Below are 54,943 nucleotides of genomic sequence, written 5' to 3' on the forward strand. Positions count from 1 at the left end.
CAGGAAGGTCGTCCAGCGACCGTGCCGCGGCAGGATCCCGCGGTGGAGCATGTCGGGGTTGGTGAACACCCACCGCGCCGTGCGGCGCACCGCGTCCCGCTCCGCGAGGGGGGTGTCGCCGTCGTACGACGACGCCCGCAGCCCCGTCGGGCCGCCGGGGTCGAGCGCGCGGGCCGTGCGCAGCTGGTCCGCCCCGAGCGCCTTGGTGGGGGAGAGGTAGAGCGCGGTGGCGCCCGGCTCGGCGGCGAGCGCGGCGACCACGGGCAGCTGGTAGGCCAGCGACTTGCCCGACGCCGTCCCGGTGGAGACGACGACGTGGCGCCCGGCCCAGGCGTGATCGGCGGCCGCGGCCTGGTGCTCCCAGGGCCCCGGCACCCCGCGCTCGTCCAGGCGCGCCCGCAGCTCGGCCGGCACCCATTCCGGCCACGGCACCCGTCGTCCGGACCGGGCCGGGACCACCTCGGCGTGGGTGAGCGGGTCCTCGCCCTGGGGCGTGCCGGCCAGGACGCGGCGGAGCAGCTCGGTGCCGTGCCCCGGATCCTCGGGCACCCGCTGCGCCCGGGCGATCGCCCCGACCCCGCCCGACTCCGCCACCACGCCCCCTCCTCCCAGGACCTGTCCGAGATTCGCACACCTGTCCGACACCGGGGCGCGCCGGCATCTCCCACGCGAAAGACGCACATGTCACAGCCGGTTCGGGAACCGGGCGGTCACGTGGTCGAGGCCACCCCCATACACTCCGTCCCCTGTCACTGTGCGCGGCTCGCGCGTGGTGACGATCACCCGCGCCGGAGACGCCGCCAGATGGCCTCCCGACGCCGTCGATCCGTTCCAACCGGGAGGCTGGATGCAAGCGTCCGTCCTCGCTCAAGGGGTCGAGTTCTCCTCGAGCGAATACGTCGTCGTGAGCGTGGTGGCGGTGATCGCGCTCATCGCCCTCGCCATCGGCTTCTTCCTGCGTCAGCAGGTGCTCGCCGCCGACGAGGGCACGCAGAACATGCGCGACATCGGCAAGGCCGTCCAGGAGGGCGCGAGCGCGTTCCTCCAGCGGCAGTTCCGCACCCTCGCGCCGTTCATCGTGATCGTCTTCCTCGTGCTGCTCGCGCTGCCCGCGGACAACTGGGGCGAGCGCATCGCGCGCTCGATCGCCTTCGTCTTCGGCGCGGTGTTCTCGATGAGCATCGGTGGCCTGGGCATGAACCTGGCCACCAAGGCGAACATCCGCGTGGCCGCGGCCTCGACCCGGCCCGGCGGCCGCGACCAGGGCGCCCGCATCGCGTTCCGCACCGGCGGCGTCGTCGGTATGGCGACCGTCGGCCTGGGTCTGCTCGGCGCCTCGATCGTCGTGCTCATCTTCGTCGAGAACGCCCCGAAGGTCCTCGAGGGCTTCGGGCTCGGCGCCGCGCTGCTCGCCATGTTCATGCGTGTCGGCGGCGGCATCTTCACCAAGGCCGCCGACGTCGGCGCCGACCTCGTCGGCAAGGTCGAGCAGGGCATCCCCGAGGACGACCCCCGCAACGCCGCCACCATCGCCGACAACGTGGGCGACAACGTCGGTGACTGCGCCGGCATGGCCGCCGACCTGTTCGAGTCCTACGCGGTGACCCTGGTCGCCGCGCTGATCCTGGGCTCGGTCGCGTTCGGCACGCTCGGCCTGACCTACCCGCTGATCGTCCCGGCCATCGGCGTGATCACCGCCATCATCGGCGTCTTCATCACCCGGACCCGCGAGGGCGAGAACGCCCTCAAGGCGATCAACCGCAGCTTCTACATCTCCGCGGGCATCTCGCTGGTCCTGACGGTCATCGCGGCGTTCGTCTACCTGCCGTCGAGCTTCACCGACCTGCCCGGCGTGAACGCCGCGTCGGTCGGCGACCTCGCCACGGCCGGCAACCCGGCGATCATCGCCGCGGTGGCCGTCGCCATCGGCATCGTGCTCGCGATCATCATCCTGGCGCTGACCGGCTACTACACCGGCACCGAGGACCAGCCCGTCAAGGACGTCGGCACCTCGTCGCTCACCGGCGCCGCCACCGTGATCCTCGCGGGCATCTCGGTCGGCTTCGAGTCGGCCGTCTACACCGCGGTCGTCATCGCCGCGGCCGTCTTCGGCGCGTTCCTGCTGTCCGGCTCGGTCATCGTCGCGCTGTTCGCGGTCGCCATGGCCGGCACCGGCCTGCTGACCACGGTCGGCGTCATCGTCGCCATGGACACCTTCGGCCCGGTCTCGGACAACGCGCAGGGCATCGCCGAGATGTCCGGCGACGTCGAGGGCCCCGGCGCCGAGATCCTCACCGAGCTCGACGCCGTCGGGAACACGACGAAGGCCATCACCAAGGGCATCGCGATCGCGACGGCCGTGCTCGCCGCGACCGCGCTGTTCGGCTCGTACAACGACGCCATCCGGCAGGCCTACGAGTCGGTCGGCAGCCAGCTCACCGCCGACATCTACAACGTCACCAGCCCGAACCTGCTGGTCGGCGTCGTGATCGGCGCGGCGGTCGTCTTCATGTTCTCGGGCCTCGCGATCAACGCGGTGTCCCGGGCGGCCGGCGCGGTCGTCTACGAGGTCCGCCGCCAGTTCAACTCGATCCCCGGGATCATGCAGTACAAGGCGGGCGGTGGGGAGGCAGGCCGGCCCGAGTACGGCCGCGTCGTCGACCTCTGCACCCGCGACGCGCTGCGGGAGCTGGCGACGCCGGGCCTGCTCGCGATCCTCGCGCCGATCACGGTCGGCTTCGGCCTCGGCATCGGCTCGCTCGCCGGCTACCTCGGCGGCGCGATCGCGACCGGCACCCTCATGGCGGTCTTCCTCGCGAACTCGGGCGGCGCCTGGGACAACGCGAAGAAGCTCGTCGAGGACGGCAACCACGGCGGCAAGGGGTCCGACGCCCACGAGGCGACGATCATCGGCGACACCGTCGGCGACCCGTTCAAGGACACCGCCGGCCCGTCGATCAACCCGCTGATCAAGGTCATGAACCTGGTCTCGGTGCTGATCGCCCCGGCGGTGGTCGCCCTGTCGATCGGTCCGGACGCCAACCTGGCCGTCCGCGTCGTGATCGCCCTCGTGGCGCTGCTCGGCATCGTGGCGGCGGTCTACGTCTCGAAGCGACGCTCGACCGCGATCGCGGACTCGAACACCGACGCCCCGGCGCCGGCGCAGGTCTGATCGCGACGGAGGGCACCGTCGGCCGCCCGCGGGTGGTCGGCGGTGCCCTTCGTGCGCTCCGGGGGTCGGCCCGTGCAAGCAGAGCGTCCCTATCGGCGTGCTCCCTTGTCTGCTTGCATGGAGCGACAGGAAAGCCGCCTCGTCGCCGGGCTCCCACACTGGTTCGAACGCATGTTCTACAGTGCGGCCGCGTGGGGCAGATGTCGTTCTACTCGGCGGACGCCCTGCCGCGCGCGGTCACCGACCTCGAGGGCGTGCTGTGCGCCGGCGGGGTGCTCACGCTCTTCGGCCGCGGGACGGCCGCGCGCCTGGCGATCGTGCTCGGCACGCCGCCGCCGGAGATCGAGGTCCCCGACGACGAGGCGGTGCCGACTCCCGACGACGAGGCGGTGCCGGCGACCGGCCCCGCGCACGACGAGCGGGACGCCGTCGCCGTCGGAGGGCCCTCCGGATCGCCACCCGGTCCCGGTGAGCACCGGGCAGCCCGCGGCGTCCCCGCGCCCGACGCGGCCCCCCAGGTGCCCGCCGAGCACGGGGCCGACTGGGACGAGGGCGTCGACGAGATCCCCGACGACGAGTTCCCCGTCCGCGACGACGGGCCGCCGGCGGCGGCACCCGACGAGCCGCCGCCCGGGCCCGAGCCGGCCCCACCCGCCGTCGTCACCCCCGACCCCGTCACGGAATGGCGGGCCCACGCCCTGTGTTGCGCCTTCCGTGGACGGGGAGTCCCCGCCGACGTGGAACGCCTCCCCGACGGGCGGCTGGTGGTGCGCAGCGCGTACCGCGCCGACCTCGTCCCGCTGGCGGACGCGTGGCGCCGTCCCGACGGCGCGCTGGCGGTACCCGGACAGCTCGATCTCGACGGCCCCCGGCTGCGGCTGTGGGTCCTGGCGGCGGGGCGGCGACGTGGGCGTGCTTACACTCTCGGTCTCGACCCGCACGCACGGGCCACGCACGAGCCACTGCTCACGGCGTGTCAGCGCGCGGGCCTCGGCGCAACCCTTGCCGGGGACGAGGACGAGCCCGTGGTCGCGATCGTCGGCCAGCGCCGACAACGCCGTCTGGCCGAGCTCGTCGGTGGCCGCCCACGGACCCTGGTGGACGATGTGTGGCCGGGGTGACCTCCGCCGAACGGTGCGAGGGCAGGACTCTGACCAGCACGGATCGGGCAACCGAACCGGGGTGGACGCGGGAACGACAGCGGGGGACGACACGTTCTCGATGGCACGGACGTCGCCGTGAGGCACACTGGCGGCGAGCGGGGCACCCGACGACGGGGCTCCGCGCAGCGACGAGACGAGGCATGACTGGTGGCAGCGGGAGAGGCAGCGGCCGGTTCCAGGGCGTCGAGGACGACACGGAGCGCAACCACGACGGCCGGCGGAGGAACCGCGACCGTCGACGAGACGCCGGAGCAGACCGCCCCGGCGCCGCGGGGGCGCACGTCCGGGACGCGCAAGGGGAACGGCGCGAAGGGCTCCGGGGGCGGCCGGAAGAACGGCAACGGCACCGCGACGCCGGCCGGTGACGGCAACCGGCGGCTGGTGATCGTCGAGTCGCCCGCCAAGGCCCGCAAGATCGCCGACTACCTGGGCTCCTCCTACATCGTGGAGTCGAGCCGCGGGCACATCCGTGACCTGCCGCGGGGTGCCGCCGACGTGCCCGCCAAGTACAAGGGCGAGAGCTGGGCGCGCCTCGGGGTCGACGTCGACAACTCCTTCGAGCCGCTCTACATCGTCACGCCGGACAAGAAGTCGACGGTCACCGAGCTCAAGGACGCCCTCAAGGAGGTCGACGAGCTCTACCTCGCGACGGACGGCGACCGCGAGGGCGAGGCCATCGCCTGGCACCTGCTCGAGACGCTGAAGCCGAAGGTGCCGGTCCGCCGGATGGTGTTCCACGAGATCACCGAGTCGGCCATCCAGGCCGCCGCCGCGAACCCGCGCGACCTCGACCACGACCTCGTCGACGCGCAGGAGACCCGCCGCATCCTCGACCGGCTCTACGGCTACGAGGTCAGCCCCGTGCTGTGGAAGAAGGTCATGCCGAAGCTCTCGGCGGGCCGCGTCCAGTCGGTGGCGACCCGCGTGATCGTCGAGCGGGAGCGCGAGCGCATGGCGTTCGTCTCCGCCTCGTACTGGGGCATCGACGCGGTCCTGCGCACCGCGAAGGAGCAGGCCGAGGCGAACACGCCGACGTTCAAGGCGGCGCTCACGGCCGTCGACGGTGCCCGCGTCGCCACCGGTCGCGACTTCGACGCCCGGGGGCAGCTGCGCTCTCACGACGTGCGCCGGCTGGACGAGGCCGACGCCCGCCGCCTGGCCGAGGGCCTGGCGTCCAGCGACTACGCCGTCTCCTCGGTCGAGGAGAAGCCGTACACCCGTCGTCCGTATGCCCCCTTCATGACCTCGACCCTCCAGCAGGAGGGCGGCCGCAAGCTGCGGTTCTCGGCGGAGCGGACGATGCGCACCGCGCAGCGGCTCTACGAGAACGGCTACATCACCTACATGCGCACGGACTCCACGACGCTGTCGGAGACCGCGATCAACGCCGCGCGCACCCAGGCCCGCGACCTGTACGGGGCCGAGAACGTGGCGGAACAGCCCCGCCAGTACACGCGCAAGGTGAAGAACGCCCAGGAGGCCCACGAGGCCATCCGCCCCGCCGGCGACAGCTTCCGGACGCCGGGTCAGGTCGCGAGCGAGCTCGCGGGCGACGAGTTCCGGCTCTACGAGCTGATCTGGCAGCGCACCATCGCCAGCCAGATGCGCGACGCCCGCGGCACGACGATGACCGTGCGCATCACCGGCACGGCCGCCACCGGCGAGGAGTGCACCTTCTCGGCGTCCGGCCGGACCATCACGTTCCCCGGGTTCCTCCGGGCCTACGTCGAGACGGTCGACGACCAGTCGGGCGGTGAGGCGGACGACGCCGAGAGCCGGCTCCCCCGCCTGGCCGAGGGCGACGCCCTGACCGCCGACGAGCTCGACCCCTCGGGGCACCAGACCAGCCCGCCCGCCCGGTACACCGAGGCGAGCCTCGTCAAGACGCTCGAGGAGCGCGGGATCGGCCGGCCGTCGACCTACGCGTCGATCATCAACACCATCCAGGAACGCGGCTACGTCTGGAAGAAGGGCACCGCCCTCGTCCCCAGCTGGATCGCGTTCGCCGTCGTCGGGCTGCTGGAGAAGCACTTCGAGCGGCTCGTCGACTACGACTTCACGGCCACCCTCGAGGACGAGCTCGACGCGATCGCGGCGGGCAACACCCAGCGCCAGACGTGGCTCTCGCACTTCTACTTCGGCGGCGACGGCGCCGCGACCAACGGCGACGCGGGCGGCGTCGAGGGCGCCATGACGCAGGCCGGCGGGCTGAAGAAGCTCGTCGGGGACAACCTCGAGGGCATCGACGCCCGCGAGGTCAACTCGCTGCGGATGTTCGCCGACGAGCAGGGACGCGACGTCGTCGTGCGGGTCGGGCGCTACGGGCCCTACCTCGAGCGGATGGTCACCGAGGACGGGGAGGAGCGCTCCCAGCGGGCGAACCTGCCCGACGACCTCCCGCCCGACGAGCTCGACCTCGCCCTCGCCGAGCAGCTCTTCTCCACCCCGCAGGAGGGCCGCTCGCTGGGCACCGACCCGGAGACCGGCCACGAGATCCTCGCCAAGGAGGGCCGCTTCGGGCCCTACGTCACCGAGGTGCTGCCGGAGGGCGCGAAGGAGAAGCCGCGCACCGGCTCGCTGTTCAAGTCGATGACGCTCTCCGAGATCGGCCTGGACGACGCGCTGAAGCTGCTCTCGCTCCCCCGGGTGGTCGGCACCGACCCGGAGTCCGGCGAGGAGATCACCGCGCAGAACGGCCGCTACGGGCCCTACCTCAAGAAGGGCAAGGACTCGCGGTCGCTCGACAGCGAGGACAAGCTCTTCACGGTCACGCTCGAGGAGGCGCAGAAGCTCTACGCGCAGCCCAAGCAGCGGGGCCGGGCCGCCGCGAAGCCGCCGCTGAAGGAGCTGGGCAAGGACCCGGCGTCGGGTGAGCAGATGGTGGTCAAGGACGGCCGGTTCGGGCCGTACGTCACCGACGGCACCGGGGTGAACGCCTCGCTGCGCAAGGGCGATGACGTCGAGACCCTCACCGACGAGCGCGCCGCCGAGCTGCTCGCCGAGAAGCGGGCCAAGGGGCCGGCGCCGAAGAAGACGACGTCGCGGTCGTCGTCGGCGAAGTCGAGCACCTCCTCGAAGGCGTCGAGCACGACGAAGAAGGCGCCGGCGAAGAAGACGACCACCCGGAAGTCGCCCACCACCTGACGGTCGACGTCGAGGGGCGCACCACACATCCCCGGGACCACCCGGACGTGTCCGGTGTGCCCCTCGAGTCGTGTTAACGACCATTCCCCGCCGCCCGATAGCCGGGATGCCCGGGGCGCGACGCTGCTCCCGGACCAGTTCCGGGGGGAACCACCCGCATGATCGCGCGCCTGCGCATCGCCCGACCCGCCGTCCTCGCCGTGACGGCCGTCGTCGGGGCCCTGTTCCTCGGCGGGTGTGTCCCGGCCGAGTCGCCGCGCTCGCTGTCCTCGCCGGCCACCACGTCGGCGGCACCGGCCGTGTCGGCCGCGGCCGGGTCGGTGGCGGACGACGCCGCGACGTCGGGCGACACGACGATGGTGAGCCGGGTGATCGACGGCGACACCTTCGAGGTCACCGGCGGGGTGAAGGTCCGGGTGCTGGGCATCGACTCCTGCGAGTCCGGCACGCCGGGGGGCACGCGCGCCACGCGGGCCGCCGAGGACGCGATCCTGGGCCAGCCGGTCCGGCTCACCGCCCAGCCGGGCGTCGACCTCGACCGCTACGGCCGGGAGCTCCGCTACGTCTCCTACGCCGGCGGCGACTTCGCCGAGATGATGGTCCGCGCCGACCACACCGCGATCTACACGAAGGGGCACAACGACGCCTCGCGGGCGGTCCAGGCCCGGCTGCGGAGCCTCGACGCGAACGGGCGCACCTGCGGGGCGCCGGCGAGTGCCGCCCCGACGACGCGGCGTCCGGCGGCCGCCGTCGGGACCCCGAAGCCGAAGCCGGCGCCCCGGCCGGCCGTCGCCGCACCCGCACCCGCCGTCGGCGCGAGCTACCCCAACTGCGCCGCGGCGCGCGCGGCGGGGGTCGCCCCGCTGCACCGGGGCGAGCCCGGGTACAGCGCGAAGCTCGACCGCGACGGCGACGGGATCGCCTGCGAGTAGTCCTGGGTCACTCCGAGGTGTAGGAGTAGCCGCCCGGCAGGTCGACGGTCTTCTTCTTCGTGCGGCTGTTCCAGGTGAACGGCCCGAGCTTCACGCTGTAGGACACCGTCTTGCCGGACTCGGAGCGCGAGACGTTGCGCCACATCGGCAGCGGTCCGAGACGACGATGCTTGCGGTAGTTGAGGCCCACGGGAGCTCCCTGCCCGTTCTCCCCGGGCCTTACGCCTGGCGCGACCCGACGAACCCGTACGCCTCCTCGGCGAGGGCGTGCCAGGCGTCGGGGTCGACGGCCGCGACGGCCACCCACTCCTTCATCGGTCGCCCCCGCCCGGCCCCGAACGGGGCGCCCTCCCCGGCTTCGATCAGGGCGCGCACCCGGGCGGCGGGCAGCTTCACGACGAGGGCCCCGTCGCGGACCATCGCGAAGATCGCCCCGCCGACCGTGAGGGCGTCGGCCCCGAAGCCCCGCCGGGTCGGGTCGGGAGGGGCCACGCCGGGGCGGTCCCGCAGGGCGGTGACCACGTCGTCGAAGCACGCGTCGGGCTCCACGGCGACAGCCTCTCCCCCCGGTCCACTGGCCGAGACCGCCCGATCGTGTGATGGTCGGGGGATGGACGTACGCGGTCCACACCACGACCCGCTCGCCGACGGCCCCCTGACCGGTGACGACGGCACCGCCCCGCCGCCCCCCTTCGCCGACCCGACGGCGGGCACCGCCCGCCCCACCGACGTGCGGCTGCCTCCCGTGACGGACGCCGAGGGCGTGGCGGCGTGGATGCAGGCCGACCGCGAGCGCGGCCTCCAGCTCTGGGAGCCGGAGGTCCGCGACGTGCCGCCGCCGCGCCCGGTGCCCGCGCAGCGTCGTCACCGCACGCTGCCGCCGGAGACGGTCGAGGACGCGGCGCAGGTGCGCGGCGCCGCCCCGGAGGGGGAGTCGGCGTGGCGCCGGGAGCGGCGCGAGGAGGCCGAGTTCCGCGCCCAGTTCGGGGAGTGGCGGGCCGACCGGGCGGGAGCGCCGTCGCGGGGTGTCCTCGGCGGGGTGCGTCTGGGTGCGCCGCTGCTGGTGCTGATCGCGGTCCTCATCGCCGTGGTGGCGCTGGCGCTGCACCTGTGAGGGCCGGCGGTGGTGCCGGCGACGGACCCTTGCTGACACCTGACGTCAGGATGGACCCGTCCTGACACGGCCCGCCTGACGCTGTCGGTGCCGTGGGGCATCATCGGGGTCGTGAGCGTGTGGTCGCAGGTCGTCGGTCAGCCGGAGGCCGTCGCCGAGCTGCGGGCCGCCGCGGAGCACGCCTCCCGCGTCCGGTTCTCCACGGACGAGCCGGGTGACGACGCCGAGGGCCGTCACGGGGGCGCGATGACCCACGCCTGGCTCTTCACCGGCCCGCCCGGGTCGGGCCGGTCGGTGGCCGCGCGCGCGTTCGCCGCGGCGCTGCAGTGCCCACGCGGGGGCTGCGACGCCTGCCAGGTCTGCCACACCGTCCTGGCGGGGACCCACGCCGACGTCCACGAGGTCGTCACCGAGGGGCTCTCGCTGGGCGTCAAGGAGATGCGCGCGGTCATCGAGCGGGCCGCGCGGATGCCCACCACGGCGCGCTGGCAGGTCGTGCTCATCGAGGACGCCGACCGGATGACCGAGCAGGCCTCGAACGCCGTGCTCAAGGCGGTGGAAGAGCCCAACGAGCGCACCGTGTTCCTGCTGTGCGCGCCGAGCGAGCACCCCGACGACGTCAGCGTCACCATCCGCTCCCGCTGCCGCCCGCTGCGGCTGCGCACCCCGGTCACGTCGGCCATCGCCGACGTGCTGGTGGAGCGCGACGGCATCGACGCCGAGACCGCCAGCTGGGCGGCCAGCGTCTGCGGCGGGCACATCGGGCGGGCCCGTCGGCTCGCGCGCGACGAGGACGCACGGAACCGTCGGGAGGCCGTGCTCACCGTCCCGCGCTCGCTGCGCAGCGCCGCCGAGGTCTTCGCGGCGGCCGACGGCCTCGTGGGTGCCGCGGAGGCCGAGGTCGTCGCCCTGACCGGGGAGCGCGACGAGGCCGAGCGGGAGGAGCTGGCCGTGTCCATGGGCGCGGGCGGGTCCGGCAAGGGCGTCGCGCAGGCCCAGCGCGCGGCGAAGGCGGCCGAGAAGGACCTCGTCGCGAAGCAGAAGCAGCGCGCCACGCGCACCCGGCGCGACGCGCTGGACCGCGCGCTGGTCGACCTCGCCGGCTACTACCGCGACGTGCTCGTGCGCGGGTTCGGCGCCCAGGTCACCGCCACCCACCCGGACCGGGCGCGCGAGGTCGAGTCGGCCGCCCGCGAGGGCTCCCCCGAGGCCGCGCTGCGCCGCCTGGAGGCCGTCCTGGTGTGCCGCGAGGCCCTGGAGACCAACGTGAAGCCCCAGATCGCGGTCGAGGCGATGGTGACGGCCCTCCGCGAGGGCTGATGGGCTGACCGGGCGGATGGGCGATTCCGCCCCCGGGCGTGGTTCGTGGCGGTTAGCGTGCTCGGCGTGAGCACGCCCGTCCCGCCGCCCGGGCTCTACACCCAGCCCCCGGTGGGCCTCTCGCCCGCCCTCGCCGACCGGCCGGTCGAGGCCGCGGACCCCGCGGTGCTCACCGACGGCCAGGTGGTCCCGCGCCAGGTCGTGCCCGCTCCCGCCGTCGGTGGAGCCTTCTCGGTCGACCTCGATCGCGCTCCCCAGGTGCTCCAGGACCTCCGGGCCGCTCGCGACGAGTTGCAGGACCTCGGCCGTGACGCGATGCGACTCGGCAAGGTCGATGCCGGTTCGCACGACCAGGTCAGCCTCGACGCGGCCAGGGCTCTCGAAGCCGTGGCGGTCGGCGGCCACGGAAGTCTCGTCGAGGCGGTCAATGCAGGCCTGCGCCAACTCGACGGATTGATCGAAGCGATCAAGAGCGAGTTGGCCGCGTACCGGGCGGCCGAGAGCACCGGGGCTGCGCGCTTCGATGAGCGCGCGTAGGGCGATCCTGGCCGCTCTGCTGGCCGGCCTCTGCGCAGGTTGCGCCACAAACCCGGGCTCACCGGCGCCGTCACCATCTCCCCGCTTCGGGGCTCCCGTGGTGACGGCCCCTCGGGACGTCTCTGCGGTCGCCGAGAGTCCGTGTGCGTCCCTGCTCGAACCGTCCGAGCTCCACCAACTCGGGTTCAGCGGTCCCGGACGTCAGCGGACGTCGATCGATGTCCAGGAGTGCTCCTGGAGCAACGCGGACGATGAGGACTTGGCCATGGCGGTCGATGCCGACCGCGACTTGCTGGCCGATACGTACCGCACCCGGTTGAGCAGGATCTTCGTCCCCGTCACGGTTGCGGGGTATCCCGCAGTCCGCCAGCGGATGTCGGATGACGACAACACCTGCACCGTGACCACCGGTCTGGGGCCTCGGCAGGCCCTGGAAACTGAGTGGTCGGGGCTGATGACGCGGCAGACGTCGGACCCGTGCACGCATGCCGAGGAGGCGATCGCTCTCGTCATCAGGAAGCTCCCGCCCCAGAAGTGAGCGTGTCCGACGGGCACGGTCCGGAAGACCCTTCGCCGCGGGGGCAGCGAAGTGCTCCCAGGCGACCGAGTCGCCGCGACTCGGTCGCGCGAGAACGCTTCCGCCTGCCGGGCCGCGAGCGATGTTCCCGGTTCGTGCGCCGTCCCGACGGCGATCTGCTCCCGAGCGACCGAGTCGCCGCGACTCGGTCGCGCCAGAACACTTCCGCCTCCCGGGCCGCGAGTGCTGTGCCCGGTTCGTGCGCCGTCCCGACGGCGACCTGCTCCCGCGCGACCGAGTCACGGCGACTCGGTCCCGTGAGGACACTCCCGTCCTCAGACCTCCGCGACGTCCACCACCGCCGCGCCGGTCGCCGCGAGCAGCTCCTCCGGCGTCGCGTCGAAGACCGTCCGGGGCGACCCGGCCGCCGCCCACACGAGCGACCACCCGAGCACGCCCCGCTCCACGTACGTCCGCACCGGCGCGACCAGACCCACCGGCGCGACCCCACCGATCGCGAACCCTGTCCGCTCCCGCACGAAGGCGCCCGATCCCTGCTCCACCGGGGCGCCCACCACCTCCGCCAGCCGCCCGACGTCGACCCGCGACGAGCCGGAGGCGAGCACCAGCACCGCCTCGTCGGTCGTCGGGACCCGGAACACCAGCGACTTCACGATCTGCCCGACCTCGCACCCGAGCGCCGCGCCGGCCTCCGCCGCCGTCCGCGTCGAGTCGGGGAGCTCGCGCACGCGCCCGCCCAGACCGAGCTCGTCGAGGGCAGCCGCCACCCGGTCGACGCTGCGCACCTTCGCCACGCGCGGTCAGCCCATCCGGCGGTTGGCGAGGACCGGCAGCACCGACCGGGCCTTCTCGACGGAGGCCGTGTCGATGTCCACCACCAGCAGCCCGGGGTCGGCCTCCAGCGACTCCTCCACCACGCCGAACGGCGAGGCCACTAGCGAGTGCCCGACACCCCGCGGCGCCTTCCCGGGGTCGATGCCGTGGGCCAGCGGGTCGGCCTGGTCGCAGGCCAGCACGTACGTCGTCGAGTCGATCGCCCGGGCCCGCACGAGCAGCTCCCACTGCTCGACCTTCCCGGGTCCCGCGCCCCACGAGGCCGGGAGCAGCACCGTCGCGGCCCCGCGGTCGGCCAGGGCGCGGAAGAGCTCCGGGAAGCGGATGTCGTAGCAGATCGCGAGGCCGAGGGTCTCGCCGTCGACCTCGACGACCACGGGCTCGGCCCCCGGCGCCACGGTGTCGGACTCGGCGAACCCGAACGCGTCGTAGAGGTGGATCTTGTCGTAGGAGGTGTCGACCCCGCGGCCCGTCGCGAGCAGCGTGTTCGTCACGCGGCCGTCGTCGGTCGGCGTGAACATCCCGACGACGACGAGCACCCCGTTCCGCTCCGCGATCGCGCGGACCTCGGTCGCCCACGGCCCGTCCAGCGGCTCGGCCACCGGCTTCAGCGACACGCCGAACCGGCACATCGTCGCCTCGGGGAACACGACGACCGAGGCGCCCTGCTGCGCCGCCAGCGCCGTGTGGTCGGCGACCAGCTCGAGATTGGCCGCCGGGTCGTCGGAGGCCAGGATCTGGGCGAGGGCAACGCGCATGAGTCCGTGTATACCGGTCCGGTGGACGTCGCCGAGTACCTGGCGCGCATCGGAGCGAGCGCCGAGGACGACCTCGCGACCCTCACCGACCGGCACTACCACGCGGTGCCCTTCGAGAACCTCTCGATCCACCTCGGGGAACCCATCGACACCCACCCCGACGCGCTGTTCGACAAGATCGTGCGACGACACCGGGGTGGCTTCTGCTACGAGCTCAACGGCCTGTTCGCCGCCCTGCTGGCCGAGCTCGGGTACGACGTCGCGTTCCTCGGCGCCCGGGTGCACGCCGGCGAGACCGACACGGCGCCGCTCGCGCACCAGGCCCTGCGGGTGACCGGCGACGACCGGGTCGCGCGGCTGGTCGACGTCGGGTTCGGCGGGTTCTGCGTGCCGGCGCTGGAGCTGGCGGCCCCGTCGACTCAGGTGGACCCGCAGCCGGGCGGCGACGTCGAGGTCGTGGGCCCCGACGGCGGGTCCGGCTACCGGCTCGACGGCCGCGAGTACGCGCGCCGCGACTTCGGGCCGACGTGCTGGTGGACCGCCAACCACCCCGACTCCGTGTTCACCCACGGCCCGACGTGCACCCTGCCGCGCTCACCCGCGGGCCGCGTGACGCTCGCCGGGCACCAGCTCATCCGGACCGCGGCCGACGGGACCCGCACCGAGGACGAGCTCTCCGACGACGAGGCACTCGCCGCCTACCGCGACCTCTTCGGCATCGTCCTCGACCGGCTCCCGGTGCCGCTGCACCCGGGCGGCGCCTCACCGTCGGCGTGACCCCTGCGGGGCGGCATCCGCGAACAGCGGGACCAACGCCGGGTCGTTGAACGCCGTGATCCGCCCGACGCGCCCACCGGCCACCGTCAGGACCTGCACGCCGTACGGCACGACCGCGCCGTCGTCGTCGGCCCGGTGGACCACGAGGGCGACCTGGCCGTTGGCCCGGGTCTCCGTCATCCGCCAGGTCCCCGCCCGGCGCAGCACCCGGCCGGCCAGGAAGCCCACCACCGCGTCGCGCCCGGTGAACCACGTGGGCGTGGGCGGCATCTCGAGCTCGACGTCGGCCCGCAGGACCGCGACCAGCGCCTCCGGGTCGGCGCGGGCGAACGCGTCGACGTAGCGGTCGAGGAGGTCCCGGCGGGCCTCGTCGTCGGGCTCGTCGAGGGTCTCGGGGTCGAGGGCGGCCCCGGCGAGGCGGGCGCGGGCCCGGCGCAGGGCGCTGTCGACGGCGTCGACGGTCGCGCCGAGGACCTCCGCGGTCTCGGCGGTGGAGAACCCGAGCACGTCGCGCAGCGCGAGCACCGCCCGCTGGCGTGCCGGGAGCACCTGCAGGGCGGCGACGAAGGCGAGACGGACCCCGGCCCGGCCGGCGACGATCGTGGCCGGGTCCCCGCCGAGCAGGGCGTCCGGCACCGGCTGGAGCCACGGCACCGTCGGGTCGCCCGCCGCGACGGCGACCCGGTGGTCGTCCTGCGGCGCGGCGAGCCCCGAGGGCAGCGGGCGCCGTCCGCGGGTCCCGACGGCGCTCAGGCTCGCCCGGGTCGCGATGCTGTAGAGCCAGCGGCGCAGCGAGGAGCGCTCCTCGAAGCGGTCGATGCCGCGCCAGGCCCGCAGGTAGGTCTCCTGCACCACGTCCTGCGCGTCGTGGACCGACCCGAGGATCCGGTAGCAGTGCGCGAGCAGCTCGGGCCGGAACGGCTCGGCCCGGGCGCTGAACTCGGTCGCGGTGGTCACGGCGCCTCGAGGGGCTGCGGTCCGGCCGCGGTGAGCAGGTACTCGGCGCCCGGGGCCGCGTCGTCGAGGGCGATCCCGACGACGGCCTTGCCCACCTGCTCGGGGGTGAGGCCGGGAGCGCCGGAGGTGACGCCACCGGCACGGGCGGCGTAGGCGGCCGCCGCGGCCGCACCGAGGTCGGTGGCCGCGGTGAGCTGCGGGAGCAGCGTCGTGAACCCGATCCCGAGCCCCGCCCGGTCGGACTCCTCGGCGGCGTAGCGGGCGACGAACCGGACGGCGGCCTTCGCCCCGGCGTAGCCCCCGGACAGCGGCGAGCCCCGCAGCGCGGCCCCGCTCGACACGGCGACCACGTGGCTGCCGGGCGGCAACGGCGCCGTCAGGGCGACCTTGGCCCAGGTGAACGCCTGCCGGGCGTCGACCTCCCACGGAGCGCTGAAGGACTCCCAGGTGTGCTCGTGGACGGGCGCCATCGTCGGGGCGGCTCCGGCGTTGAGGACGAGGAGCCGCGGGTCGTGCTCGGCCAGCACCCACCGGGCGAGCTCCTCGTCGACAGCGTCGCCGACGACCGGGACAAAGCCCTCCCCGAGCTCCTCCTGCTGCGTGCGCAGGCGCCCCGCGTCACGGGCGAGGCCGACGACGGGCATCCCCGCGGCGACGAGGGCGGTGGCGATGGCTCGCCCGAAGCCGCGGCTGGCTCCGGTGACGACGGCGGGTCGGGTGGGCTCGGGCATGAGGGCCTCCGTGCTGGGCGGATGGTGCCTCGTCGAGACCGCCCGGCGGGGAGGGAACCGTCACGCCGCGACTGTGACCTGCCTCACTCAGGCCGGGCGGCCGGCGGCGCGGAACCGCGTGACGAGCCCGTAGACCTCGCACCCGAGGCAGAAGCCGAACGCGGCGTTGAGGAACGCGGCGAGCAGCGCGAACGCGGTGGCGACGATGCCGAGCGCGGGGACGCCGGCGAGGTAGCCCGCCGCGGCGACCACCGTGAAGACGAGGCCGACGGTCTGGGAGAAGCGCACGGGCGCGGCGTCCTCGGTCTCGGCGGGCGGGCCGAGACGCGGGCGCACCGCCAGCCGGAACAGCGCGCCGTAGGGCGACCAGCGCATGCCGAACACCGCGGGCAGGGCGAACACGACCGCCTGGGCGAGCGCGAGCCACCCGCTGCCGGTGATCAGGACGAGCGCGAGGACGACGGTGGTGACGGCGGCGGCGAAGCGCACACCGCGCGGGTCGAGCGGCATGGTGGGTTCCTCGGGGAGGGGTGCGGGCGCGACGGAGGTCAGCGGCCCGGACAGAGGTCCGAGGCGAGGCGGCCGTGGTCCACGGCACGCCGACGGGTCAGCACGCGGAGGATCATCCTGCGCCGGTCAGCTCACTGTCCAGCGCCTCGAGCAGGTCCCGACGACGAGGCACGCCCGAAACCCGCAGCAGCTCACGGCCGTCGCGGGCGAACGCGATCGTCGTCGGGGTGCGCATGACGTGCAGCTCCGACGCCGCCGCGGGGGCGTCGCCGACGTCGATCTCGACGTGGCGCAGGCCCGGCCGCTGCGCGGCGAGCTCGGTCAGCTGCGCGGCGGTCTGGCGGCACGGCGTGCAGATCGGCGAGGAGAGCTGGAGGAGCAGGACGCGGTCGTCGGGCTCCGGGGTCACGTGCGCGAGGGACCACCCGGACGCGGCGCCCGTCGTCGTCCGCACCTTCCCGGACCGGGCGCGCAGGGCGAGACCGACCACGGTGGCGACCACGAGCACGGCGACGACGACGATCGCTCCCACGGCGGACACGTCAGGGCCAACCCGGTGCCCGACGACGATGTTCCCGACCCCGGCCGTCCGGGGCAGGGGCCCGCTCGCCTACACTCGACGCCACTGCCGCCTTAGCTCAGTCGGCCAGAGCAACGCACTCGTAATGCGTAGGTCGTCGGTTCGATTCCGACAGGCGGCTCCATCATTGCTGGTCAGCAGCGTGCTGACCAGCAATGGCGTGCCGGTCACGCCAGGTCGGAGCGCTCGACGAGGTCGAGCAGCTCGCGGTGGATCCGGCCGGGGTACTGCAGGGGCAGGAAGTGGCCGCCGAGCAGCGGCACGAACCGAGCCCGGGGCAGCCGGCGCGCGGTGCGGCGGAGATCGTCGACGTCGGCGAGGTTGTCCAGGACGCCACCGACGATCGTCACCGGGAACGTGGCGAACCCCGTGTCCATGGGCTCCTGCTCGCCGGCCGCGAGCACGAGCCGGGAGTACCAGGTCCACGGGTGGGTGGCGAACTCCCGGGCCACGGCCCCGGTCGCCTTCAGTCCCGGCGGCACCGGGAACCCGGCCAGGGAGACGAGGGCCTGGGCGGAGTCCAGGAACGGGGGCAGCATCGACGCCGCGGCGGCCACCGGCGGCCCCACCCACCGCAGGCCCCAGGCCCCCAGGCGCCCGAGCGGCTCTCGCAGCTCACGGAGCACTCCGCTGGGACCGAACAGGACGCGGAACGGGTCGCCCGGCACGCCTCCGACGGCCAGGATCCCGGCGACGCGCTCGGGGTGGCGTCGGGCGAACGCGAAGGCGATGTTCACCCCGACCGACCAGCCGACCAGCACGGCCCGGTCCATCCCGGCGGCGTCCATCACCGCCTCGAGGTCGGCGGCGTGGTCCTCGACGGTGACGCGGTCGAGGTCCTCGGGGCGCTCCGACGCGTCGAGGCCGCGGTGGTACCAGGAGACCGCGTGCACGCCGCACCCCGGCTCGGCGAGCAGCGGCCACGCCGACGGCGGCGCCCCCATCCCGTTGCTCACCACCACCGGGAGTCCGGCGACCTGGTTGTCCCATGTCCGGATCCACGTGCCGTCGCGACTGACCGTTCCGGACGGATCGACGCGGGCCGCCGGGCTCCCGGCAGCGCCCGTCGCCGTTCTCGGACCTTCGGTGGAGGACACCCCCGAGCGATGCCCACAACGGGCGCGACCCACCGGCGCTCGGACCAAGTGCGTCCGACCGGACCAGCCCGATCATCGCGTGGTCGGCCGCCAGGACGACGGCGCGGCCCAGCCGGTACGTCCGGCACGCGGATCGCGCAGGTCTGCGGCTCTTCTACAGTGAGCGCCGACGTGGCCGACCCGGCCACCGCTCACGCAGGACGCCCGGGGTGGTGCCGTGAAGCCCTTCGTGATCAACCGTCATGGCCGTCTGGTCTTCCCGGCCAACGTCTTCGGCGAGCTGGACTTCACGGTCCTCGACACGCTCGAGCAGTTCACCGCGGTCATCGAGCGGGACTTCGAGGCGAAGGCCCCGACGGGCACCGACATCCTCCACCGGGTGGAGAACGGCTCCTACCCGAGCCGTTTCGAGCTGCTGCGCGATCTCGGCCAGAACCTGTTCTGGGTCAACCGCTACTCGATGACGATGTTCGACAAGCGCCCGACCCGGTGGCGCGACGTGCCCCGCCACCGCGACGACGTCTTCCTCCCGGTGCTGACCCCGTGGGAGGACCGCGAGCGCAAGGTGGCGGCGGTCGAGCGCGCCTACCAGGAACTGCCGCCGCGCTGGGCGGCCGAGACCGAGGACCGGGTCTTCGCCCTGCTCTTCGACGTGTTCCGGCACAAGCTCCACCACGCCACCGAGCTCCCCGCGATCAAGCCGACCGTCGCCGAGTTCCTGGCGCAACCCGACGCCCTCACCTTCGTGATGCCCGACCACGATCCCGACCACCACGTCTTCGCGATGGACGAGATCCTCGACGCCGACGAGGAGGTGCCCGAGCTCGAGGCCCTCACGCGCTGGGCGATGGTGCTGCACAACCAGTACCCGTGGGACGGCTCCCGGACGACGCTGCGCCGCGCGGCCGACATCGGCCCGGACGACTTCGTCGTCACCTTCCACCCGCGCGACCGTGACGTCATGGCCTTCATCGAGCGGGCCAAGCAGGCCCACCCCAGCGGCCCCGCCGTGGTCGGGGCGTCGAGGGCGCCGGTGGAGCCGATGGCGCCGCGGACGCCGTATCCGCCGGTGAGGGTGCGCGAGGCCTTCGCGGTGCGGCCGGCGCTGGAGGCGCTGGCCGTGGTGCGTGGCGAGCACGTCTGCGACAACGTCGACGTCATCCGCAACACCAGCTTCTCGTGGTCGCCGATGAGCGCCGAGGAGATCGCCCGCAAGACCGGAATCCGTGAGCGGCGCTACTCGGCGCGCGACCCCCACCAGCTGGCGCTGGAGGCGGCCGGAGCGGCGCTCGCGAAGTCCGGCCGGACACCCGACGAGATCGGTGCCGTCCTGGTCAGCACCTGCACCAGCAACCGCCAGATCCCCTCCATCGCCTGCTGGGTGTCCGGCGAGCTGGGTCTGGCGCAGACCCACACGTCGATGGACCTGGTCGCCGCCTGCGCCGGACTGCCGTACGGCCTCGCCGAGGCGGTCCGGCAGCTCCAGGAGGTCGACCGGCCCGTGCTCCTGGTGTGCGTCGAGAAGTTCTCCGACAAGATCGGGAGCGCGCGCACCTCCAGGATGATCTTCGGCGACGGGGCGGCCGCGATGGTCGTGGCTCCGGCCGCGCCGGGCGTCCCGGTCGACGTCGAGGTCCTGCAGACCTATGCGAGCGGGCCGGCATCGGAGGTCAACTCGATCATCTGGCCGAACCCGGAGTTCGACAACGACATCACCGTCTACGGGCCCGAGGTCAAGTCGCTGGTCCGGCGCTACCTCGACCAGATGCTCGGCGAGCTCTCCGAGCAGACCGACCCCGACGATCCCGGCCGGAGCCTGCTGGAGAGCATCGAGCTCATCGTCCCCCACCAGGCCAACAAGACGATGATCCTCGACCTGGCGGCGAAGGCGGGGCTGTCGGCCGACCAGCTCTACTTCGACATCGAGTCCATGGGCAACGTGTCGGCCGCGAGCATCCCCATCGCCATCCACGACGCCGTCCGCGACGGCGCGATCGACCACCCCATGAGGATCTTCGAGCCCGGATTCGGGGCCGGGGCCGTGGGCGGCTACGCGGTCGTCCGCATCGACCCCGCGATCGTGGCCGACGAGGTGGTCCTCGATCCCGTCGAGACCCTGCCCACGGCTCCCGCGCAGCGGGCCCCGACCACCATCGACGACGTCCGGGTGGCCTTCGGCGAGTAGCACCGACCGCGAAGGGTGGCGCCGCCCGGCCCGGCCGGGGAAGGTGCAGAGGTGCGCGTGGTCAGCCGGTACCGGCTCAGGGAAGACCAGAAGGACTTCGACGCGCAGCTCGTCGCGGCCGTGCGCGACGAGCTGGACCGCGTCCGCCCCGACTGGTTGCGGTGGGACGTCTACCGCCTCGAGGACGGCGTGACGGTCCTGTCCGTGCTCGACGTCGACGACCCGAGCCAGCTCCGTCGGCTGGTCGAGTTCACCGCCTACACCGAGACGCTCGATGCGCGGTGCGAGGAACCGCCGGTCACCGACGTCGTCGAGCACCTGGGCGGCTACCGGCCCTGACCACGCCCGGTCACAGGTGCGCGGGCATCCGCTTGACCACGTGGAAGAAGTTGCCCGGCATCAGCTCGGGCTCGCCCGCGGTGACGTGCGGGACCCGCGTGAGCAGCTCGGTGAACAGCGCGCGCAGCTGGAACCGCGCGAGCTGGTTGCCCAGGCAGTGGTGGATGCCGCCGCCGCCGAAGCTCACGTGCGGGTTGGGGTGGCGGGAGAGGTCGAGGTCGTGGGGACGGTCGATGCGCGACCCGTCCCGGTTCGCCGAGCTGTAGAACATCACGACCTTGTCGCCGGCCGTGATCTCGGCGCCGCGGAACTCCAGGTCCCGGGCGGCGGTCCGGCGGAACGTCATGATCGGGGTCGCCCAGCGCACGATCTCCTCGACGGCGGTCGCGACGCGGCCCTCGAGGTCGCCGAGCAGCCACTCCCGCTGGTCGGGGTGGTCGGTGAGGGCCCGCAGCCCATGGCTGGTCGACTGCCGGGTGGTGTCGGTGCCGGCGATCGTGAGCAGGCAGAAGAACGCCGCGATGTCCTCGTCGGACAGCTTCTCGCCGTCGACCTCGGCCTGCACCAGCGCGGTGATCAGGTCGTCCTGGGGCTCCTCGCGGCGCTCGTTCGCCAGCCGGATGCAGAGCTGGTGGGTCGAGACGATGGCCTGGAACATCCGGCCCAGGACCTCTTCCTGGGTGTCGCCGACCAGTTCGGGGTCGTGCCACCCGACGAGGACCTTCATCTCCCGGTTGGCCTCCTGCCGGTCGCCCTCCGGCACGCCCATCATGTCGTTGATGTTGTGCATCGGGAGCAGCTCGGCGCACTCGCCGACGAACTCGGCGGTGCCGCCGCCCGCCTCGGCCTGCGCGACGAGGTTGTCGACGACCTTCCGCGCGTTGGCCTCGATCCGGTCGTTGATCCGCCGCATCTGCTTCGGGGTGAACGCCGCAGAGACCAGCTTGCGCATCTTCGAGTGCCGCGGAGGGTCCATCGCGATGATCGACTGGGCGGCCTCGACGAACTCGGCGGGCGCGCTCTCCATGAGGATGCCCGGCCCGGAGAGGAAGTCGTCGTTGCGCTTGGTGACCTCGACGAGGTCGTCGTAGGTCGTCACCGCCCAGAAGCCGAAGTCCTCGGGGTCGTCGAGCAGCGAGTCCTCCATCGGCGGGTGCCAGGTGACGGTGCCGCGCTCGCGGAGCCGGGCGAAGGTCTTCTCGCGCTCCTCGGCGGTCGTCGACCAGAACGCCCGGGAGGAGATGTCCTCGTCGTCGTAGGGGCGGTCCGGGTTGCCGCTGGCGGTGCTCGTCGTGTGCTCGGACATCGTCGGCCTCCTCGCGTGGCTCGCCGCCGAAAAGATCGTGACGGCGACGACACTAAGTCTGGACACATGTACCTCCTGTGTCAAACACAGACGGCCGATGTGTCCACTGGATCGACACATCAGTGCCAGCTGTCTACGCTGCCTGCGTGGCTCGCCGTCCGCGGGACTCCGCCCGCGACCTCATGCGTGACGCCGTGCTCGACGTCGCGGCGGAGGAGGTCGTGGCCCACGGCTGGGACGGGCTGCAGGTGCGGGCGGTCGCGACCCGGGCCGGGGTCAGCCGCCAGACGGTCTACAACGCGTTCGGCGACAAGCACGGCCTGGCCGAGGCGCTGATCCTGCGGCTGCTCGACCGCTTCCTCGAGGGCATCGACGCCGTCATCGGGCGGGAGACCACGCTGCGGGCGCAGTGGGAGGCGACCGTGCGGTACACGCTGGAGACCGCCGCCACCGAGGCCCTGCTCCGGGCGGTGCTCACCGGCACCAGCAGCGACGAGTTCCTGCCCCTGCTCACCAGCGACGGCGGGCCGGTCATCACGCGGGCCCGCGACCACGTGGCGGCGACCCTCGGCGGCCACCACCCCGACCTGGACCCCCGGGTCCTGAGCGCGACGGCCGAGACGGTCACCCGGCTGACCGTCAGCCACATCGTGCTGCCGCTGCACCCGCCCGCGCGGGTGGCCGCCCACGTCGCCGACCTCGCCACCGCGATCGTGGCCGTGCCCCGCTGACGGGGAGGGACCCGGGACGCGCTCGCCCAGTGGGCGCCCACGGCTGCCCCGGCGACCCTGAGGGTCCACTCGGCGTCGCCCTGGGCGGCCGCGGCCCGCCGAGTGGGCGCCCACGGCTGCCCGGGCGACCCTGGGGGTCCACTCGGCCCGGCCGCCGTGGCCCGACGTGGACGGCCCGCGGCGCAGGCGAGCCCCTGCCCGCTCGGGGCGGGCAGGGGCTCGTGGACAGCGGCGGTCAGCCCACCGCGGGGTCGACGGCCACCGGCTCCCGGCGCGGCCGGTGGTGGTTGGCGTTGCGCGGGGTGGCCAGCACCTCGCGGGTCCGGTCGTCGAGCGCGAGCGAGTCCGACAGCGCGCCGGAGGAGGCGAGCACCGTCTCCAGCGCGGTGAGCCAGTGCTCGTAGTAGCTCCAGGGCTCGCCGCCCGTGCCCTCCTCCCACTGCCGGATCGACTCGATCAACGAGAGCTGGAACTCGCTCCACTCGTAGTGGCCCTCGTGGTACGCCGCGACCGCGATCGCGAACGCCCGCAGCTCCCACTGCTCGCGGAAGGGCTGGTCGGCCCCGGGCAGCTCGCACACCAGCTTCTCGACCCGACGCCGGGCGTCGCCGAGCTCCGTCGTGTCCTGCCGGTAGCCGGTACGGCCCTCGCCGACGACGGTGGCGTCGAGGTCCTCGTACGCCTCGCCGTCGGCGAAGGGCAGGTGGCCGTGACCGTGGCCGTGGTCGTCGCCCATCAGGGCTGCTTCGGCCGGCCGACGCCGATCATCGAGTCGCGGGTGACGAGGGCCTCGAGCTGCTCGGCGCTCCAGCCGTCGGTCCCCGCCGGTCGCTGCGGGAGCACCCAGTACCGCAGCTCGGAGCTGGAGTCCCAGACCCGGATCTCGACCGATTCCGGCACGTCGTACCCGAACTCCTCGCGCAGCACCCGGCGCGGCGCGCGCACCATGCTCGCGCGGTAGGCCGGCTCCTTGTACCAGTTCGGGGGCAGCCCGAGCACCGGCCACGGGTAGCAGGAGCACAGCGTGCAGACGATGACGTGGTGGAGGTCGTCGGTGTCCTCGACGGCCACCATGTCCTCGCCCTGCAGGCCGCCGATGCCGAGCTCCGCGCACGCCGTGCTGGCGTTCTCGAGCAGGCGGGCCTTGAAGTCGGGGTCGGTCCAGGCCTTGGCGACGACCCGGGCGCCGAGCTGCGGCCCGACCTCGTTCTCGTAGATCTCGGCGAGCCGGTCGACCGCGGCCGACGTCATGAGGCCCTTCTCGATCATGATCGACTCGACGGCCTTGACGCGCGCGGCGATCTGGGCCTGGTGATCGGTGGTGGGCACGCTCTCGGCGGTGCTCATGGCGGGGTTCCTCACTCGCTCGCGGGGACGATGTAGGGCTCCCAGACGTCGAAGGTGACCGAGCCGTTCGGCTCGGCCGCCTCGGCGCCCCAGAGCTCGGCGTTGGTGAAGCGCACGGTGTAGACGTGCTCGGGCGCCTCGCCCAGGTCATTGCCCGCGGTGTCGGGGTAGATCATCTCGCCGTGGGCCAGCTCGACGACGCCCGTCTTCCCGCGGATGTAGTTCGCCTTGCGGGTGTGGCCGTGCGGGGCGTCGGCGACGACGGTGACCCGGTCGCCCACCGCGAACTTCGCGACCTTGCCGGTGTCGCGGCCCGCCGGCGCCCCGGCGGGGATGACCGCCTCGATGAACGCGACCAGCTCGCCCTCGGGATCCTTGTCCTCGGGCAGCGGGGCGTCGGGGTGCTCGAGGTAGTACTGCGTGCGCTTCTCGATCTCCTCGGGGTCGAGCAGCCCCTTGCGCACGCCGTGGTGGGTGACCGAGTGGAGCCAGTGCTCGTAGTAGGGCGAGGTCAGGTACTCGACCGGGTCCATCTGCTCCATGCCGAAGCGGAACGAGTCGACGCCGAAGAACCCCGCCCGGAACGCCAGCGGGAAGAACGTGTGGGCGTGCTTCTCCCACTCCGCCTTCCACACCGGCTCGGACTCGGTGGGGTTGATCGCGCCGATCCCGTCCCTGCCGCCGAGATCGTGGATGCCGTTCACGGGAACTCCTCCAGTGGGTCGGGTCGGATCAGACGGCGGCGGTCGCCGGCGCGGGCGTCGGGAAGCCCCCGACGGCGTGCTCGTAGGCGTGCGCGGCGCGCAGGACGGTGGCGTCGTCGAACTGGCGGCCGACCAGCATCATCCCGACGGGCAGTCCGTCGGCCAGCGGCGCGGGCACCGAGCAGGCCGGGTGGCCGGTGACGTCGAACGGGCTGGTGTTGGCGAGCATCTCCAGGGCGCGGGCGAGGAGCTCCGGCGGTCGGGCGTCGCGGCCGGGGCGCACCGTCGCGCGCATCGGCACGGTGGGCATGACCAGCAGGTCGACGTCGGCCAGGGCGGCGTCGTAGGCCGCCGCGAGCTTGGGGGCGAGGTTGCGCGCCATGGCGTAGTGCCGGCCGTGGGTGGCGTTGAGCCCGTACTTGCCCGCGAGCAGCACCAGCTTCACGGTGTCGGGGAACCGGGAGCCGTCCTCGGTCCAGCGGCTTCCGTAGTGGTCCATGACCTCGGGGTCGTAGAGGCCCTTCCAGTTCAGGCCGTACCCGTAGGTGTCGATCATCTGCGAAGTGGCGCCCTCGGTGGCGATGACGTCCCAGATGCGCGGCCCGTGCAGGTGCCACGGCACGGACACCTCGCTGACGGTCATGCCCGCGTCGGCGAGCGCGCCGATCGCGGTCCGCACCGCGTCGTCGGTCTCCGGCTCGGACTCCGGGAGCCCGAACCCCTCGCGCAGCACCCCCACCCGCAGGCCCTGCGCCCCGCCGTCGAGGGCGCCCAGGTAGTCCTGGACCCGCAGGTCCGCGGGCTGGCGGGGGTCGTGCCCGTCCCGTCCGGCGATCACCGAGAGCATGAGCGCCGCGTCGGACACGGTGCGCGTCATCGGGCCGACGTGGTCGACGGTGAACTCGATGGGGAAGGCCCCGGTGTAGGGGACGAGCCCCCAGGTCGGCTTGTGCCCGACGAGCCCGCAGTTCGCCGCCGGCATCCGGATCGACCCGCCCTGGTCGCCGCCGGTGGCCATGTCGACCACCCCCGCCGCGACGAGCGCGGCGCTGCCGCTCGAGGAGCCGCCGGCGCTGCGCGTGGTGTCCCACGGGTTCTCGACGTCGCCGGTGGACGCGGTGATCGAGGCGCCGGCGAAGCAGAGGTCCTCGCACACGGCCTTGCCGGCGACGGTGGCGCCCGCGTCGAGCAGGCGGCGCACGATCGTCGCGTCGGTCGAGGGGACGAAGCCCTCGATGGTCGTCGAGCCGTTGGTCATCGGGACCCCGGCGACCGCGGTGTTGTCCTTGACCGCCACGGTGCGCCCGGCGAGGGGGCCGGACGACGCCTCGGTGATCGACGTCGTCACGTACCAGGCGTGGTAGGGGTTGTCGGCGGGATCGGGGCGGGTCCAGGGGCGCTCGGGGGCCGCGGGCGTCTCGGCCTCGTAGAGCTCGGCGACGGCGTCCCAGGACGCGAGCAGGCCCGTCACCACCGGCGCGAACTCGGCGACCTCGTCGGGGGAGAGGCCGAGGCCGTAGCCGGCCGCGACCGCGGTCAGCGCCTCGTGGTCCGGGGTGGGCAGCGGCATCGGGCGGCTCCAGGGGCTCTCGCGCCGGTGGTCGGGGGACCGGCTGTGACCACGAGCACCGTAGGGAGCGCGGCGCGAATACGTCAATGATCACCGACGCGTCCACATGTTTCGGTCGCGTGTCATCGCGACCGACCCGCTCAGCGGCTGGGCGCCGCCGCGTCGAGGACCCGCAGGCCCGACGGCCCGGCCTCGGCCACGTAGAGCTGCGGGCGCACCAGGTCCCGGGTCCCGACGACGTCGTCGGGCGCACCCTCGGCGCGCCGCACGAGGGCGCGCGCGTGCGCGGCCGCGGCGCCGTCGGGGTCGCGGTGCAGCACCCGGGCGTAGCGGTGGATCGCCTCGTAGACCGTCTCGGAGAGCGTGGTGATCGCCGGCGCGAACTCGCCGAACGCCGCGCGGTAGCGGCACAGCAGGTCGTCGTTGCCCGCGACCGGGTTGTCCTGGAAGTAGGAGAGCGCCGTCCGCAGGCCGGTCCCGGCCCGCGGCCCGATGTGCGCGAGCGTGGACTCCTCGAGCGCGAGCGAGACGGTGCGCGTGGTGTCCCGCAGCCCGGCGGCCTCGCTCTGGCGCTCGAAGGCGACCTCGTCGGCGCCGACGAGGGTGGACAGCACGAGGTCCGCACCCGAGCGCCGGACGGCCTCCACGGTCGCGGAGAAGTCGGTCGTGCCGAGCGGGCTCAGGGCCTCGCCGGCGACGTCCCCGCCGGCCCGGGCGATGGCGCGCCGCGCGGCCGCGTGAGCCCCGTAGGACCACACGTAGCCCTCGCCCACCAGGAACCAGCGCCGGGCCCCCGTCGTCGCCATCGTCGGGGCCACCAGCGCCTCGAGCTGGGCGTGCGGGCGCTCGCCGAAGCGGACGGCCGTCGGGGAGAGCCCGCCGCCCTCGTTGAGCACGCTGTGCACGACCAGCACCCCGCGGCCGGCGAGGACCCGGCGCACCGCCTCGAAGCTGGCCGAGGTGCTGTTGACGAAGACGGCCCGGCAGCCGAGCCGGGCCATGCGCTCGGCCTCGACGGCGGCCTGGGCCTCGTCGGTGGCGTCGTCGGCGACCACGAGGCGCAGCGGGCGGCCCCCGACCCCGCCGTCGGCGTTCACCTCGGCCACGGCGAGCTCGGCCATCAGCTCCGCGGACAAGGAGTACACCGCGCCCGGCCCGGAGGAGGTCGCGACGACGCCCACCCGCACCGCGCCGTCGTCGGGAGGCTCCGGGAGCGGGATGCCGCGCCGGTGCAGCAGCCACTCGACGCCGTCGGCCGGCACGTGCGCGCGCACCTGCACCCGGGTGCCGCGCGGGCCGGCAGGGGTGAACCGCAGGCAGAGCCGGCCGCGCCACGGCTGGGTGTGCTCGATGTCGATGATCGCGGCGGGCACCACCCGCGAGAGGCGGCCGAGGACGTCGACGTCGTGGCGCCCGAGGTCGTCGAGCGGCAGCCGCATGCTCACCGGAGCGCCGCGGCGGACGTCGTCGCAGCGCGCGTCGAACATCCACCCCGCGCCCTCGGCGCTCCCGAACAGGGCGAACACCTCGTGCGGCGGCCGCGCGACGGTGCGCTCGGCGGCGACCGTGGTGGTCTGCATCGGGCCCTTCCACCGGGGTGGGGTCAGCCGGTCCCCTGCTCCTCGTCCGTCACCGGGGTCCCGGGCGCGACGGCGGGTCCCGTCGCGGCCACCCCGTCGACGGCCTGCTGCAGGATCGACTGCAGGAACACGAAAGCATCGCGGACGGCGCCGTCGACGTCGAGGCTGTAGAAGCGGTTGCGGCCCTCGCGCCGCTCGCGCACCAGGCCCGAGGTCCGCAGGACCCGCAGGTGGCTGGAGACGGTGGTGCGGCCGACCGCGTCGATGCGGCCCGCGATCTCGCCGACGGAGAGCTCGCCATGCTCCCCGAGCACGGCCAGGATCCGGCGCCGCACGCGGTCGGAGAGCGCGTCGAACGCGCGCTCCTCGTCCGTCTCCACGGCGGGCAACGTATCACCCGTCGATGACTGACCACACATCGTCGGAAGAGGGTGTGGTCAGCGGCGGCGACGAGCCCGCTCCGCCGCGTCGTCGAGGTCGACCCCCACGTGCTCGTCGAGCCAGCGCCCCAGCGGGGCGAGGCGCCGCCACGTCGTCGCGACCCGTTCGGCCAGGGCCGGGGTGTGCAGCTCGTCCGACGGCGGCCACCGGTACCAGGCGTAGAGGCTGCGATGACGCAGCAGGTCGAGGCGCGGGTGGTCGGGGTCGGTGCCGCGGGGGCGGGTCTTGAGCCGGTCGCCGGCGACGGTGAAGCCGTCGGCCTCGAGGTCGTCGACGATCCCCGCGAGGACCGGGCCGTGGCGCTCGTCGTCGACGGCCGCCCGGTAGCGGGCCACCTGCGCGGGCACCATCGCGTAGTAGCCGACCGCCACCATGACGCCGTCGGCCGAGAGCTGCACGTAGTGCGGGCCGGCGGTCGCGCCGCACTGGACCTTGTAGGGCGACTTGTCCGCGGCGAAGCGGACGTCGCGGTGCGGTCGGAAGATGCGCCCGGGGCCGAACTCGGCCTCGAGGTCGGCGAGCAGCGCGTGCATCGGCCCGCGGACGTCGCTCTCGTAGAGGTGCTTGTGGTCGCTCCAGTAGGCCTTCGAGTTGTCGGCCTCGAGCCCCTCGTAGAAGTCGACGGCCGCGTCGCCGAACCCCGTGAACCCCACGGCGGCACCGTAGACGACTGTTCCGCGGACGTCGGGCGGCCTAATGTCCCCGGTCATGGCGCGCTACGAGTTCCGGTGCCGCGAGTGCGGGTCGACCTTCGAGGTGGACCGGCCGATGCAGCGCTCCTCCGACCCCGCGGACTGCCCGGCGGGGCACACCGACACCGTCAAGCTGCTCTCCACCGTCTCGCTCGGCGGGCGCGCCCGGACGGCGTCCCCGGCCCGCCCGGCGATGGCCCCGGCCGGTGGCGGCGGGTGCTGCGGCGGCGGGTGCTGCGGCGGCTGACGGGGTAAGGCTCTCGCGGACCAGTCACGCGAGACGAGGAGGCACCGTGGCGCCGCAGCCACCCGACCCGTACAGCTTCCTGCCCGACGTCCCCACCTTCGAGGTGACCAGCAGCGACGTCACCGACGGGCAGACCCTCGAGACACCCCACGTCAGCGGGATCATGGGCGCCGGGGGCGAGGACGTGTCCCCCCAGCTCTCCTGGTCGGGCGCACCCGAGGGCACCCGGAGCTACGCGGTGACCTGCTACGACCCCGACGCGCCGACGGCGAGCGGGTTCTGGCACTGGGCGGTCGTCAACATCCCGGCGTCGACGACGTCGCTGCCGGCGGACGCGGGCGACCCGGACAAGGGCCTGCTGCCGGCCGGCGCGATCACGCTGGCCAACGACGCCGGCGCCCACCGCTTCATCGGCGCCGCCCCGCCCGGTGGGCACGGGCCGCACCGGTACTACTTCGTGGTCCACGCGGTCGACGTCGAGGACCTCGGGGTCGGCGAGGACGCCACCCCGGCGTTCCTGGGGTTCAACCTGTTCTTCCACACCATCGGCCGGGCGACGATCACGCCCGTCTACGAGGTCTCCGGCTGACGCCAGGGCCCGGCCCGCCGTCGGCGGGCCGGGTACCGGGGTCAGCGGTCGAGGATCTCCTCGAGGAAGGCCTCCAGGTCGAGCGGCTCACCCGCGACGCCCACCAGGCGGGGCGCGGGCCGCAGCTCGGCGGTGGCCTCCTCGACCGCCGCGCACACCTGCGTCAGCTCCTCGGTGCCCAGCACCCGGAAGCCGCGCATCGTGCCGTTCCACGGCCGGTGCCACTCGAGAGCGGTCAGCTCGGTGCCCTCGATCTCCCACATCTCCACGCGATTGCCCATCCAGGGCACGGAAGTCGTCGGCATCGTCATCGGTAACCACCACCAGAAAGGTCGTCTGACGCTCGGACCGAGCCCGCCAGGTCGGGTACAGCGGGTGTGGCCGCAACGTCGGGGCGACCACGTCAGGGTGCCTCGCCGGATGCTCTCGGTACACGTGGACGTGCGCTGCGCGACAGCGACGCCCGTCACCCTCGGGCGGGGTCCCGACGACGCGACGTCACGGCTCGTGGCGGCGGCCGGCGACCCGGGCCGAGGGGCACGCCGCGCAGGCCGCGGGGCTCGGCACGTGGATGGCGTGCCGTTCGCCGAGCCAGGGCGGGGCGGGTCAGGCCGGGGCGCCGGCCGGGTCCTGCCACGGCGCCGGCCGCCGGACCGCGACGGCGAGCACGACGACGACCAGCACCAGGAGCACCGGCGCGGGCAGCAGCGCCCAGGCGAGCCCGGCGTGCAGCACGAGCAGCGTCCCGGCCAGTGCCCCCACGAACATCGTCACCACCGCGAGGACACGGCGGGTCACCACGGGCCGCCCGGCGGAGCGGACGTCGGCCGCGATGCCGGTGAGGGTCATCGTGAGCACGGTCGTCGTCAGGTCGGGCACGGCGAGGCGGCGCACGGCGGAGTTCTGGAGACCCAGCGCCACCGCGGCCGGCGCCGCGACCGCGGCCGCGAGCCCGCTGCCCGGCGTGCCACCGGCGCCGGCGAGCAGGCCGACGCCCACGAACAGCAGCACGGCTTCGACGAGCGCCACGTCACGGAGCAGGTGACCCCGCCGGTGGGCCCGCGACGACGCCAGCGGGCCGCCGATCAGCGCGCCGACGAGGAAGCCGCCGAGGGCGGCGAGCGAGGCCGCCAGCGAGAAACCGGGAGCGCCCGCCACGGCGAAGCCGAGGAAGACGACGTTGCCGGTCATGTTCGCGACGAAGACCCGCCCGAGGCCGAGGACGCTGACGGCGTCGACGAGCCCGGTGGCCGTCGTCATCACCAGCAGCAGCACCGGCAGCGGCCCGTGCACCGGCCCCCGCAGCAGGGCGCCGTCCCAGCGCGGTGGCGCGCTCACCCCTCGTCGTCGACGAGGTGCACGGCGGCCTCCTCGGCGCTCGCGCCGGCGCCGTCGACGCCGATGTCGTCGGCCCAGAAGTCCTCGCCGTCGTCGCGCAGTACGAGCCGGCCCGCGCGGGCCTCGCCCACCTCGTCGTCGTAGAGCTCCCCGTCGGTGTCGCTCTCGTCGCCGAGCCCATCACCGCGATCCGGGCTGCCCTCGTCGTCGAAGGAGGCGTCCGGCACCTCGCGGCGCAGGCGCCCGTCGAGCGGCTCGCCCTCGCGCTCCTCCTCCTCGGTGACGCCCCACGCGGTGACGCCCTCCGGGCGCTCGTTCGGGGAGACGCCCTCGTCGAGCGGGTCGGGGACGTCGGGGTCGGCGAGCGTGTCGGTCTCGTCGAGCTGCTCGAACACCGTGTCGTCGTCGCCGTCCGGGTCGTCGCCGGAGAGGTCGTCGGGGTCGGTCATGGGCTCGGTCATCGGTGTCTCCCGGTCAGTGCAGGTGCCGCTGCCAGTCGGCCGGTACCCGGCCGGCGGGACCGGGGGTCGGCTGCGACGTCGGGTGGTGGCGCGGCGCGGCGAGGTCGGGCCCCTCGCCGGCGGCGCCGGAACGGTCGTCGTAGAACCAGTACTCGCCCGGCTCGTAGCTGGTGAGGATCGGGTGTCCGGCCCCGCGGGCGTGGGCGGTCGCGTGCTGCGCGGGGGAGGAGTCGCAGCAGCCGACGTGCCCGCAGGCGGCGCACCGGCGCAGGTGGAACCACCACCCGCCGTCGCGCTCGCACTCCAGGCAGCCGGGCCCGGAGGGTGCGGCGGCGGGATCGATCTCGAGCGGCTCGGTCACGGGGATGATCGTGCTCGCTCCCGCGGCCCGGCGGTATCCGTTGGACGACTGTCGTGCGTCTCGCTCCTGCACCGGGGGATGAACCGGGTGACTGCGGTCGTTCGACGCAAGCGGACCGTGACGCCGCCTCCCTAGGCTGGGCCGTCCGGGCACACGTGTCGAGAGGAGCCCGACCATGGCGATCACCCGCGGCTTCACGGGTCGGCGACGGCAGGCCGAGCGCGATCCGCGCCTGCCCCCGGGCCAGTACGACGTCGGGAGGTCGTGGCCCGTGCTCACCGCCGAGGCGACGCCGCGGGTCGACGCCGAGCGCTGGTCGCTGACGATCGACGGGCTCGTCGCGCACCCGACGAGCTGGTCGCTCGCCGAGCTCAAGGCGCTCGCGGGCGCCGCCGACGACACCTACCGCGGCGACATCCACTGCGTGACGACCTGGTCGAAGCTCGACACCTCGTTCACCGGCATCAGCCTCGACACCCTGCTCGGCATCGCGCAGCCGCTGCCCGAGGCGACCCACGTCGTCGAGGAGTCGACCACCCGCTACACCACCAACCTCCCGCTGGAGGACGTGACCGGCGGCAAGGCGTGGGTGGTGTGGGAGCACGAGGGCAAGCCGCTCTCCCGCGAGCACGGCGGCCCGGTGCGGGTCGTCGTGCCGCACCTGTACTTCTGGAAGTCCGCGAAGTGGATCTCCAAGATCCATCTGCTGGACCACGACCAGCCCGGCTTCTGGGAGCTCAACGGCTACCACGACCACGGGGACCCGTGGCTCGAGCAGCGCTTCGACGGCGACTGACCCGACCGATGACCGAGATCGGGAACGACCGGCGGCTGGCCGCGGTGTGGCGCGACGCCCGCGTCGTCGACGTCCGCCACCACGGCGACATCGCGGTGGTCCTGCGGCTCGACGTGCCCGACCGCGTCCTGCACCGGCCCGGCCAGCACTACGTGGTCCGGCTGCGCGCCGAGGACGGCTACACGGCCAGCCGGTCGTACTCGACGGTCTCGGCGCCGTCCGACGACCTCGTCGAGCTCTACGTCGAGCGGGTGCCCGACGGCGAGGTGTCCGGCTTCCTCGCCGAGGTCGTCGAGCCCGGCGACGAGCTCGAGGTCCGCGGGCCGATCGGGCGCTGGTTCGTGTGGGACGGGTACGGCCCCGCCCTCGGGATCGGCGGCGGCAGCGGGGTGGCGCCGCTCGTCTCGATGCTGCGACACGCCCGCGAGGTCGGGCGCCCCGAACTGCTCTCGCTCGCGGTGTCGGCGCGGACGGCCGCGGACCTGCCCTACCGCGAGGAGCTGGAGGCAGCCGGGGCGCTGGTCGCCCTCTCCCGCGAGCCGGGAGGCTTCCGGCTGGACGCCGCCGCCGTCGGGGCCATCGCCGACCCCGGCGCCACCGCGCTGGTGTGCGGATCCGCACGGTTCACCCTGGCGATGGAGTCGCACCTGCTGGCGGCCGGGCAGCCTGCTGACACGATCCGCGTCGAGCGGTTCGGGCCCAGCGGTGAGATCGACGAGGATGAGGCGAGCACATGAGTGACCTGGACGTCGACGTCGTGGTGATCGGCGCCGGTCCCGTCGGCGAGAACGTGGCCGACCGCGCCCACCAGCAGGGCCTGTCGGCGGCGATCGTCGAGGCGGGCCTGGTCGGCGGGGAGTGCTCCTACTACGCGTGCATCCCGTCGAAGGCGCTGCTGCGCCCGGTCGACCTGCTCGCCGCGGCGCACCGCGTGCCCGGCGTCCAGGCCGGGCCGATCGACGTGGCCGAGGTGCTCGCCCGGCGTGACCAGTTCGCCGCCGAGGACGACTCCGGCCAAGCCGACTGGCTCTCCGGCGCCGGGATCACGCTGCTGCGCGGACGCGGCCGGCTGGCCGGCGAGCGCGCCGTCGAGGTGGCCCACGACGACGGTACGACGACGTCGGTGGCCGCGCGCTACGTCGTCGTCGCGAGCGGGTCGGTCCCGACGTACCCGCCGGTCGACGGCATCCACGACGTCGGCGCCTGGACGAACCGTGACGCCACCCAGGTCAAGGACGTGCCGTCGTCGCTGCTGATCCTGGGCGGCGGGGTGGTGGGCGTCGAGATGGCCACCGCCTACCAGCGCCTCGGCGCGCAGGTCACGCTGGTCCAGCACGGCGAGCGGCTGCTGCCGAACACCGAGCCGGAGGCGGGCCGCCGCGTGCAGCGGGCGCTCGAGGCCGACGGCGTCGACGTGCGGCTCGGGACGTCGATGCGCGCGGTCCGCCGGGAGGGCGGCGAGGTCGTCGCGTCGCTCGACGACGGGTCCGAGGTGCGCGGCGCCGAGCTGCTCGTGGCCGCCGGGCGCCGCTCGACCACCGACGACCTCGGCCTGGAGACCGTGGGGCTCGAGCCGGGGAAGCCGTTGCCGGCCGACGACTCGACGACCGTGCTCGGCGACTGGCTCTACGCCGTCGGCGATGCCAGCACCGGCGCGAAGCTCACGCACATGGGCAAGTACCAGGCGCGCATCTGCGGCGACGTGGTCGTCGCCCGCGCCCACGGCAAGGAGCTCGGCGGGCGGTACTCCCACCATGCGACGACGGCCGAGCACACCGCCGTCCCGCAGGTGATCTTCACCGACCCGCAGGTGGCCGCCGTCGGGCACACCGAGGCCTCGGCGCGCGACGCGGGCCTGCCGGTGCGCGCGGTGTCCTACGAGATCGGGAACACCGCGGGCGGATCCCTGCAGGCCGACGGGTACGACGGCTTCGCGACGCTCGTGGTCGACACCGAGCGCGAGGTGATCGTCGGCGCGACCTTCGTCGGCCAGGACGTGGCGGACATGGTGCACGGCGCGACGATCGCGATCGTCGGCGAGGTGACGGTGCAGCGGCTGTGGCACGCCGTCCCGTCGTTCCCGACGATGAGCGAGGTGTGGCTGCGGCTGCTGGAGGCCTACGGCATGTGAACGAATTTGGTCGTGGGAGCGACCACAAACGTTCACAACAGGACGCGCCTCTCCAAGCCCACCTGCGTGCGCGTATGTGAACGCTTGTGGTCGCTCCCACGACCAAATTCGTTCACATGGGCTCTGCCCTAATTGCTGATCGCCGGTGCCGCCCCGACGAAGCGCTCGTCGGCGATCTGGTCGACCAGGAAGTCGGCGATGTCGGCGCGCGACATCTCCACGCCCACCGGGTCGCGGCCCAGGAACCCGGCCTGCACCGTGTGATTCGCCGGCACGTCGATGGGCGCGAAGATCCGCGCCACGGTCCAGTCCAGCCCCGACGTCGCGACGACCTCGCTGATCCCCTGCACCTCGCGCAGCGCGCCGGGGATCAGCAGGCCGATCGCGATCGGCACCAGGCGGTCGAGCAGGCGCGGGCGGTCCCGCGGGTCGGGGACGCTCACGGTGGCCAGCGCGACGAGCCGCCGGACCCCGGCGTCGTGCATCGCCGCGACGATGCGCCGGGTGCCGTCGGTCAGCGGAGTGCCGCGCACGAACGGGTCGATCGGCGGCCCGAGCGCGCTGACGACGGCGTCCGCCCCGGCCACCGCGTCGGCGATGGCCTCGGCGTCGGTCAGCTCGCCGCTGACGACGTCGACCGCCGCGGCCGCCACCTCGAGCTTGCCGGGCGAGCGGACGAACACCGTCACGTCGTGGCCCTCGTCGAGCAGACGGCGGACGACCAGCGAGCCGATCTTGCCCGTCGCGCCGAACACGGTGACCTGCACGGCCATCTCCCCCTCGTCGTCGTGTCGAGCCGGGATCGCCCGACGACGAGGGGTTCACCACGCGACGAGACCGGCATCACGGACCGCGCGCCGACGACGGACCGCGCTGCCGCCAGGATGTCGCCGTGGCCGACACGACCGCAGCGCCCGGCGCGCTCTTCGACACCACCGCCCACCTGCTGGACCACCGGCTCGCCGTCGAGCAGTCCCGGGGCCGCACCCCGTCGATGGCGGGCGCCGTGGTCCGTGGCGGCGAGACCGTCTGGACCGGCGCGCGCGGCACCGTCGAGGACGGGACGCCGACGCCCGACACGCAGTACCGCATCGGCTCGATCACCAAGACCTTCGTCGCCGTCCTCGTGATGCGGCTGCGCGACGAGGGCCGCCTCGACCTCGACGACCCGCTCGGCCGCCACCTCCCCGACGCCCCGGTCACCGACCCCACCCTCGCCCAGCTGCTCGCGCACTCCTCGGGGCTCGCGGCCGAGACGGGCGCGCCCTGGTGGGAGCGCTCCGACGGCGCCGTGCGCCCGGACCTCGCGAGCCTCGTCGCGATCCCGCCGCTACGCGGGCCGGGACGGCGCCACCACTACTCCAACGTCGGGTTCGCGCTGCTCGGAGCCCTCGTCGGGCGGTTGCGCGGCACGTCGTGGACGGCCGCGCTGCAGGCCGAGATCCTCGACCCGCTCGGCATGGACCGCACCACCTACCACCCGACGCCGCCGCACGCCGCCGGCTGGGCGGTGCACCCCTGGGCCGACGCGCTGCTGCCCGAGCCGACCGAGGACGCGGGGCTCATGGCGCCCGCGGGCCAGCTGTGGTCGACCACCACCGACCTCGGCCGGTACGGCACCTTCCTGCTGCACGGCGACGACGCCGTCCTCGGCGCCGACACGCTCGCCGAGATGCGCGCGCCGTCGGCGCCGGCCGAGCCGGGCGAGCCGCTGCGCTCGCAGGGTCTCGGCCTGCAGCTGCTGCGCCACGGCCACCGCGACCTCGCGGGCCACACCGGCTCGATGCCCGGGTTCCTCGCGACGCTCTGGGTGGACCCGGTCGAGGACCTCGCCGGCATCGTGTTCGCGAACGCCACGTCGGGTCCGGCGATCGGGACGACGGTGGCCGAGCTGCTCGCGCTCGTCGCCGACCGCGAGCCGCGGCTGCCCGCGGCCTGGGTGCCCGCCGCGCCGTCGCCGGAGCTGCTGGCGCTGACGGGCCCCTGGTACTGGGGCGCGGCGCCGGTCGCGCTCCGGGCGCACGGCGCCGACGAGCTCTCGATCGGCGGGCTCGGCGGCGGGGCGCGGGCGTCCCGCTTCCGGCCCGGCCCCGACGGCAGCTGGGTGGGGCTCGACGGCTACTACGCCGGCGAGGTGCTGCGGGCGGTGCGCGACCCCGACGGGACGGTCAGCCACCTCGACCTGGGCAGCTTCGTCTTCACCCGCGAGCCCTACGCCCCCGCCGACGTCGTCCCCGGCGACGTGGACCGCGCCGGCTGGCGATGAGCCCACCGCCCTCGGCGGGTCTCCAGGACGTGACACCGACCCCCGTGCCCGACCTGACCCCCGCCTGCGAGGCCACCGCCGCCCTCGTCGCCGCGCTGCACGACGACGAGCTCGCCCTCCCGACCCCGTGCGACGCCCTCGACGTCGCGGGCGTCGTCGCCCACCTCGACCTCGCCGGTCAGGGCTTCGCCGTGATCGGGCGCCACGGCGACGACGAGCCCGCGCCGCCGTACGGCCCCGACCGCGGACCGACCTGGCGGCGCGACCTCGCCGACGTCCTCGCCCGGCTCGCCGACGTCCTCGCCCGGCTCGCCGACGCCTGGCGCGACCCGGCGGCGTGGGAGGGCGACACGGACACCGGCGTGGCGCTGCCCAACGCGACGTGGGGCCGGGCCGCGCTGACCGAGGTCGTCGTCCACGGCTGGGACCTCGCCCGCGCCACCGGCCGGCCGCTGCGCTTCCCCGAGGTGACCCTGCGCGCCACGCTCGACCACGTGCTCGTCTTCGTGCCGGCCGCGCCCGTCCCGGCCCTCTGGGGGACACCGGCGACGGTGCCCGACGACGCGCCGCTGCTCGACCGCGTCGTCGCTGCGACGGGACGACGCCCCTGAGCGCTACGGTCGGCGACGTGGCGGAGCTCGTCATCGTCCGGAACCCGAACCCGGAGTCCAGCCTGGGCTACCTGCTGTGGGTGCCGGTCGGCGACGGGCTCGTCTTCCGGACCTCGGACACCTGGCCGCGCACGAAGGCGCTGTACTGCCACCCGGCCGACCGCTCGGAGTGGCCCGGGCCGGCCGCCCTCGACGTCGTCGAACGGACGCCGCTGCTGTCCTGCGCGCGCCACGGCGCGGCCATCGACGTCGTCGCCGACCGCCGCAGCGAGCGGCGCTCGCAGATCGTCTTCACCCGGGCCCGCGGTCGGGAGATGGTCTTCTGGCAGTCGCCCCGCACCCGCAAGCAGGCCCGCCCGCAGGTCCGCACCCCCACCGCGCGGGCGGCGGGCGCGGACGGTGAGCTGGAGATCGTCGTCGACTCCCACGAGCGCTACGCCTACCGCTTCGCCGGTCAGCAGGTGCGCACGGTCGGCCGGGCGCTGCCGGTCGGGGACTACGGCGTCGTCGTCGGCGAGCGCCTCGTCGCCGCGGTCGAGCGCAAGTCGCTCCCGGACCTCGTCGGCAGCCTGATCAACTCCACTCTCCGCCACGCCGTCGCCGAGCTGGCGACGCTGCCGCGGGCCGCCGTCGTCGTCGAGGACCGGTACTCCGGGATCTTCGCCCAGGAGCGGGTGCGGCCGGCGAAGATCGCGGACTCGCTCGCCGAGCTGCAGGTCCGGCACCCGTCGGTCCCCGTGGTGTTCGCCGAGACCCGGCCGCTCGCCGAGGAGTGGACCTACCGGTTCCTGGCGGCCGCGTCGGAGTGGGCGCGGGACGAGGCGGTGGTGGCCGAGCGGATCGACGGCGCCGCGTCCGAGATCGGGACGGACGCGCCCGCCGCCCCGGAGGCGACGACGGCGGAGGTGCGCGCCTGGGCGCGGTCGGCCGGACTCGACGTCCCCGACCGCGGCCGGCTCCGCCCCGAGGTGTGGGCGGCCTACCGCGCGGCGAGAGCGCGGGACTGAGCCCTCACCCCCTCGAGACAGCCTCGACGCGGCCGTCCCCGGCCCGTGCGAGACGGAGATCGGTGGTGACGACGACGGCGTCGAGCCGGTCGGCGAGCTCGACGTACAGCGCGTCCACCAGACGCAGTCGACCGCGGCGGTCCCAGGCTCCGGCCAGGAGGTCCGCCACCCGGTGCTCGGTGACGGGGATGGCGGCAAGGCGATCGAGGGCGGTGCCGACCTCGTCGTCGGTCAGGGTCGCCCCGCGGTGGAGGCGCCCCAGGGCGGAGAACACCTCGGCGGAGAAGTGCGCGGGGACGTGCAGCGCCGCACCCCGCAGGCGCGCCGCAGCGGGTTCGGCGAGCTGCGTGCCCGCCAGGAGCTCGACCGCGACCGACGCGTCCAGGACGATCGCGTGGACCGGCGCCGGTCCGCTCCGGGACTGCTCGGGAACGGTCATCGCCCGCCGGCCGTCCCGAACTCCTCCCGGGCGTCGTCGAGGGCGGCCAGGACCGCGTCGTGGTCCGCGCGGCCGGTCGGTGCCGGCAGCGAGTCGAGCCAGTGATCGGTGGCGTGGCGCTCGACCTCCGCCCGCAGCGCCGACTGGGTGAGGGCGGAGACGTTCAGGCCGAGCTCTCGCGCGCGCGCCGCGAGATCGTCGGGGACCCACACGTTCAACCGCGCCATACACACACGATACACACGACCTCGCGTCGGCCGGGTCCGGTCAGAAGTCCTGGCTGGTCTCGGTGGCCGCGTCGGGACCGGAGATGCGGGTGAGGTGGACCCGTCGGCTGAGTCGGATGACGGGCCGGATGAGCAGCTCGACGCTGCCGGCGAGGAAGCACCAGGTGCCCGCGATCGTCGTCGCGTCGGAGAAGAACAGGATGCTGCCGATGATGAACCAGAGCGCGACCAGGATGTCGTTGATGATCGACAGCACCTCGTAGCGCCGTCGGATGACCAGTTCGTCGTGGCCGATGTGGATCGTCAGGGGACCCGGACCCGTCGTCATGGCGACAGGATGCGGCACCGGCCCGCGCCGGCCCAGGGCCGGCCGGTGGTGTCGTTCGGCCGTCGGACGAACCGCTCTCGCGCGACCGGGTCGTGACGACGCGGTCGCTCCGCAGCACGTCCTCGTCGGGCGCGGCGGCTCAGCCCCGACCCAGGTACGGCATCGTCGTCGCCATCACCGTGAGGAACGGGACGTTCGCGTCGAGCGGCAGCCCCACCATGTAGCGGACGGCGTCGGCGACGTGGACCGGGTCGAACGTCGGCTCCACCATCCGCTCGCCGTTGGGCTGCACGATCCCCTCGCGCATCCGGGCGGTCATGTCGGTCGCGGCGTTCCCGACGTCGAACTGCCCGCAGGCGATCCCGAACGGCCGACCGTCCAGGGCGACCGAGCGGGTGAGCCCGGTGATCGCGTGCTTCGTCGCGGTGTAGGCGATGCCGCCGGGCCGCCCGACGTGCGCCGCGATCGAGCCGTTGTTGACGATCCGCCCGCCCTGCGGGTCCTGCCGGCGCATGATCCCGAAGGCCTCGCGCACGCACAGGAACGAGCCGGTGAGGTTGACGCCGACGGTCTGCTGCCAGCCCGCCACGTCGACCTCGTCGGGGGTGCCGACGGGCCCGGTCATGCCGGCGTTGTTCACGAGCAGGTCGAGCCGGCCCCACGCGTCGGTGACCGCCCGGAAGAGCGCCGCGACCGCCTCGGCGTCGGCGACGTCGGTGGGGACGACGAGCGCGCCCTCCGAGCCCCCGGCCGTCTCGCGCAGCGCGTCCTCCCGCCGCCCGGCCAGGGCCACCCGCCACCCGTCGTCGAGCAGCGCCCGGCTGATCACGCGGCCGAGACCGGACCCGGCCCCGGTGACGACGGCGGTCCCGGGCTCGGTGCGCATGGCGCCCACCCTGGCCACGGCGTCGGGAATGTTCAATCCCGGGCCCCGACGACCCTGGCGCGCGCTGCCGGAGCTCGGCGTCGATCAGCGCTGGTCGGGCGCCGGCGCCGACCCCGCGGCGATCGCCGCGGCCACGTCGAACCGCTCGACCCGGGCCTCCACGCCCTGCAGCCCCACGAGGCTGACCAGCGCGAACAGCAGGTAGACCGCGTCGGCCTGGCGCAGGGTGAGGCTGACGAAGCTCAACGTGTACGCGACGTACATCGGGTCGGCGAGCACCGCGTAGATCCCGCCCTCGGCGAGCCGCCCGCGGCCGAAGAAGTTCCCGTTGAACAGCGCCTGCGCCCCGAGCGCCCGGATCGCGAGCCCGAAGACCACCGACGCGGACACGCTGACGACCAGGCCGAGCGGCCGCACCCAGGCCGGCAGCGGCCAGGACGGCTCGGGCCCGACGACGACCAGCACCGCGACCAGCGCGACCGCCGCGCCCCACACGACGACGAGCAGCGCGATATGCGCGGGCCAGGCCCAGCGCCCGAACACCCGGTCGTGGAACCGGTGCCGCCGCTGCGCCCACACCGCGACGCAGTTGACCGCGATGGCCCCGGCGAGGGCGGCGAGGGCGATCCACAGCATCTCCTCGTCCCCCACCGGGTCGCGGGCCAGGTAGGCCACTCAGCCTAGAGTGCGCGACCGTGACCCCGGTCGCCGAGGTGGGGCAGCCGGCCCCCGACTTCACGCTCGAGGGCACGGACGGCCCCTTCACGCTCTCCGAGCACCGGGGCGAGCGGGTGGTGCTGCTCTTCTACACGATGGACCGCGGCTCGGTCTGCGCCCGCCAGTTCCGCTCCTACGCGGCGAACCGGCACGCGCTCGACGAGCTCGGCGCCACCCTCGTCGGCATCAACGGGCAGGGTCTCGAGTCCCACCGCCGGTTCCGGCGCCGCGACGGCGTCCCGATCCCGCTGCTGTCGGACCCCGGACTCACCGTGGCCTCGGCGTACGGCGCCGCGGTCCCGGTGGTCGGCACGCGGCGCTCCGTCGTGGTGGTCGACGAGGAGGGCGTGCTGCGCCACCGCCACGTCCACACCCTCGGGCTGGGCTTCGCGACGGTGGCCGACCTGCGGCGGGTCCTCGCCGACCTCGGCGCAGCGCCCCGTCGCCTACGGTGGGACCCGTGACCCGGCTGGCGCTGTGCGGGGGGATCTACTCCAACCCGTACGCCCTGCGCGCCTTCGTGGCCGACGCGCGGCGCCGGGGCGCCGACCGGCTGATCTGCCTCGGGGACCTCGGGGCCTACGGCGCCGAGCCCGAGGCGGTCCGGCCGCTGCTCGACGAGCACGGCATCGAGTGCCTCGCCGGGAACTACGAGGTCGCGATCGGCTCCCGCCAGGCCGACTGCCTGTGCGGCTACACCGACGACACCGACAACGCCTTCGGTCAGATCGCCTACGACTACACCTTCGCCCACACCTCCGAGGCGTTCGCCGCCTGGATGGCGACGCTGCCGACGGAGCGCCGGTTCGACGTCGACGGTGTCGCGGTGCACCTCGTGCACGGCTCCCCGCTGGCGCTCAACGACTTCTGGTGGGAGTCCCTCGACGACGGCGCCCACCGGCTGCGGGCGGACGCCTCCGGCGCCGACGTCGTGTGCTGCACCCACTCCGGCCTGCCCTGGACCCGGCGCATCACCCGCTCCGACGGCGGCGAGACGCTCGCGGTCAACGTCGGGGTGCTCGGGCGGCCGGCGAACGACGGCGGCCGCCACGTCTGGTACGCGCTGCTCGACGTCGTCGACGGCGCCGTGTCCGCCGAGCTGGTGCCGCTCGACTACGACTGGCGCGCCCAGGCGGCGTCGATCCGGGCGGCGGGCCTGCCCGAGGCGTTCGCCGAGGTGGTCGAGACCGGCTGGTGGACCTCCTGCCTGGAGATCCTCCCGCCGGCGGAGCGGTCCCGGGGACGCTTCCAGCTGTACCGCTCGGTGCTCGCGCAGCTGGCCGGGACCGAACCCGGGCCGGCGGAGCGCCCCGTCGTCCCGCTCTTCGGCTCGGTGCTCTTCCCGGCCCGGTTGTGGATCTACACGAACTTCGACTGCAACCTGGCGTGCGGCTACTGCTCGGTGGCCTCGTCCCCGCGGGCCGAGCGCCGCCGGCTGGGGCTCGAACGGTTCACCGCGCTGGTCGACGAGGCCGTCGACGCCGGGGTCGCCGAGGTCTACGTGACCGGCGGCGAGCCGTTCCTGGAGCCCGACCTCATCGACATGCTGCTCTACGCCAGCGAGCGCCTCGAGGTGGTCTGCCTGACCAACGGGATGCTCTACCGCGGGCGGCGGCGCCAGGAGCTGGAGCGCCTCGCCGGGCGGCCGGGCCTCACGCTGCAGACGTCGCTGGACGGCACCGAGGCCGCGCACGACGCCCAGCGCGGCCGCGGCTCCTGGACCCGGGCGCTCGAGGGGGTCGACGTCGCCCGCGCGCTCGGCCTGCCGGTGCGGGTGGGCATGACCGAGACGACCGCCAACGAGGGGCAGGGCGACGCGCTGCGGACGCTGCTGGCCGACCACGGGGTGGCCCCCGAGCAGGTCGCGGTCCGGCCCCTGGTGGCCCGCGGCAACTCCGGCGCCGGGATCGCCGTCGACCAGGAGGGCACCGTCCCGGAGCTGACCGCCGCCGCCGACGGCTGGTTCTGGCACCCCGCCGGCGCGGACCGGGCCACGTCGCCCGACATGCTCGTCGGCGGACCGGAGCTCCCGCTGACCGAGGCCCGCCGTCGCACCGTCGAGCGGTTCCTGACGCTGCGGCAGCGCGACGGTTCGCTGCCGACGATCTACCAGTGCGCGGTCTGAGGTCGTGCCCGACGGGACGAACGACTCGTTCGTGGCGTCCACGCGCACGAACGGGTCGTTCGTCCCGCGGGCCGACGCGTCCGCCGACCAGCTCGCCGTCTCGATCATCGTCCCGGTCCGCGACGAGGAGACCCGGATCGCCGCGACGCTGCGCTCGCTGCGCGCGGCGTTCGGCGACTGCGAGCTGATCGTCGTGGACGGCGGCAGCCGCGACGCCACCGTCGCCCGCGCCGCGCCCCACGCCACGGTGCTGCACGCCGACGGGGGCCGCGGCCCGCAGCTCAACGCGGGCGCGGCGGCCGCCCACGGCGAGGTCCTCTGGTTCGTCCACGCCGACGCCCGGCCCGACCCGGGCGCGCTGCCCGCTCTGCGCGCGGCGCTCGCCGACCCGCGGGTGGTCGGCGGGGGCTGCCGGCTCCGGTTCGACCGCACCGGCCCGGTCCTGCGGTGGCTGGTGTGGACCTCGAACCTGCGGGCGCGGCACCTGCACTGGATCTTCGGGGACCAGGCGGTGTTCGTGCGGCGGAGCGCGTTCGACGACGTCGGTGGGTTCCCCGCGATCCCGATCATGGAGGACCTGGAGATGTCGCGGCGCCTCGCCCGCCGGGGTCGGCTCGTGGTGCTGCCGACGCCGTGCACGGCCTCGGCCCGCCGGCTCGTCGAGCGGGGACCGGCCCGGATGCTCGTGCTCATGCAGCTCTACAAACTGCAGTACTTCCTCGGCGTCGACCCGAGCGTCATCCGCCGCCGCTACGAGACGAGCCGCCGGTGACCCACGACCTCCTCGTCCTCGGCGCCGGCGCCGGCGGGCTCTCCGCCGCCCGCGCCGGGGTCCGCGCGGGCCTGGTGACGGCGCTGGTCACCGACGGCCCGATCGGCGGCGACTGCACGTTCACCGGCTGCGTGCCGTCGAAGACGCTGCTCGCCGCGGCGGCCGCGGGCGCGACGGCGAAGGACGCGCTGGTCCGGGTCCGTGCCACCGTCACCCGGGTGGCCGCCACCGAGACGCCGGACGTGCTGCGCGGCGAGGGCGTCGACGTCGTCGCCGGCCGGGCCCGGTTCACCGGGCCGCGCTCGGTGGTCACCGACGACGGCCGGGCCCTGGCGGCACCCCGGATCGTCCTGGCGACCGGCAGCTCACCGCAGGTGCCGGACGGACTCGCGGACGTCGACCCGCTGACCACCGACACCGTGTTCGACCTCGACGACGCCCCGGGCTCGCTCGCCGTGCTCGGTGCCGGGCCGGCCGGGTGCGAGCTCGCGCAGGCCTTCGCCCGCCTCGGGACCGCCGTCACGCTCCTCGACCGCGCCGAGCGGGTGCTGCCCGGCCTGGACGCCGAGGCGGGCGAGGTGGTGGCCGACGCGCTGCGCCGCGACGGCGTGGACCTGCGCCTCGGCACCGCCGCGTCCCGGGTCGAGGCCCTGCCCGGCGGACGCGTCCGGGTCGACCCGGCCGGTGTCGACGCCGACCGCCTCCTCGTCGTCACCGGGCGCCGCCCGGCCACGGCCGGCCTGGACCTGCACCGGGCCGGCGTCGGGGTCGGCGCCGGCGGTGCCGTCACCGTCGACCACCACCTCGTCACGACGACGCCGGGCGTGGCCGCCGTCGGCGACGTCACCGCGGTCTGCCCGCACACCCACGCCGCCGACGAGATGGGACGGGTCGCGGTGCGCAACGTCGGGCGGCCCGGCTGGCGACGACGCCGCTTCCGGGTCGACCTGGTGCCCCGCGTGGTGTTCACCGACCCGGAGGTGGCGACGATCGGGCTGACCGAGGACCGGGCGGGACCGGACGCGTGGGTCGCGGAGATCCCGATGACCGCCGTCGACCGGGCCGTGACCGCCGGCCGGGAGGACGGGTTCGTGAAGCTCGTCGCCGGCCCCCTGCCCGGTACCGGACGGCTCACCCGGGACGGGCTGGCCCGGGTCGGCGGCGGCCGGCTGCTCGGCGCGACGATCGTCGCCGAGCGGGCGGGGGAGATGATCGCGGAGGTGGCCCTCGCGATGCGGCTCGGCGCGCTCACCGGGCGCCTCGCCCAGACCGTGCATGCCTACCCGACGTGGTCGCTGGCCGTGCGCCAGGCCGCGGCGGCCCTGGCGACCGGGAGCGGCGCCGGGGTGACCGTGCGGCGGGCGGTCCGGCGGGCCGGACGATGAGCCTGCGCGACTGGTGGCGCCGCACCCGCCCCGCCGACCCGGAGTTCGTCGCCGCCCTGGCCCGGCGCTGGGCGGAGCTCCCCGAGGTCGTCCGCACCCCCGCGCAGGTCATCGGCCGGCATGCCGTCGGCTGCGAGGGCACCCACGGCGTCTTCCCGCGCTGCAACCTCTCCTGCGCGCCCTGCTACCACTCCCGCGACGCCAACCGGGTCCGCGTCGACGGCGGCCACACCGTCCGCGAGGTCGACGCCCAGATGGCGCTGCTGCGCGAGCGCCGCGGGCCGGTGGCGCACGCCCAGCTGATCGGCGGCGAGGTGACCCTGCTCGACCCCGACGACCACGCCGCCGCCCTGCTGGCCATGCGCGCCCACGGGCGCGAGCCGATGAGCATGACCCACGGCGACATGGACGACGACTACCTCGAGCGCCTCGCGCTCGGGCCGGACGGCCGGCGCCGGCTGCACCGGATCTCGTTCGCCGGGCACTTCGACTCGTTGATGACCGGGCGCCGCGGGATCCCGCGACCCCCCGACGAGGCGTCGCTGAACCCCTACCGGCGGGCGTTCGTCGCGCGGTTCGCGCGGCTGCGCCGCGAGCACGGCGTCCGGTACTTCGTGGCGCACACGATGACGGTGTCCCCGACCAACCTCGGCGAGGTCGCGCAGGTGGCCCACGACGCCGGGCGGATGGGCTTCGGGATGCTCGCGTTCCAGCCCGCGGCGTTCGTCGGCGACCACCGCCGCTGGCACGAGCCCTACCGCGCGATGACCGACGACGACGTCTGGGCCGAGATCGGGCGCGGGATCGGCGCCCGGCTCGACCACACGGTCGTCCAGCACGGCGACCTGCGGTGCAACCGCGCGGCCTACGGCTTCTGGGTCGGCGAGCGCTGGCACCCGGTCGCCGACGGCGACGATCCCCGCGACGTCGCCGCCCGCGACGCCTTCCTGGGCTGGTTCGGGCCGGTGAACTTCACCGGATCACCGGCGCCGGTCCTCGTCGCGAAGATCGCGCGGGTGGTGGCGCGGCACCCCCGCGCGGTACCGATCACCCTCGGCTGGGCCCGACGACGGGTGCGGGCGGCGGGACTGCGCGCCGTCCTGCGGCGCGGGGTCCGACCCATGTCGGTGGTCATGCACTCGTTCATGGACGCCGCCGACGTCGCCCCGGCGTGGGCGGCGACGCAGCGCGGCGAGGTCGCCGACGACGCGGCGGTCCGCGCCACCCAGGAGCGGCTGGCGGCGTGCCACTACACCATGGCGCACCCCGCCACCGGGGAGCTCGTGCCGGCCTGCGTCCAGCACGCGGTGCTCGACCCCGGCGAGAACGCCGCGCTCCGCCGGCTGCTGCCGATCGCGGAGGTCCGACGCTGATGCCCCGGCTCGTCACCGCGCCCGTCGACCTGACCGGGCTGGTGCTCCCCGACGCCCGCGGCGGCACGCCGCTCGACCTCGGGGCGCTGCGCGGGCCGGCCGTCGTCGTCGCGATCCGCCACCGGTACTGACTGCCCTGCCAGCGCCACCTGGTCCAGGTGGCCTCGGAGGCGGGCGACGCCGTGCCCGTGGTCGCGGTGGGGTTCGACCCCGCCGACGCCCTCGGGGCGCTCGCCGACCACCTGGGCTGGGCGTCGCCGTTCCTGGCCGACGACGGGCGCCGCCTGTACGCCCGGCTCGGGATGCGGCGCGCGCCGTGGTGGCGGGTGTGGTCGCCCCGCACCCTCGCGTTCTACGCCCGCGCGGTCCGCGGCGAGCCGGCTCCCCACCCCGGCGGGCCGGCCCCGCTCGACGTCATGCAGATGGGCGGCGACGCGGTGGTGGTCGACGGCGTGGCCGTGCGGACCTGGCTGCCGCGGACGCCGGTCGACCGGGTGGCCCCGGCGGTCGTCGTGGGGGTCGCGCGCTCTCAGACGGAGAGCACGTAGAGCATCGCGAGGGCGAGCACGGCGAGGGCGATCGGGACGACGGCGTCGGAGCGGCCCGGCCGTGCGTCCGGCTCGGCCGGCACCGTGCGGCCACCCGGGTCGACCAGCGTCCGCGACGCGCGCTGCGGCGCGCCGCGCAGGGCGCGGACGGCCACGGTCACCCGCAGCCCGACCTGCACCGCGAGGTAGCAGGCGAACAGCACGCAGACGACCACCGGCCGGACGGCGGCCGGGATCTGGACGTAGGCGAGCGTGACCACGTCGGCCAGCGCGACCAGCCAGGCCGCCGCCCCCCGGTGCCGCACCGCGGCGACGGCCACCGCGACGACGCCGACGAGCGCGACGACGAACACCAGCAGACCCGCCGCGGAGAACCCGGGGGTGTCCAGCGGGTTGGCCGCGTACATGAGGACCATGCCCGCGGCCACGACGACGTAGACCGCGTGCCACCGGCGCGCCGGCCCGCTCGTGCGGGCGGTCTCCCGCCCGAGCACGGCGAGCACCCCGAGGAGCAGGACCACCCCGACCACCCGGGCCCAGACGGGCAGCAGCTCGGCCACCGTGGGGTACATGCAGACGCCCTCCCTGCTCCCGTACACCGGGACCTTCGAGACCTAGCAGACCGGACAGTCGTCGGACTCCCCGCACCGGGACCCGCGCGGCCCGGCCGACGCACCGCCGTGACCGCGACTCACGGCAGGAGGGCCCGGAAGCGCTGCATCCGTTTCCGGCCGGGGTTGAGGCTGGTGTACGACGGCATCCGCATCACCGAGATCCGGCGTGTGGCGACCCCGCCGGGCCGGCCGGTCCGCGTCACCACCTCGGTGATCTCGCCGGCCGTCGAGCCGTCGAACGTCCGGGCCTGCGGGTGCGGGTGGCAGAAGTAGATCCGGTAGGTGCGGCCGTCGAGCGTGAGGTCGCAGACCGGCAGGTCGATCCGGTCGGGCCAGGAGCACCCGGCCCGGCCGAGGTCGCCGGAGCAGACCACGGCGTCGCGGCCGGCGAGGACGAACTCCGGGCCGCGCACCAGGACCAGGCAGGGCTCGAAGGAGCGGGCGTCGAGGACGACCCGGCGGACCTTCGGGTCCCACCACACCGGCGACTCGAAGTCGTAGTCCTTTTCGACCTCCACGGAGGGGATTGCACACCATCGCGGAGAGCCGTTGGGGGTACCGATCACCCCCGTCCGGGAGACGAGATCGACCGGACCAGCGGTGACGCTGCGGAGGAGGAGTGCGACCATCCGTGGTCGTACGGCCACACGGGGTCTTCACGGAGACGACCGGGTCCTCGCGGGACCACGGGCCGGGAGGTGACACGGGCATGGACGACGGGCCGACGACGGCCGGTGTGCCGCGGGCCGGCGCGCCGTCGGTCGTCCTCGTCGACGACCACGAGCTCGTGCTCGACGGACTTCGGCGTGCTCTGGAGCGCGACGGGTGGACCGTCTCGGGCGCCTTCACCGACCCCGAACACGCGCTGCGGCACCTGGCGGGCACCGAGGTCGACGTCGTCGTGGTCGACCTGCGGCTGGGGCGGAGCTCCGGGCTGACAGTCGTCGAGGCCGTGCGCACCCTCGGCGTGTCGGCGTCGGTCGCGGTCCTGACCAGCTACGCGGACTCCTCCGCGGCGTCCGAGGCGCTCCGGGCGGGCGCCCGGGGCTTCCTGCTCAAGGACACCGGCTCGACCGAGCTCGTCGCACGGCTGCGGGCGGTCGCCGCCGGGGACGTGGTGGTGGACGGCCGGGTGGCGCAGGCCCTGGGCCCGCCCGGGGAGCCGGTGCTCACCGCCCAGGAGGTCGCGATCGTGGGCGCCGTCGCCCGGGGCCTGACGAACCGCCAGATCGGCGCCGAGCTCTACCTCAGCCACTTCACGGTGAAGGAGTACCTGGCCCGGGTCATGCGCAAGCTCGGCACGCGGCGCCGCGCCGAGACCGTCGTCCGGGCGGTCGAGCTGGGCCTGCTCCGGGACTACGGGAGCCCGTCCACGCGGGAGATGTCGTAACGCGCGGCGTGCCAGTCCGTTGTGCACAACGGGTGAGCTGGGACACACGCCGCCACCAGGGTCGGGAGGCAGCGATGGAGACCGGGGCAGCAGGGGTGACGCCGCAGGCGCTGCGCGCCGCCCTCGAGGTCCTCGCGACCGACGCGCCCACCGAGGACGACCCCCGTCCGACGGCACCCCCGACCCGGACACCGCAGGCCCGGATGCGGCGGCTCGCCGGGGACCTGCACGACGGCGCGATCCAGGCGCTCATCGTGGCGGGCTACGACCTGGTGGAGCTGGTCGAGACCACCGACCTGTCGCCCGCCGCCCGCGAGCTGGCGGAGCGGGTCGGCGCGCGCATCGACGAGGCGTACGACCAGATGCGCCACGTCCTCACCGACCTGAGCCGTGCCGACGATCCGGGTGACCCGGAGCTCCCCCTCGTCGACGCCCTGCGGGCGTGCTGCGCCGGCGGGCGCCTCGTCCCGGAGCCGACGCGGTTGGTGACCGTCGGGACGGGGCCGGAACCGGTGGGGTCCGCGCGGGACGTGGTCGTCCGCGCGGTGCGCGAGGGGCTGGCGAACGCCCGCAAGCACGCCGTGGCGACCCGGGCCCTCGTCACCGTCCGCCGGGGCCGACGGTGGTGGACGGTCGAGGTCGACGACGACGGGACCGGCGACGAGCACACCCTGCGGGGCGCCATGACCGACCCGTCCGCGGAGGAGCCCGGCGCGGCCTACGGGCTGCGCAGCCTCGCGCTCGAGGCCGCCGCGGCGGGCGGCCGGATCTGGATCACCACGGCCCCCGGACTGGGCGGCATCCGGCTCAGCGTCTCGGTCCCGGCGGGGCGGGACTGACGAGGAGGAACGGACGTGCACCACGCGGCGGTGCTGGCGGCACTCGTCTCCGACCCCGGCGCCCCCTGCTGGGCGCGCTCCGCGGTCGGCATCGCGGTCGCCGCGATCTGCTGGTTCGGTTTCCTCGGCGCCCGGGCCTCCTACCGCCACCACCGTGACGGCCGCGTCGGCGCCGCCCGCCTGGCGGGCGCCGGGGTCGCGGTGGGCGTCCTCGGAGGACTCGCCCTGCTCTGGATCGGGTTCTCGCTGACCTTCCCCACCTGAGCCGTCCTCCGACGCTACCCCCAGGTGGGGGGTCGGGTACCCCCAGGTGCCGCGTGCCTGCTCCGCCGATCACGGACAGGGTCGGCGCATGTGCGCAGCGTCGTTACCCCGCGGGCGAGCGACCCAGCGCTGTCCTGCCCCCAACGGACGTCGCATCTCCTCCCAGGGGCGGATTACCGCCGTTCTCCCCGGAACAAGCATGAGCAGTCCGATGCCGTGTGACCGTGCCTCCACCCGCCTGCTGACCCGTCGCGCGCGACGGGCCGCCGACCGGATCCGCGGGGCGGCCGACACGGTGCTCCTCGGTCGACGGGGGTCGACCGACACCCCCTCGGAGGGTGGGGATTCCTACCCCCTTCGACAGGGAGCACGTGACGGCGCCGTGACGTCCACGTTGACCGCACCAGTGATCCGCACAACGTCTGCGTGGGTCTCGCGAAGGGAGGAAGCCCGGTGAGCACCGACACCAGCCGGCTGGACAGCGGCTCGGCGCCCGGGTCCGCGGGGGCGATCCCCGACACCCGGGAGCGCAGCAGGACGCTGACGCCGCCGCGGTGGCTCGGCAAGGCCGGGGAGCCGCTCGTCACCGTCGGCGAGATCTTCCGGCTGGGCGTCCGCGTCTTCGCGATGGCGATCCGCCAGCCGTACGGCTACTGGGCGGACACCCGGGACCAGTGCTACAGCGCCCTCAAGCTCTGCTGGTTCCCGATGGCCGTGGCGACCTTCGCGTTCGGGTTCGGCGCGCCGGGCCTGTCCGGCGGCGCGATCTTCCACATCTTCGGCATCCCCTCCCGGCTGGGCTCCTTCTTCGTGTTCGCGAGCATCCGGGAGTTCGCACCGTTCATCGACGGGATGGTGGTCGCCGGCGTGGTCGGGACCGCCGTCACGGCGGACCTCGGCGCGCGGAAGATCCGTGAGGAGCTCGACGCCATGGAGGTCCTCGGCGTCGACCCGATCCGCGCGTTGTTGATCCCGCGGGTCCTCGCGATCACGTTCATGACCACGATCTTCGACATCATGGCCCTGATCATGGGTCTGGTCAGCGGCTATCTCGCCGCCGGCCCGGTGTTCGGGGCCGATCTGCCCGCGTACGTCGCGAGCATGACCGACCTGCTCAACCTGCCCGACGTCGTCGCCAGCCTCGGCAAGGCCGCGTGCTTCGGACTCGTCATCGGCGTCGTGAGCTCCTACATGGGACTCAACGTCAAGGGCGGTTCCATCGGCGTGGGCCGCGCGGTGAACCAGTCGGTGGTGATCGCGTTCGCCGGCGTGTGGATCGTGAACTTCGTCTTCACGAGCCTGCTGCTCGGCCTCAGCCCGTCGCTCTACGTCTTCAAGTAAGGGGGGCGCATGTCCGTCGACGACGACACCAGGCAGACCGACCCGAAGACGCCGGCGAAGGCGCCGGAGCCGGCGCCGATCTACATCAGCTTCTCCACCATGGGGGGCAGGCTCCGGTCCGGGCTCCACACGGCCGGCGAGATCGGCGTGTTCGTGCAGGGCACGATCCGGGACTTCCCGGACATGCTCCGGCGCTACGTCCCCGAGATGTTCCGCCAGCTCGGACTCCTCATCATCGGCAGCGCCCTGGTGCTGTGGATGATGATGTTCATCATGGGCCTGGAGTGCGGGCTCGAGGCCGGCTACGTGCTCAAGCAGATCGGTGCGCCGCTGTACTCCGGCGTCTTCAACGCCTACTGCGGGCTGCGCGAGTGCTCGGTCTACATGTGGGGCTGGATCCTGGCGGCGAAGGTCGGGTGCGGCTACGTCGCCGAGATCGGCTCGATGCGGATCTCCGACGAGATCGACGCCATGGAGGTCATGGGCGTCAAGTCGAAGAGCTACCTCGTCGGCACGCGCATCATGTCGGCCCTGATCGCGTTCCCGTTCCTGTGGGCCACCGGGTTGGGGATGCTCTACCTCGGCCAGTACCTCATGACGGTCGTGAACATCGGCGAGGTCTCACCCGGCGGCTACTTCTACATCTTCTGGCTCTACCAGAGCCCGTACGATCTCGTCGCCTCACTCATCAAGGTGATGGTGGAATCGCTCGCGATCTGCGGTGTGGGGTTGTACTACGGCTACCACGCCGGTGGTGGACCAGTAGGAGTGGGTCAGGCGACCGCCAAATCGATGATCCTCAACATGGTGCTCATCTCCGTCATCGGCGCCCTCGGCACACTGTTCTTCTGGGGCATCGACGTGAACGCGCCCATTTCCAACTGACCCGGTCCCGGTACCGGCGAGGAAAGGCTGAACTCGGCTCCGGCGCTCTTTCGCGGAGTGGGCCGGAGTCGAGTTCTCGCATGCCCTGAACACATTCGTGGCTCCCCGAATTCTCCCGTAACCCACGCCGTCCCTCGTCGTTTGTCGGATCAAAGGCGCCCCGGAGGTCAATCGTGTCGGAAACCGAGCCCATCGCCATGGGGGATGCCCAGGCCCAGCAGTCGGCGGCCGGCGGGCAGAACAGCGGGACCAGCGGCAGCGGGATCAGCACCGCGACGAAGCTGCAGGTCCACAACCTGTCGAAGTCGTTCGGCTCGTCGCAGGTCATGAAGAACATCAACTTCGACTTCGCCGACAATGCGATCACGACGGTCCTCGGGCCCTCCGGTACCGGCAAGAGCGTGCTGATCAAGCACCTCGTGGGCCTCCTCGAGCCGGACACCGGCGAGGTCCTGGTGGACGGCGACGACATCTGGGCGATGACCGAGGACGAGCGCTACTCGATGCGCACGCGGTTCGGGGTGTGCTGGCAGGACGGCGCCCTGTTCGGCTCCATGAACCTGTACGACAACACCGCGTTCCCGCTCCGCACCCACACGAAGATGTCCGAGAAGGAGATCGAGGAGAAGGTGATGCGCCTGCTCGAGGAAGTCGGTCTCGGGCACTCCGCGCACAAGGCCCCGAACGAGATCTCCGGCGGCATGAAGAAGCGCGCCGGCTTCGCCCGGGCCATGGTCATGGACCCCGAGTTCGTCATCTTCGACGAGCCGGACTCCGGTCTCGACCCCGTCCGCACCAGCCTGCTCTGCGACATCATCCTCGACGTCCACCAGAAGCACGGTGGGACGTACCTGCTGGTCACGCACGACATGGCCACCGCCCGCAAGGTCAGCGACTACATCGGGCTGATCTGGCAGGGCGAGGTCGTGCACTACGGGCCGGCCAAGGAAGCGTTCGAGAACGAAGACCCGTTCGTCAAGCAGTTCCTCGCCGGAGAGTCGGCCGGACCCCTCGGAATGGACTAGCCACCATGCGCTTCACACCGGCCCGCGTGCTCGCGGGGGTGATCATCCTCTTGCTCGTCGTCGGCGGCATCGTCCTCGTCACGACGCCCGCCGAGTACAAGGCGACGGCTTTCCTCCCGGCCGGTAACCCGAACATCATCGAGGGCGCCCCCGTCCTGATCAACGGTTTCCCGAAGGGCAAGGTCGACAAACTCGTCCCCGAGGGGCAGGGCGCGGAGATCACGATCGCGGCCGACAGCGACGTCGCCCCCTTCCACGCCGGTGCTGTCGTCTTCGTGCAGTGGAGTGCCGCGGTCGGTGAGCGCCTCATCCAGGTCAATGACGGCCCGCCGTCGAACCCGACGATCCCGGACGGCGGTCGTATCGAGGGCGACATGCCCAAGCCGATGGAGCTCTCCGACGTGCTCGCTGCGCTCGACCCGGCCACCCGCAGCCGGCTCAGACCCGTGATCCAGCAGCTGCGGACGACGCTCGCGGGCCACGAGCAGGACCTCAACAGCACGCTCGCGACCGCCGGGCCCGCGTTCACCGCGATCGGCAACGTGTTCCGCGGGGTCGCCATCGACGAGCCGGCGATCAACCAGCTGGTGACCGACACGAACGAGCTGGTGACCCGGGCGGGCGCCCACGACCAGGACATCTCCGGGATCGTCAACGACCTCTCGGTGAGCACCAAGGACACGGCCCAGCAGCGCGAGGCGCTGCGCCAGGTCCTGCAGAAGCTCCCCCCGACGCTGGACCAGGCGCAGTCGACCCTGGGCAAGGTGCCGGGCGCGACCGACGCGGCGGTGCCGCTGCTGCAGGACGCCAAGACCACCACCGACAAGCTCCCCTCGGTGGCCGGCCACCTCGCCCCGGTGCTCAAGGACCTCCGCCCGACCATCGCCCAGCTCAAGCCCACCCTCGAGGCAGCCTCGCA

At 74.0% G+C, this 54,943-nt stretch carries 64 protein-coding genes and 1 tRNA gene (2 of these 65 running past the window's edge); 35 read left to right on the plus strand and 30 right to left on the minus strand.

Translation table 11 applies throughout. The features are described from left to right. On the minus strand, window positions 1-549 hold the start of the coding sequence (locus HH311_RS20745; protein ID WP_169185669.1) for a DEAD/DEAH box helicase. 1,800 nt of this gene lie to the left of the window's left edge; only the first 549 of its 2,349 coding nucleotides appear in the window; the start codon lies at window positions 547-549; the stop codon falls past the left edge of the window. Between the two features lie 298 nt (window positions 550-847). Here HH311_RS20745 and HH311_RS20750 point away from each other — a divergent pair, with 298 nt between their 5' ends. From HH311_RS20750 to HH311_RS20765, 4 genes are all read left to right on the plus strand, one after another. Continuing rightward, window positions 848-3,172, plus strand: a complete 2,325-nt coding sequence (locus HH311_RS20750; RefSeq protein WP_169185581.1) for a sodium-translocating pyrophosphatase — start codon at window positions 848-850, stop codon at window positions 3,170-3,172. Window positions 3,173-3,363: 191 nt separating this feature from the next. Then, window positions 3,364-4,293 carry a hypothetical protein gene (locus tag HH311_RS20755; protein WP_169185582.1) on the plus strand — a complete coding sequence of 310 codons (930 nt, stop codon included), beginning with the start codon at window positions 3,364-3,366 and terminating at the stop codon, window positions 4,291-4,293. Window positions 4,294-4,713: 420 nt separating this feature from the next. Beyond that, window positions 4,714-7,479 carry a type I DNA topoisomerase gene (topA, locus tag HH311_RS20760; RefSeq protein ID WP_169185670.1) on the plus strand — a complete coding sequence of 922 codons (2,766 nt, stop codon included), beginning with the start codon at window positions 4,714-4,716 and terminating at the stop codon, window positions 7,477-7,479. Window positions 7,480-7,637: 158 nt separating this feature from the next. Then, window positions 7,638-8,411, plus strand: a complete 774-nt coding sequence (locus HH311_RS20765) for a thermonuclease family protein (RefSeq protein ID WP_169185583.1) — start codon at window positions 7,638-7,640, stop codon at window positions 8,409-8,411. A 7-nt stretch (window positions 8,412-8,418) separates the two neighbouring features. Here HH311_RS20765 and HH311_RS20770 read toward each other — a convergent pair whose 3' ends face one another. Continuing rightward, window positions 8,419-8,601 (minus strand): DUF4236 domain-containing protein, encoded by a 183-nt coding sequence (locus HH311_RS20770; protein WP_169185584.1) that lies wholly within the window; start codon window positions 8,599-8,601, stop codon window positions 8,419-8,421. 29 nt (window positions 8,602-8,630) lie between these two features. After that, window positions 8,631-8,960 (minus strand): hypothetical protein, encoded by a 330-nt coding sequence (locus HH311_RS31055; protein ID WP_169185585.1) that lies wholly within the window; start codon window positions 8,958-8,960, stop codon window positions 8,631-8,633. 61 nt (window positions 8,961-9,021) lie between these two features. On the opposite strand from HH311_RS31055, the gene HH311_RS20780 reads away from it, so the two are divergent. From HH311_RS20780 to HH311_RS20795, 4 genes are all read left to right on the plus strand, one after another. Then, entirely contained in the window at window positions 9,022-9,525 is a 504-nt protein-coding gene (locus HH311_RS20780) for a hypothetical protein (protein WP_169185586.1), read from the plus strand. Between the two features lie 111 nt (window positions 9,526-9,636). Continuing rightward, window positions 9,637-10,845, plus strand: a complete 1,209-nt coding sequence (locus HH311_RS20785; protein WP_312030286.1) for a DNA polymerase III subunit delta' — start codon at window positions 9,637-9,639, stop codon at window positions 10,843-10,845. Between the two features lie 66 nt (window positions 10,846-10,911). Further along, on the plus strand, window positions 10,912-11,382 hold the full coding sequence (locus tag HH311_RS20790) for a hypothetical protein (RefSeq protein WP_169185587.1): 471 nt from the start codon (window positions 10,912-10,914) through the stop codon (window positions 11,380-11,382). After that, the gene (locus tag HH311_RS20795; RefSeq protein WP_169185588.1) at window positions 11,369-11,920 is read left to right on the plus strand and encodes a DUF3558 family protein; all 552 of its coding nucleotides are present in this window, start codon (window positions 11,369-11,371) and stop codon (window positions 11,918-11,920) included. Before HH311_RS20790 ends, HH311_RS20795 begins: the two co-directional genes overlap by 14 nt. A 314-nt stretch (window positions 11,921-12,234) precedes the next feature. Here HH311_RS20795 and HH311_RS20800 read toward each other — a convergent pair whose 3' ends face one another. Both HH311_RS20800 and HH311_RS20805 read right to left on the minus strand, forming a co-directional pair. Then, window positions 12,235-12,714, minus strand: a complete 480-nt coding sequence (locus HH311_RS20800; RefSeq protein WP_312030287.1) for a YbaK/EbsC family protein — start codon at window positions 12,712-12,714, stop codon at window positions 12,235-12,237. A 6-nt stretch (window positions 12,715-12,720) separates the two neighbouring features. Beyond that, window positions 12,721-13,512 (minus strand): carbon-nitrogen hydrolase family protein, encoded by a 792-nt coding sequence (locus tag HH311_RS20805; RefSeq protein WP_169185589.1) that lies wholly within the window; start codon window positions 13,510-13,512, stop codon window positions 12,721-12,723. 21 nt (window positions 13,513-13,533) lie between these two features. Here HH311_RS20805 and HH311_RS20810 point away from each other — a divergent pair, with 21 nt between their 5' ends. Further along, window positions 13,534-14,289 (plus strand): arylamine N-acetyltransferase, encoded by a 756-nt coding sequence (locus HH311_RS20810; RefSeq protein WP_169185590.1) that lies wholly within the window; start codon window positions 13,534-13,536, stop codon window positions 14,287-14,289. Here the strand turns inward: HH311_RS20810 and HH311_RS20815 are convergent. From HH311_RS20815 to HH311_RS20830, 4 genes are all read right to left on the minus strand, one after another. After that, window positions 14,275-15,246: an RNA polymerase subunit sigma-70 gene (locus HH311_RS20815; RefSeq protein WP_169185591.1), complete on the minus strand. Its 972-nt coding sequence runs from the start codon at window positions 15,244-15,246 to the stop codon at window positions 14,275-14,277. The two genes, HH311_RS20810 and HH311_RS20815, sit on opposite strands and share 15 nt — an antisense overlap. Continuing rightward, window positions 15,243-15,977, minus strand: a complete 735-nt coding sequence (locus HH311_RS20820; protein ID WP_169185592.1) for an SDR family oxidoreductase — start codon at window positions 15,975-15,977, stop codon at window positions 15,243-15,245. The genes HH311_RS20815 and HH311_RS20820 overlap by 4 nt, the downstream gene beginning before the upstream one ends. A gap of 87 nt (window positions 15,978-16,064) precedes the next feature. Continuing rightward, the gene (locus tag HH311_RS20825) at window positions 16,065-16,487 is read right to left on the minus strand and encodes a DUF4395 domain-containing protein (protein WP_169185593.1); all 423 of its coding nucleotides are present in this window, start codon (window positions 16,485-16,487) and stop codon (window positions 16,065-16,067) included. A gap of 112 nt (window positions 16,488-16,599) precedes the next feature. After that, on the minus strand, window positions 16,600-17,019 hold the full coding sequence (locus HH311_RS20830; RefSeq protein ID WP_312030289.1) for a thioredoxin family protein: 420 nt from the start codon (window positions 17,017-17,019) through the stop codon (window positions 16,600-16,602). Between the two features lie 95 nt (window positions 17,020-17,114). Here HH311_RS20830 and HH311_RS20835 point away from each other — a divergent pair. Next, a tRNA-Thr gene (locus HH311_RS20835) sits at window positions 17,115-17,191 on the plus strand. A gap of 43 nt (window positions 17,192-17,234) precedes the next feature. Here the strand turns inward: HH311_RS20835 and HH311_RS20840 are convergent. Then, the gene (locus tag HH311_RS20840; RefSeq protein WP_169185595.1) at window positions 17,235-18,023 is read right to left on the minus strand and encodes an alpha/beta fold hydrolase; all 789 of its coding nucleotides are present in this window, start codon (window positions 18,021-18,023) and stop codon (window positions 17,235-17,237) included. 358 nt (window positions 18,024-18,381) lie between these two features. On the opposite strand from HH311_RS20840, the gene HH311_RS20845 reads away from it, so the two are divergent. Both HH311_RS20845 and HH311_RS20850 read left to right on the plus strand, forming a co-directional pair. Then, window positions 18,382-20,349, plus strand: coding sequence for a 3-oxoacyl-[acyl-carrier-protein] synthase III C-terminal domain-containing protein (locus HH311_RS20845; protein ID WP_169185596.1), 1,968 nt, complete (start codon window positions 18,382-18,384; stop codon window positions 20,347-20,349). A 51-nt stretch (window positions 20,350-20,400) separates the two neighbouring features. After that, window positions 20,401-20,688 (plus strand): hypothetical protein, encoded by a 288-nt coding sequence (locus HH311_RS20850; RefSeq protein WP_169185597.1) that lies wholly within the window; start codon window positions 20,401-20,403, stop codon window positions 20,686-20,688. A gap of 10 nt (window positions 20,689-20,698) precedes the next feature. Here the strand turns inward: HH311_RS20850 and HH311_RS20855 are convergent, their stop codons facing one another. Then, complete coding sequence (locus HH311_RS20855) at window positions 20,699-21,994, minus strand: cytochrome P450 (RefSeq protein ID WP_169185598.1); 1,296 nt, start codon at window positions 21,992-21,994, stop codon at window positions 20,699-20,701. Window positions 21,995-22,140: 146 nt separating this feature from the next. Here HH311_RS20855 and HH311_RS20860 point away from each other — a divergent pair, with 146 nt between their 5' ends. Then, window positions 22,141-22,725 carry a TetR family transcriptional regulator gene (locus HH311_RS20860; protein WP_169185599.1) on the plus strand — a complete coding sequence of 195 codons (585 nt, stop codon included), beginning with the start codon at window positions 22,141-22,143 and terminating at the stop codon, window positions 22,723-22,725. 235 nt (window positions 22,726-22,960) lie between these two features. Here HH311_RS20860 and HH311_RS20865 read toward each other — a convergent pair whose 3' ends face one another. From HH311_RS20865 to HH311_RS20895, 7 genes are all read right to left on the minus strand, one after another. Then, window positions 22,961-23,461, minus strand: a complete 501-nt coding sequence (locus tag HH311_RS20865) for a nitrile hydratase accessory protein (protein ID WP_169185600.1) — start codon at window positions 23,459-23,461, stop codon at window positions 22,961-22,963. Continuing rightward, window positions 23,461-24,072, minus strand: coding sequence for a nitrile hydratase subunit alpha (gene nthA / locus HH311_RS20870; RefSeq protein WP_169185601.1), 612 nt, complete (start codon window positions 24,070-24,072; stop codon window positions 23,461-23,463). Before nthA ends, HH311_RS20865 begins: the two co-directional genes overlap by 1 nt. 11 nt (window positions 24,073-24,083) lie before the next feature. Then, window positions 24,084-24,776, minus strand: a complete 693-nt coding sequence (gene nthB, locus HH311_RS20875; RefSeq protein ID WP_169185602.1) for a nitrile hydratase subunit beta — start codon at window positions 24,774-24,776, stop codon at window positions 24,084-24,086. A 28-nt stretch (window positions 24,777-24,804) separates the two neighbouring features. Then, window positions 24,805-26,346, minus strand: coding sequence for an amidase (locus HH311_RS20880; protein WP_169185603.1), 1,542 nt, complete (start codon window positions 26,344-26,346; stop codon window positions 24,805-24,807). Between the two features lie 140 nt (window positions 26,347-26,486). Then, window positions 26,487-27,926, minus strand: coding sequence for an ABC transporter substrate-binding protein (locus HH311_RS20885; RefSeq protein WP_169185604.1), 1,440 nt, complete (start codon window positions 27,924-27,926; stop codon window positions 26,487-26,489). Between the two features lie 23 nt (window positions 27,927-27,949). Beyond that, entirely contained in the window at window positions 27,950-28,306 is a 357-nt protein-coding gene (locus HH311_RS20890) for a metalloregulator ArsR/SmtB family transcription factor (RefSeq protein WP_312030290.1), read from the minus strand. A gap of 57 nt (window positions 28,307-28,363) precedes the next feature. Continuing rightward, a complete protein-coding gene (locus tag HH311_RS20895; RefSeq protein ID WP_169185606.1) occupies window positions 28,364-29,020 on the minus strand; it encodes a DUF2461 domain-containing protein in 657 nt (218 codons plus the stop codon). A 55-nt stretch (window positions 29,021-29,075) separates the two neighbouring features. Here HH311_RS20895 and HH311_RS20900 point away from each other — a divergent pair, with 55 nt between their 5' ends. Together HH311_RS20900 and HH311_RS20905 are read left to right on the plus strand one after the other, a co-directional pair. Continuing rightward, window positions 29,076-29,306, plus strand: coding sequence for a zinc ribbon domain-containing protein (locus HH311_RS20900; protein ID WP_169185607.1), 231 nt, complete (start codon window positions 29,076-29,078; stop codon window positions 29,304-29,306). Between the two features lie 46 nt (window positions 29,307-29,352). Next, a complete protein-coding gene (locus tag HH311_RS20905) occupies window positions 29,353-29,895 on the plus strand; it encodes a YbhB/YbcL family Raf kinase inhibitor-like protein (RefSeq protein ID WP_169185608.1) in 543 nt (180 codons plus the stop codon). A 41-nt stretch (window positions 29,896-29,936) separates the two neighbouring features. Here the strand turns inward: HH311_RS20905 and HH311_RS20910 are convergent, their stop codons facing one another. The 4 genes from HH311_RS20910 to HH311_RS20925 all read right to left on the minus strand — a co-directional run bounded on the left by HH311_RS20910 (window position 29,937) and on the right by HH311_RS20925 (window position 32,055). After that, window positions 29,937-30,206, minus strand: a complete 270-nt coding sequence (locus tag HH311_RS20910; protein WP_169185609.1) for a hypothetical protein — start codon at window positions 30,204-30,206, stop codon at window positions 29,937-29,939. A gap of 295 nt (window positions 30,207-30,501) precedes the next feature. Further along, complete coding sequence (locus HH311_RS20915) at window positions 30,502-31,233, minus strand: YoaK family protein (protein ID WP_312030291.1); 732 nt, start codon at window positions 31,231-31,233, stop codon at window positions 30,502-30,504. Then, window positions 31,230-31,694, minus strand: coding sequence for a DUF5709 domain-containing protein (locus HH311_RS20920; protein WP_248292842.1), 465 nt, complete (start codon window positions 31,692-31,694; stop codon window positions 31,230-31,232). Before HH311_RS20920 ends, HH311_RS20915 begins: the two co-directional genes overlap by 4 nt. 13 nt (window positions 31,695-31,707) lie before the next feature. After that, entirely contained in the window at window positions 31,708-32,055 is a 348-nt protein-coding gene (locus HH311_RS20925) for a UBP-type zinc finger domain-containing protein (RefSeq protein WP_169185610.1), read from the minus strand. A gap of 175 nt (window positions 32,056-32,230) precedes the next feature. Here HH311_RS20925 and HH311_RS20930 point away from each other — a divergent pair, with 175 nt between their 5' ends. From HH311_RS20930 to HH311_RS20940, 3 genes are read left to right on the plus strand one after another with little or no spacing between them, the layout of a single operon-like run. Next, window positions 32,231-32,851 (plus strand): sulfite oxidase-like oxidoreductase, encoded by a 621-nt coding sequence (locus HH311_RS20930; RefSeq protein WP_169185611.1) that lies wholly within the window; start codon window positions 32,231-32,233, stop codon window positions 32,849-32,851. 8 nt (window positions 32,852-32,859) lie between these two features. Beyond that, complete coding sequence (locus HH311_RS20935) at window positions 32,860-33,588, plus strand: FAD-binding oxidoreductase (RefSeq protein ID WP_169185612.1); 729 nt, start codon at window positions 32,860-32,862, stop codon at window positions 33,586-33,588. Beyond that, window positions 33,585-34,982, plus strand: a complete 1,398-nt coding sequence (locus tag HH311_RS20940) for an NAD(P)/FAD-dependent oxidoreductase (protein ID WP_169185613.1) — start codon at window positions 33,585-33,587, stop codon at window positions 34,980-34,982. Before HH311_RS20935 ends, HH311_RS20940 begins: the two co-directional genes overlap by 4 nt. Before the next feature lie 128 nt (window positions 34,983-35,110). Here the strand turns inward: HH311_RS20940 and HH311_RS20945 are convergent, their stop codons facing one another. Beyond that, window positions 35,111-35,755: an NAD(P)-dependent oxidoreductase gene (locus tag HH311_RS20945; RefSeq protein WP_211190565.1), complete on the minus strand. Its 645-nt coding sequence runs from the start codon at window positions 35,753-35,755 to the stop codon at window positions 35,111-35,113. Window positions 35,756-35,874: 119 nt separating this feature from the next. Between HH311_RS20945 and HH311_RS20950 the strand changes: the two genes are divergently transcribed. The 3 genes from HH311_RS20950 to HH311_RS20960 are packed head-to-tail and all read left to right on the plus strand — an operon-like array spanning window position 35,875 to window position 38,866. Further along, a complete protein-coding gene (locus HH311_RS20950; RefSeq protein WP_312030292.1) occupies window positions 35,875-37,248 on the plus strand; it encodes a serine hydrolase domain-containing protein in 1,374 nt (457 codons plus the stop codon). A 44-nt stretch (window positions 37,249-37,292) separates the two neighbouring features. Then, a complete protein-coding gene (locus HH311_RS20955) occupies window positions 37,293-37,859 on the plus strand; it encodes a TIGR03086 family metal-binding protein (RefSeq protein ID WP_312030294.1) in 567 nt (188 codons plus the stop codon). 17 nt (window positions 37,860-37,876) lie between these two features. After that, window positions 37,877-38,866 carry an ERCC4 domain-containing protein gene (locus HH311_RS20960; protein ID WP_169185615.1) on the plus strand — a complete coding sequence of 330 codons (990 nt, stop codon included), beginning with the start codon at window positions 37,877-37,879 and terminating at the stop codon, window positions 38,864-38,866. Window positions 38,867-38,870: 4 nt separating this feature from the next. Here the strand turns inward: HH311_RS20960 and HH311_RS20965 are convergent, their stop codons facing one another. The 5 genes from HH311_RS20965 to HH311_RS20985 all read right to left on the minus strand — a co-directional run bounded on the left by HH311_RS20965 (window position 38,871) and on the right by HH311_RS20985 (window position 41,421). Beyond that, a complete protein-coding gene (locus tag HH311_RS20965) occupies window positions 38,871-39,305 on the minus strand; it encodes a type II toxin-antitoxin system VapC family toxin (RefSeq protein WP_169185616.1) in 435 nt (144 codons plus the stop codon). Then, window positions 39,302-39,532 carry a type II toxin-antitoxin system CcdA family antitoxin gene (locus HH311_RS20970; protein WP_169185617.1) on the minus strand — a complete coding sequence of 77 codons (231 nt, stop codon included), beginning with the start codon at window positions 39,530-39,532 and terminating at the stop codon, window positions 39,302-39,304. Before HH311_RS20970 ends, HH311_RS20965 begins: the two co-directional genes overlap by 4 nt. Before the next feature lie 40 nt (window positions 39,533-39,572). Continuing rightward, window positions 39,573-39,860 (minus strand): YrhK family protein, encoded by a 288-nt coding sequence (locus tag HH311_RS20975; protein ID WP_169185618.1) that lies wholly within the window; start codon window positions 39,858-39,860, stop codon window positions 39,573-39,575. 139 nt (window positions 39,861-39,999) lie between these two features. Then, window positions 40,000-40,746, minus strand: coding sequence for an SDR family oxidoreductase (locus HH311_RS20980; RefSeq protein ID WP_169185619.1), 747 nt, complete (start codon window positions 40,744-40,746; stop codon window positions 40,000-40,002). A gap of 84 nt (window positions 40,747-40,830) precedes the next feature. Next, window positions 40,831-41,421, minus strand: a complete 591-nt coding sequence (locus HH311_RS20985; protein WP_169185620.1) for a methyltransferase — start codon at window positions 41,419-41,421, stop codon at window positions 40,831-40,833. A gap of 20 nt (window positions 41,422-41,441) precedes the next feature. Here HH311_RS20985 and HH311_RS20990 point away from each other — a divergent pair, with 20 nt between their 5' ends. The 7 genes from HH311_RS20990 to HH311_RS21015 are packed head-to-tail and all read left to right on the plus strand — an operon-like array spanning window position 41,442 to window position 47,666. After that, window positions 41,442-41,927: a peroxiredoxin family protein gene (locus HH311_RS20990; protein ID WP_169185621.1), complete on the plus strand. Its 486-nt coding sequence runs from the start codon at window positions 41,442-41,444 to the stop codon at window positions 41,925-41,927. Beyond that, complete coding sequence (locus tag HH311_RS20995; protein ID WP_211190566.1) at window positions 41,924-43,588, plus strand: radical SAM protein; 1,665 nt, start codon at window positions 41,924-41,926, stop codon at window positions 43,586-43,588. Before HH311_RS20990 ends, HH311_RS20995 begins: the two co-directional genes overlap by 4 nt. Window positions 43,589-43,592: 4 nt before the next feature. Next, window positions 43,593-44,360 carry a TIGR04283 family arsenosugar biosynthesis glycosyltransferase gene (locus tag HH311_RS21000; protein WP_169185623.1) on the plus strand — a complete coding sequence of 256 codons (768 nt, stop codon included), beginning with the start codon at window positions 43,593-43,595 and terminating at the stop codon, window positions 44,358-44,360. Next, a complete protein-coding gene (locus HH311_RS33465) occupies window positions 44,357-45,745 on the plus strand; it encodes an FAD-dependent oxidoreductase (RefSeq protein WP_169185624.1) in 1,389 nt (462 codons plus the stop codon). Before HH311_RS21000 ends, HH311_RS33465 begins: the two co-directional genes overlap by 4 nt. Further along, on the plus strand, window positions 45,742-47,118 hold the full coding sequence (locus HH311_RS21010; protein WP_169185625.1) for a radical SAM protein: 1,377 nt from the start codon (window positions 45,742-45,744) through the stop codon (window positions 47,116-47,118). The genes HH311_RS33465 and HH311_RS21010 overlap by 4 nt, the downstream gene beginning before the upstream one ends. Beyond that, a complete protein-coding gene (locus tag HH311_RS32775; RefSeq protein WP_282439677.1) occupies window positions 47,118-47,249 on the plus strand; it encodes a hypothetical protein in 132 nt (43 codons plus the stop codon). Before HH311_RS21010 ends, HH311_RS32775 begins: the two co-directional genes overlap by 1 nt. A gap of 27 nt (window positions 47,250-47,276) precedes the next feature. Further along, a complete protein-coding gene (locus tag HH311_RS21015; protein ID WP_169185626.1) occupies window positions 47,277-47,666 on the plus strand; it encodes an AhpC/TSA family protein in 390 nt (129 codons plus the stop codon). Here the strand turns inward: HH311_RS21015 and HH311_RS21020 are convergent. Together HH311_RS21020 and HH311_RS21025 are read right to left on the minus strand one after the other, a co-directional pair. Next, a complete protein-coding gene (locus HH311_RS21020; RefSeq protein ID WP_169185627.1) occupies window positions 47,648-48,238 on the minus strand; it encodes a hypothetical protein in 591 nt (196 codons plus the stop codon). The two genes, HH311_RS21015 and HH311_RS21020, sit on opposite strands and share 19 nt — an antisense overlap. Window positions 48,239-48,357: 119 nt before the next feature. Continuing rightward, window positions 48,358-48,798 carry a hypothetical protein gene (locus HH311_RS21025; protein WP_169185628.1) on the minus strand — a complete coding sequence of 147 codons (441 nt, stop codon included), beginning with the start codon at window positions 48,796-48,798 and terminating at the stop codon, window positions 48,358-48,360. Between the two features lie 191 nt (window positions 48,799-48,989). Here HH311_RS21025 and HH311_RS21030 point away from each other — a divergent pair, with 191 nt between their 5' ends. From HH311_RS21030 to HH311_RS21060, 7 genes are all read left to right on the plus strand, one after another. Then, entirely contained in the window at window positions 48,990-49,670 is a 681-nt protein-coding gene (locus tag HH311_RS21030; RefSeq protein ID WP_169185629.1) for a response regulator transcription factor, read from the plus strand. Window positions 49,671-49,744: 74 nt separating this feature from the next. Beyond that, on the plus strand, window positions 49,745-50,509 hold the full coding sequence (locus HH311_RS21035; protein WP_169185630.1) for a sensor histidine kinase: 765 nt from the start codon (window positions 49,745-49,747) through the stop codon (window positions 50,507-50,509). Window positions 50,510-50,524: 15 nt separating this feature from the next. Next, window positions 50,525-50,773: a hypothetical protein gene (locus tag HH311_RS21040; RefSeq protein ID WP_169185631.1), complete on the plus strand. Its 249-nt coding sequence runs from the start codon at window positions 50,525-50,527 to the stop codon at window positions 50,771-50,773. A 453-nt stretch (window positions 50,774-51,226) separates the two neighbouring features. Then, complete coding sequence (locus HH311_RS21045) at window positions 51,227-52,114, plus strand: ABC transporter permease (protein WP_312030296.1); 888 nt, start codon at window positions 51,227-51,229, stop codon at window positions 52,112-52,114. A 9-nt stretch (window positions 52,115-52,123) separates the two neighbouring features. Next, window positions 52,124-52,999 carry an ABC transporter permease gene (locus HH311_RS21050; RefSeq protein WP_248292843.1) on the plus strand — a complete coding sequence of 292 codons (876 nt, stop codon included), beginning with the start codon at window positions 52,124-52,126 and terminating at the stop codon, window positions 52,997-52,999. A gap of 173 nt (window positions 53,000-53,172) precedes the next feature. Then, window positions 53,173-54,024 carry an ATP-binding cassette domain-containing protein gene (locus HH311_RS21055; RefSeq protein WP_312030297.1) on the plus strand — a complete coding sequence of 284 codons (852 nt, stop codon included), beginning with the start codon at window positions 53,173-53,175 and terminating at the stop codon, window positions 54,022-54,024. A gap of 5 nt (window positions 54,025-54,029) precedes the next feature. Beyond that, window positions 54,030-54,943 carry the 5' portion of an MlaD family protein gene (locus tag HH311_RS21060; RefSeq protein ID WP_169185632.1) on the plus strand. The gene runs 352 nt beyond the window's last position, so only the first 914 of its 1,266 coding nucleotides appear in the window; the start codon lies at window positions 54,030-54,032; the stop codon falls past the right edge of the window.

Source organism: Actinomycetospora sp. TBRC 11914, from assembly GCF_012933465.1.
Lineage (GTDB): Bacteria > Actinomycetota > Actinomycetes > Mycobacteriales > Pseudonocardiaceae > Actinomycetospora.

Bases quoted from the DNA above. Each gene is read 5' to 3' on its own strand.
- HH311_RS20750 (WP_169185581.1), top strand. From the start codon at position 848: ATGCAAGCGTCCGTCCTCGCTCAAGGGGTCGAGTTCTCCTCGAGCGAA.
- HH311_RS20765 (WP_169185583.1), top strand. From the start codon at position 7,638: ATGATCGCGCGCCTGCGCATCGCCCGACCCGCCGTCCTCGCCGTGACG.
- HH311_RS20780 (WP_169185586.1), top strand. From the start codon at position 9,022: ATGGACGTACGCGGTCCACACCACGACCCGCTCGCCGACGGCCCCCTG.
- HH311_RS20795 (WP_169185588.1), top strand. From the start codon at position 11,369: ATGAGCGCGCGTAGGGCGATCCTGGCCGCTCTGCTGGCCGGCCTCTGC.
- HH311_RS20805 (WP_169185589.1), bottom strand. From the start codon at position 13,512: ATGCGCGTTGCCCTCGCCCAGATCCTGGCCTCCGACGACCCGGCGGCC.
- HH311_RS20820 (WP_169185592.1), bottom strand. From the start codon at position 15,977: ATGCCCGAGCCCACCCGACCCGCCGTCGTCACCGGAGCCAGCCGCGGC.
- HH311_RS20825 (WP_169185593.1), bottom strand. From the start codon at position 16,487: ATGCCGCTCGACCCGCGCGGTGTGCGCTTCGCCGCCGCCGTCACCACC.
- HH311_RS20855 (WP_169185598.1), bottom strand. From the start codon at position 21,994: ATGTCCGAGCACACGACGAGCACCGCCAGCGGCAACCCGGACCGCCCC.
- HH311_RS20865 (WP_169185600.1), bottom strand. From the start codon at position 23,461: ATGGGCGACGACCACGGCCACGGTCACGGCCACCTGCCCTTCGCCGAC.
- nthA (WP_169185601.1), bottom strand. From the start codon at position 24,072: ATGAGCACCGCCGAGAGCGTGCCCACCACCGATCACCAGGCCCAGATC.
- HH311_RS20880 (WP_169185603.1), bottom strand. From the start codon at position 26,346: ATGCCGCTGCCCACCCCGGACCACGAGGCGCTGACCGCGGTCGCGGCC.
- HH311_RS20885 (WP_169185604.1), bottom strand. From the start codon at position 27,926: ATGCAGACCACCACGGTCGCCGCCGAGCGCACCGTCGCGCGGCCGCCG.
- HH311_RS20900 (WP_169185607.1), top strand. From the start codon at position 29,076: ATGGCGCGCTACGAGTTCCGGTGCCGCGAGTGCGGGTCGACCTTCGAG.
- HH311_RS20910 (WP_169185609.1), bottom strand. From the start codon at position 30,206: ATGACGATGCCGACGACTTCCGTGCCCTGGATGGGCAATCGCGTGGAG.
- HH311_RS20920 (WP_248292842.1), bottom strand. From the start codon at position 31,694: ATGACCGAGCCCATGACCGACCCCGACGACCTCTCCGGCGACGACCCG.
- HH311_RS20930 (WP_169185611.1), top strand. From the start codon at position 32,231: ATGGCGATCACCCGCGGCTTCACGGGTCGGCGACGGCAGGCCGAGCGC.
- HH311_RS20935 (WP_169185612.1), top strand. From the start codon at position 32,860: ATGACCGAGATCGGGAACGACCGGCGGCTGGCCGCGGTGTGGCGCGAC.
- HH311_RS20940 (WP_169185613.1), top strand. From the start codon at position 33,585: ATGAGTGACCTGGACGTCGACGTCGTGGTGATCGGCGCCGGTCCCGTC.
- HH311_RS20945 (WP_211190565.1), bottom strand. From the start codon at position 35,755: ATGGCCGTGCAGGTCACCGTGTTCGGCGCGACGGGCAAGATCGGCTCG.
- HH311_RS20965 (WP_169185616.1), bottom strand. From the start codon at position 39,305: ATGACCGTTCCCGAGCAGTCCCGGAGCGGACCGGCGCCGGTCCACGCG.
- HH311_RS20970 (WP_169185617.1), bottom strand. From the start codon at position 39,532: ATGGCGCGGTTGAACGTGTGGGTCCCCGACGATCTCGCGGCGCGCGCG.
- HH311_RS20975 (WP_169185618.1), bottom strand. From the start codon at position 39,860: ATGACGACGGGTCCGGGTCCCCTGACGATCCACATCGGCCACGACGAA.
- HH311_RS20980 (WP_169185619.1), bottom strand. From the start codon at position 40,746: ATGCGCACCGAGCCCGGGACCGCCGTCGTCACCGGGGCCGGGTCCGGT.
- HH311_RS21010 (WP_169185625.1), top strand. From the start codon at position 45,742: ATGAGCCTGCGCGACTGGTGGCGCCGCACCCGCCCCGCCGACCCGGAG.
- HH311_RS32775 (WP_282439677.1), top strand. From the start codon at position 47,118: ATGCCCCGGCTCGTCACCGCGCCCGTCGACCTGACCGGGCTGGTGCTC.
- HH311_RS21020 (WP_169185627.1), bottom strand. From the start codon at position 48,238: ATGTACCCCACGGTGGCCGAGCTGCTGCCCGTCTGGGCCCGGGTGGTC.
- HH311_RS21030 (WP_169185629.1), top strand. From the start codon at position 48,990: ATGGACGACGGGCCGACGACGGCCGGTGTGCCGCGGGCCGGCGCGCCG.
- HH311_RS21035 (WP_169185630.1), top strand. From the start codon at position 49,745: ATGGAGACCGGGGCAGCAGGGGTGACGCCGCAGGCGCTGCGCGCCGCC.
- HH311_RS21050 (WP_248292843.1), top strand. From the start codon at position 52,124: ATGTCCGTCGACGACGACACCAGGCAGACCGACCCGAAGACGCCGGCG.